Origin of the sequence: Mesorhizobium sp. B2-3-13, from assembly GCF_006442195.1 — a bacterium.
Classification (GTDB): Bacteria; Pseudomonadota; Alphaproteobacteria; order Rhizobiales; family Rhizobiaceae; genus Mesorhizobium; species Mesorhizobium salmacidum.
Genome location: NZ_VFVQ01000001.1, coordinates 56,852 through 114,522, shown reverse-complemented (window position 1 = coordinate 114,522; position 57,671 = coordinate 56,852). Strand labels below are relative to the sequence as shown.

The following is a 57,671-nucleotide window of genomic DNA, read 5'->3' as shown; positions in this document are numbered from 1 at the left end:
TCGGTTGCGGCCTGCCTGTTCCCGCGGCGCCGTCCCGATTCCGATTGCTTTTATCGCGATGTTGTTTTCCATTCGACCCGTCCCATTGGCCCCAGCCCTGCTGAGCTTGTCCCACTCAATCGACGCCCGGAGTTCCCCGATGTCGCCTAAACCCACTTGTCATCTTATCCGCCCTGAAAGCACTTATGAAGGCAAGCAGGGTCTAACCTATTTCGCAGGCATCGCCACCGAGTCGGTCGGCTCTTCCGGCATCTGCATGCATGTGCTGACCATGCCGCCCGGCGCCCGCGCCAAGGCGCATCTGCATGAGAACCATGAAACGGCGATCTACGTGCTCTCCGGGGAGGTCCATACCTGGTATGGCGACAGGCTGGAGCATCACATCGTCGTCAAGGCCGGTGACCTCTTCTACATTCCGGCCGGCGTGCCGCATCTGCCGGCCAATCTGAGCAACGCCCCCTCGTCGGCCATCATCGCCCGCACCGACCCCAACGAACAGGAAAGCGTCGTCCTGTTGCCGGAACTGGATGCACTGGTCGCTTGATATCCTCGAACGAGGGACGCTGGCCGTCATCGGCACCGTGACACTTCCCCGTAGACGGTACCGTCCTCGTCGGCAATCACCAGCTTCTTGGCGTTCTTGGCGCCGCGCTTGATGGTGAACCGGATCGTCGACTGGCCTTCCTCGCCTTCCGCCTGGCATTGCGCCTTCGCCACCAGCGAACCGTCGGCCTGTACCTGCTTTTCAATGAAGGTACAGGCGCTGGCGATAGTGATGAAGTCGGTATCGGTCAGCAGCAGCATGTCCTCGGCATAGACCTTCTGACCATTCTTGTTGATGCAGCCGGTCTTGTTGCCATAGGGCTTGGACAGGTCGATGCCGGCCGCCGAGGCGGAGCCGGCAGCCAGAACAAGAACGGCGGTGAGATAGAACCCCGCGCGCCTCACCGTCAAACCCCGGTCGCCGGAATGCCGGTCCGCTCGACCTTGCGCGGCGCGGTGATCTCTTTCCAGGTCGACAGCGCCCGGTTGACCGCGGCGTTCGGCTCGCGGCCGACGAACTCACCATGACCGGGCTTTGCCTTCACCTCGGCTTCCTCGATCGACAACTCGCCTCGCGAGAAGACGAAGCGCGGCAAGCCCGTCACCTCGACGCCTTCGAACACGTTGTAGTCGATGACAGACTGCTGCTTCTTCGAAGAAATCGTTTTCTTGCGCTTCGGATCCCAGACGATGATGTCGGCATCGGCACCTTCGACGATAGCGCCCTTTTTTGGATACATGTTGAGGATCTTGGCGATGTTGGTCGATGTCACCGCGACGAACTCGTTCATCGTCAGCCGCCCGGTGTTGACGCCCTTGGTCCATAGCACCGGCAGCCGGTCCTCGAGGCCCCCCGTGCCGTTGGGAATCTTGGTGAAATTGCCGACGCCGAAACGCTTCTGCTCGGTGGTGAAGGCGCAATGGTCGGTCGCCACCACCTGCAGCGATCCGGCTTGCAGGCCCGCCCACAGCGAATCCTGGTGCAGCTTGTTGCGGAAGGGCGGGCTCATCACGCGGCGCGCCGCGTGATCCCAGTCCTTGTCGAAATACTCGCTCTCGTCCAGCGTCAGGTGCTGGATCAGCGGCTCGCCGTACACCCGCATGCCTTTCTGGCGCGCCCGCCGGATCGCCTCGTGGCTCTGCTCACAGGAGACGTGCACGACATAGAGCGGCACACCGGCCATGTCGGCGATCATGATGGCGCGGTTGGTCGCCTCGCCCTCCACTTCCGGTGGGCGCGAATACGCATGTCCTTCGGGGCCATTGTTGCCGGCGGCGAGCAGCTTCTGCGACAGGGCGGCGACCACGTCGCCATTCTCGGCGTGCACCAGCGGCAGTGCGCCGAGATCGGCGCAGCGCTGGAACGACGCGTACATCTCGTCGTCGTCCACCATCAGCGCGCCCTTGTAGGCCATGAAGTGCTTGAACGAGGTGATGCCCTTGTCGACGACGGTGGCCATCTCGTCGAACACCTGCTTGCCCCACCAGGTGATCGCCATGTGGAAGGAATAGTCGCATGAGGCCTTGGAGGTCTTGTTGTCCCACATCTGCAAGGCTTCGAGCAGCGATTGCTGCGGGGACGGGAGGCAGAAATCGACCACCATCGTCGTGCCGCCGGCCAGGGCCGCACGCGTGCCGGATTCGAAATCGTCGGCTGAGTAAGTGCCCATGAAGGGCATTTCAAGATGGGTATGCGGATCGATGCCGCCTGGCATGACATAGCAACCGGTGGCGTCGTACTCATGGTCGCCATGCAGGTCCGAGCCGATGGCGACGATCTTGCCGTGCTGCATCAGCACGTCGGCCTTCCAGGTGCGGTCGGCGGTGACGACGGTGCCGTTCTTGATGACTTTGGTCATTTTGCTGTTCCCTTGTTCTTCTCTTCGCGCTTCTTGGTGAGCGGCGTTGAAGGTAAATCTCTAAATTCACTCCACGATGACGGCCGTCTCCACCACCGCGTGGAACAGAACGTCGGCGCCGGCCGCGGCCCATTCCTTGGTGATCTCTTCCGCCTCGTTGTGGCTTAACCCATCCACGCAAGGGCACATCACCATCGCGGTCGGCGCGACGCGGTTGATCCAGCAGGCGTCGTGGCCGGCGCCGGAGACGATATTGCGGTGCGTGTAACCAAGCCGCTCTGCGGCGTCGCGGATCGCCTTGACGCAGCCCTTGTCGAAGGTGACCGGATCAAAATGACCGACCTGCTCGATCTCGTATCGGATGTCGAGCGCGTCGCAGATCGTGTCGATGCCTTCGCGGATGCGGCCATCCATGGCATCGAGCACTTCCTTCTCCGGTGAGCGGATGTCTATGGTGAAGACGGTGCGGCCGGCGATGATGTTGCGCGAATTGGGATAGACTTCCATGTGGCCGACCGCGCCGACGGCGTCGGGCTGGTAGTCCATGGCGATCTCGTGCACCAGTTCGATCACCCGGGCCATGCCGAGGCCGGCATTGCGGCGCTTCGGCATCGGCGTCGAGCCGGTATGCGCCTCCTTGCCGGTCAGCGTCACCTGCAGCCATTTCAGGCCCTGGCCGTGGGTGACGATACCGATGTCGATATCTTCGTCCTCGAGGATCGGGCCCTGCTCGATATGCAGTTCGAAGAAGGCGTGAATCTTGCGGTCGCCGACCTTCTCGGCGCCCTTCCAGCCGATGCGCTCCAGTTCCTCGCCGAATTTCTTGCCGTTCTTGTCCGTATGCTCGTAGACATCGGCCTGGTCGAGCACGCCGGCAAACACGCCGGACGCCATCATCGCCGGGGCGAAGCGTGCGCCTTCCTCGTTGGTCCAGTTGGTGACGACAATCGGGTGCTTCGTCTTGATGTCGAGATCGTTGAGCGAGCGCACGATCTCCAGGCCGCCGAGGACGCCGAGAACGCCGTCATACTTACCGCCGGTCGGCTGCGTATCGAGATGGCTGCCGACATAGACCGGCGGCAGGCTGGGGTCGGTGCCTTCGCGGCGGGCAAACATGGTGCCCATCTCGTCGACGCCCATTTCGAGCCCGGCGGCATCGCACCAGCGCTTGAACAGGTGCCTGCCCTCGCCGTCCTCGTCGGTCACGGTCTGGCGATTGTTGCCGCCGGCAATGCCGGGGCCGATCTTCGCCATCTCCATGATGGAATCCCACAAACGGTCTGAATTGATTCGCAGATTTTCGCCGGGCGCGGCCATTCAAAGTCCTTCCATTTCATGTTCTGGGCGGGTGGCGGTTCCCATCGCCACCTACCCAGTAAAGGCAAGTCTAGTCGATCGACCGCAGTACTTCCCGCACATGGTCGATCAGTTCGTTGATCTGGCCCTTGGTGATGATGAGCGGCGGCGACAGTGCGATGATGTCGCCGGTGGTGCGGATCAGCGCGCCGCGCTCGAAGGCTTTGACGAAAGCCGAGAACGCACGCTTGGTCGGGCTGCCGGCGATAGGCGCGAGCTCGATCGCGCCGATCAGGCCGATGTTCCTGATGTCGATGACATGCGGCTCGCCCTTCAGCGAATGCAGCGCATCCTCCCAATAAGGTGCCAGTTCCTCGCCACGGGTGAGCAAGCCCTCTTCCTTGTAGGTGTCGAGCGTGCCGAGTGCGGCCGCACAAGCGATCGGATTACCCGAATAGGTGTAGCCATGGAAGAACTCGATCATGTGCTCGGGGCCAGTCATGAAGGCGTCGTGGATTTCCTTCTTCACGAACACGGCACCCATCGGGATGACGCCGTTGGAGACACCCTTGGCGGTGGTCATGATGTCGGGCGTGACGCCGAAATAGTCGGCGGCGAACGGCGCGCCAAGGCGGCCGAAACCGGTGATGACCTCGTCGAAGATCAGCAGGATGCCGTGCTTGGTGCAGATTTCGCGCAGCTTCTCGAGATAGCCCTTCGGCGGCAGGATAACGCCGGTGGAACCGGCGACCGGCTCGACGATGACGGCCGCGATGGTCGAGGCGTCATGCAGGGCGACGATCCGCTCCAGCTCGTTTGCGAGTTCCGCGCCGTGCTCCGGCACGCCTTTCGAAAAAGCGTTCTTCTCCGGCAGATGCGTGTGCGGCATGTGGTCGACGCCGCCCAGCAGCGTGCCGAACATCTTGCGGTTGGTGACGATGCCGCCAACCGAGATGCCGCCGAAATTGACGCCGTGATAGCCGCGCTCGCGGCCGATAAGCCGGGTGCGTGAGCCCTCTCCCTTCACGCGGTGATAGGCGATCGCCATCTTCAACGCCGTCTCGACCGATTCCGAACCGGAATTGGTGAAGAACACATGGTCCATGCCCTTGGGCGCGAGGTCGACCAGGCGGTTGGCCAGCTCGAACACGATCGGATGGCCCATCTGGAAGGCCGGGGCGTAGTCGAGTTCGGCAGCCTGGTGCTGGATCGCCTCGGTGATCTTCGGACGGCAATGGCCGGCGTTGACGCACCACAGGCCGGCGGTGCCGTCCAGCACCTTGCGGCCGTCGCTGGTCGTGTAATGCATGTCCTTGGCGGACACGAACATGCGCGGCGCCTGCTTGAACTGCCGGTTTGCCGTGAACGGCATCCAGAATGCGCTGAGATCGTTCGGCGTGACTTTCAGCCGGTTGGACATGACCAAGACTTCCCCTTGTAACCTGTTTCGCTGCGCCCAACGCTTGGTCTTTGCCGCGCTTTCATGCTACGCAAATTTTGACCGATTGGACAAACGTTAGCACCGCCATGTCGGCGGTCAATGGATTACTAGCGGAAATGCGGCTCCTGAAGTGCGTTCCACAGGTTGGAGAAAAACTGGTCCAGAGAATTGGTCCAGATGACCATCGATGCGAGGGTCCGCAACGGTGACCACGAGCACGCAAGCCCCTCGCCGCACCCGCATCCAGGTGGAAAAGCGCGAACTGATCCTGGAGGCCGCGCTCGAAGTGTTTTCCACCAACGGCTTCCGAGGTTCGACCATCGACCAGATCGCCGAAGCCGCCGGCATGTCGAAGCCGAACCTGCTCTACTATTTCCGCCGCAAGGAGGACATTCACGAGACATTGATGGAACGGCTGCTCGAAACCTGGCTGGCGCCGCTCAGGGAACTCGACGACATCGGCGATCCGATGACCGAACTCAGGAGCTACATCAGGCGCAAGCTGGAAATGGCCCGCGACTTTCCGCGCGAGAGCCGGCTGTTCGCCAACGAGATCCTGCAGGGAGCGCCGCGCATCATGCCGCTGTTGGCGGGCGAGTTGAAGACGTTGGTCGACGAGAAGGCCGCCGTCATCAAGGGCTGGATGCGCGCCGGCAAGATCGCCCGGACCGATCCCTGGCACCTGATCTTCGCGATCTGGGCAACGACGCAGCACTATGCCGATTTCGACGTCCAGGTCCGCGCCGTTCTGGGGTCGAACCGCGGCGGCGACGGCCGCTTCGAGGACGCTGCCCGCTTCCTGGAGCAATTGTTCCTCGATGGGCTGAAGCCAAACGGCTAGCGGCCGACCCACCGGTTGTTTGGTTCTTGCCGACCGTGGAGGTTAGCGGAGGCGCTCATTATTTCGTCATCCACGGGCGGAGCAAGGAGCGTGGCGACGCAGCGCAGACCCGAGGACGACGAAGCTGAGGGGTCTCACGCGCTGCGTCGTTCGGCCGGCATCGCGTCGAGCAATTGCTGCAGCTTGGCGATCGAGTTCTGCTCGGCGAGCGGCGTGTAGACGATCAGCCGCATGTCCGAGCCGTCGTCGATCGACAGGCTCATATGCTCGAAAGCCATCAAGCCAGCCTTGGGATGCCGGATGTGCTTCACGCCGGTTAGTTTTCGCGCCACGTCGCGCCGGGGCCACCAGTCACGGAACTCGGGACTTGAGTTCATCATCAGCGCGATCAGCCGTTCGAAATCCGGATCGCCGACATATTTGGCGCTTTCGGCACGAAACGCGGCGAGCACCACGCGGGCGAGTTCTTCCCAGTCGACCAGCAGGCGGCGGTGGTGCGGGTTGGTGAACACCATGTGGACGATATTTCTGCTATCGCCCTCCAGCAGGCCGTAGTCGCCGAACACCGCCACGGCCGCTTCGTTCCAGGCAAGAACGTCCCAACGCCGGCCGACGACATAGGCGGGCTGCAGCACCAGGCTTTGCAGCATATGCAACAGCGTGGCGTCGACCTTTTCCGGCGCCGCCACACGACGCTCCGGCTGCTGGCGGCCGGCCAGGATGAACAGATGCCGCTTCTCGACGGCGTCGAGGCGAAGCGCCTCGCAGAGCGCCGCCAGCACTTCCACCGAGGGCCGCACATCCCTGCCCTGTTCGAGCCAGGTGTACCAGGTGGTGCCGACACCGGCGATCATCGCCACTTCCTCGCGCCGCAGACCCGGCGTGCGCCGTCGCGGACCTGTCGTGATGCCGGTGGCCGACGGCGCCAGCCTTTCCCGGCGCGAACGCAGGAAGGCGCCGAGCTCGCGCCGGCGGCTCACGTCGGCTGATCGGGTGGAGGCAGCGGGAGCGTTCACGCCGGCTATTATAGCAGTATTGATACCAGGATAAAGTTTGAACTGTTTGACATGGGCGAAGCGCCCCATCTTGCGTTCAGGGCAACAACAGGAGGCTCTGAACATGGAATTGAAAGACAAGACCATCCTCATCACTGGCTCGACCGACGGCGTCGGCCGGGTCGTGGCGCAAAGGCTGGGTGCCGCCGGCGCACGGGTGCTGGTGCATGGCCGCGATGCAACCCGTGGCAAGGCCGTTATCGCCGACATCGAAGCCGCCGGCGGCAAGGCCGAGTTTCTCGCGGCCGATCTCGCTTCGCTGGCGGAGGTAAGACGCCTCGCCGAGGCCGTGCGCGGCAGCACAACCCGCCTCGACATCCTCATCAACAATGCCGGCGTCGGCACTGCTGGCGACAAGCGACAGACAAGCGCCGATGGCTACGAATTGCGCTTTGCCGTCAATTATCTCGCGGGCTTCCTGCTGACCTCGGAGCTTCTGCCGCTGCTGAAGGCGAGCGCCCCGGCACGCATCGTCAATGTCGCGTCCGCCGGCCAGCAGCCGATCGATTTCGACGATGTCATGCTGACCCGCGGCTATAGCGGGGTGCGCGCCTACTGCCAGAGCAAGCTGGCGCAGATCCTGTTCACCGTCGATCTGGCCGAGCAGTTGGAAGGCAGCGGCGTCACCGTCAACGCACTGCATCCGGCGAGCTACATGAACACCACCATGGTCCGACAGGCGGGCGTGACGCCGTGGAGCTCCGTCGAAACCGGCGCCGAAGCTATCTTGAACCTCGCCACCTCATCCGCGCTCGAAGGGCGCAGCGGCCTCTATTTCGACGGCCTGCGCGAATCCCGCGCCCACGCCCAGGCCTACGACGCCAGGGCAAGACAGCAATTGCGCAGCCGGAGCCTCGACCTCGTCGGGTTGGCTTCGCCAAAATCGAAGGAAGAACAGTCATGACCGACAGAACCGAACACACAGTCATCATCGGCGGCTCGTCCGGCATCGGCCTGGCGACAGCGCGCAAACTGCTCGGCCCGGGCATGAAGGTGACCATCACCGGGCGCAACCAGGACAAGCTCGTCAGCGCCTGGAAGAGCCTTGGCGGCGCTGCCGACAAGGCCGCCTTCGACGCTTCGAAGCCGGATGACGTACGCCAGTTCTTCGAGCGCCTCGGCCCGTTCGACCATCTCGTTCTGGCGGCCAGCGGCGGCAAGGGCCTCGGTCCATTCGAGACCCTCGACCTTGCAGACATCGCCGGGGGCGTCGACGAAAAAGTGCGCCCGCAACTCTCCTGCCTGCAGGCAGCCTTGCCGACGCTGAACAAATCGGGATCGGTCACATTCATTTCGGCGGTGTCGGCCCAGGTCGCGATGCCGGGCGTCGCCGGCATTGGCGCCATCAACGGCATGCTGCTGACCGTCGCGCCGATCCTGGCGGTGGAACTGAAGCCGCTGCGCGTCAACGTGGTTGCGCCCGGCGTCATCGACACGCCGTGGTGGGATTTTCTACCGGTTGAGCAGCGGCAGGCGGTCTTTGCCGAATATGCGGGGAAAACGCCGGTCGGCCGCATCGGCCATGCCGAGGACGTCGCCTCGGCGATAGCCTTCCTCGTCTCCAACAGCTTCATGACCGGCCAGGTGCTGACCTGCGATGGCGGACTGCGGTTCGCGGCTTGAATAAATGACGCGGCCAGTGTTAGGGGACCGCCGCTAAGCCACGGCGTTGCTGCTCGGCCTCGACAGGGCACAGTTAGCGGAGCGTTAACTAATTTATGTAAGCGTATTCAATGCATTATCGGAATAGCGCACAGGACGGCATGTACTTTCGATACAATGTGATTGAGCTCTTTCCTACCAAAGCCCGGGCCGAGGTTACGGAATGCCTCATGGCCGAGGCGGCAGCATTGGACGCTTGGCACGGGCCGAACCTTTATTCGTCTTTTCTGAGGAAGAATGGCGTAAGGCCAGATCGGGATCAAGCTGCAACGATCGGCCTATTGATGGGAACAAAAGTCCTTGCCTCCGATGGCTCCCGACAGCCTCGCTCGCCAGCCAATCGATCGAAAAAGTAGAATTGTCACCATCTGCCCGCATGTCTCCGCATGCTGTTGATAATTGTTTTGGCGATTGACGCGGCTAATTGTCGCGCTAAGCCTAAGCCTTCGTTCTGATTCGCGACATGAGGTCATCAAATGGCTCGGCGGCAAGCGCTGGCAAAGGTACGCAACTTACTCATCGCTAAAGCTAATGAATTGGGAAACCCCGGAGCTTCTTCAGACACTGTCGTTGCTGCGGTGCTCAAGGAACACCCCGAGGCTGTGCTTGAAGCGAGAGCAGATCTTGTGAGGATGGCTCTCGCAAGAGAACTCTCGCGCGCTCGCGAGAGAGGCCCTGCAAGTGTGGGTACAACCCAGCTCACAATGTGGGGAAATTTTAACGTCTCCCCCCAGATTCGGGTGCCTAATGAACACGGAGAGCTCGTCTACAAGAACGTTGATATTTGCACATTCGAGGAAGTAGAGGGCTATGCAGCCTCATTGCCTACTCCCAGAAATCGGTCCAACAGAAGGGCCAACCTGCTGCAGATGATCGAGACTTTGAAGCCATTTCGTTCCAGCGACAAAGACATCATCGGCACCAGCTGGGCTGCGTCGATCGCAGCGTCGACGAAGGGGGCAGCTTAGTATTGTGAGGGCCATCCCATCCAAAATAGCGATCCCCCACAGCGACTGCGCGATCAGCGTCAAACCTCCGCTCAGAGGGACATTGCCGACGAGGCCGTTGATGCGCGCTGCGCGGTCTGGACCCTGATGATCCCTGAAATTGTGGAACATCGGCGTGGCGACGATCAGGAACAGCACCAGCACCGCGCAGGCGATTACCGTCCAGAGGCCGGCCATCACCAGCGCGCCGCCTATGATCTGCAGGACAATGCCGATCCACAGCGCCCGCGGGGCGCCGCGCGGCCATCAACTCGGCCAGGAAGGCCGCGTGCTGGATGTTGCGCAGGCCGGCGAAGACGAAAGCGCCGCCGAGCAGCAGGCGGCCGAGAAACAGCAAGGTCGAAGACAAATCGAGAGGCATTGAACTCCCTTTGAAACAGTTGGGGCGCCGCCTTTCCCCGGCGGCGCCCCAACAGATGTCCGGACTGTCAGGCCGCCTTGGCGGCCGGCATCGGATGGATGGCGTGGAACGGAATGCAAAGTCGGTTCCATGTGTTGATCATGCCGACCGCGACGGAGAGCTTGACCAGTTCCTCTTCCGAGAAATGCTCGAGCGTGCGGGCGTAGAGTTCGTCCGATACGCCGTTGCTGGCGACCAGGGTCACCGCTTCGGTCCAGGCGAAGGCGGCGCGTTCGCGCTCGGAGAAGAGCGGCGATTCCTTCCAGGCAGCGACCAGATAGAGCCGCTGTTCGGTCTCACCGTCGCGCCTGGCTTCGCGGCTGTGCATCTCGACGCAGAAGGAACAGCCGTTGATCTGCGAGGCCCTGAGCTTGATCAGGTGCAGCAGGCTCACCTCCAGCCCGCATTCGTCGACCGCCTTGTTGAGTGCCGTCACCGCCTTCATGATTTCCGGCGCCTTGGCGAAAAACTGCAGTCTCTGTTTCATCGTCTTTCCTTTCGCATCTTTGGGGAGGTTAGGCTTGGTTGGTTGAACGGGATTTCTGCGGCCGCTGATGACGCTCGACAAAGGCGCAGCTCGCGGCAAACGATCTGGGGTCGCCTTCCGCCGCGTAATCCGCCACGATGTCGGACAGCTTCACCTCTGCGAGCGCTGCCCGGTAGGCGCGCTCGGCCTTCAGCATCGCGGCATTGATGCCGCAGGGTTTGACATAGGCCGAGGCGTCGATCTTGACCGGACCGTTGCGGCGGATCTCGCCGCAGCGAAACGCCGGCTCGCGCCCTTCGACGGCCAGCACGATGTCGAGCAGCGTGATGCGCTCGGCAGCCCGCGCCAGCCGGTAGCCGCCGGCGGGACCCGGCACCGATTCCAGGATCCGCGCCGCGCTCAACATGTTGAGATGCTTCAGGAGATAGGTCGGCGACAGGCCGAAGGCCTCCGCCAGGGCCGCGCCCGGTATCGTGCTGTTGCCCTCGACACTGGCCAGCGTGGCCGCGCAGTGAATGGCCGCTTCAACGCCCTCGCCCAGCTTCATGATGCCAATCTCCCATTCATGGATATGTTTTATCGTGGATAATCTTTATCTGCAATAGGGAAATGAAAAAACGGCGCCCGAAGACGCCGTTTTTCTCGTCGAATGTCTGCTCGCTACTCCGCCGCCACCTTGGCCATCGGGTTGTTCGGATGCGTCGTCCAGTTGGCATAGACCGGCGACACCGGTCTGCCGGTGCGCTGGTCCAACGCGCCCGCCGCCAGCGGCTCCATGGTGATGCAATTGTCGACCGGGCAGATATTGACGCACAGATTGCAGCCGACGCACTCGGCCTCGATCACCTCGAAATGCCTGACGCCGTTGACCATGCTGGTGATCGCCTGGTGCGAGGTGTCCTCGCAGGCGATGTGGCAGCGGCCGCATTTGATGCAGGCATCCTGGTCGATACGCGCCTTGGCGACATAGTTGAGGTTGAGGTACTGCCAGTCGGTGACGTTGGGCGTGGCACGGCCGATGATGTCGTCGAGCGAGCGGTGGCCCTTCTCATCCATCCAGTTTTCGAGGCCGGCGATCATCTCCTGCACGATCTTGAAGCCGTAGGTCATCGCCGCCGTACAGACCTGCACGTTGCCGGCGCCAAGCGCCATGAATTCGGCGGCGTCCCGCCACGTGGTGATGCCGCCGATGCCGGAGATCGGCAGGTCGCGGGTTTCGGGGTCGCGCGCGATCTCGGCCACCATGTTCATGGCGATCGGCTTCACCGCCGGGCCGCAATAGCCGCCATGCGAACCCTTGCCGTCGATGGTCGGCATCGGTGCGAAACTGTCGAGGTCGACGCCGGTGATCGAATTGATGGTGTTGATCAGCGACACCGCGTCGGTGCCGCCGGCATGCGCTGCCCGCGCCGGTTTGCGGATATCGGCGATGTTGGGCGTCAGCTTGGTGATGACGGGCATGCGCGTATATTGCTTGCACCAGCGCACCACCATTTCGATATATTCCGGCACCTGGCCGACGGCCGCCCCCATGCCGCGCTCCGACATGCCGTGCGGGCAGCCGAAATTGAGCTCGATGCCGTCGGCTCCGGTCTCCTCGACCAGCGGCAGGATGGATTTCCAGCTTTCCTCGACGCACGGTACCATGATGGATGCGATCAGCGCACGGTCGGGCCAGTCCATCTTGACTTGCTTCATCTCGCGCAGATTGGTCTGCAAATCGCGGTCGGTGATCAGCTCGATGTTGTTGAGACCGAGCAGGCGCCGGTCGGAGCCCCAGATCGCACCGTAGCGCGGGCCGTTGACATTGACCACCGGCGGCCCCTCTTCGCCCAGCGTCTTCCAGACCACACCGCCCCACCCCGCCTTGAAGGCGCGGATGACGTTGTAGGCCTTGTCGGTCGGCGGCGCCGAGGCCAGCCAGAACGGATTGGGCGATTTGATGCCGACGAAATTGTTGCGGATGTCAGCCATGACAGGTCCCTTTCAACCGAGACGAAGGAGCATTTCCACGGGAGCAAGAATGCCGCCTTCAAGCGCGGCGGTGAGATTGGCGATCTTGGTGCGGGCATCCTCGCCCATGACGAGGCCGACGCCGGGCGGCGGCTTTTTGCCCTCGGCCTGCGCGGCCGCCATGCGGGCCCGCATCTTCGCGAAGAATTCGATGGCGAAAGCACCGCGCGGGCGCTCCGCGGTCACCGAAAAGCCCGCCGCGGTGGCCGTCGAACGATAGTTGTCTGGCGTGGCGACAAAGGACATGGTCTCGTCGGATGCCCATGGCAGCGGATAAGTCAGCGCGCCGTCCTTGAGCCGCATCACGTCGTAGACAGCGAAGACGCCGCCGGACTTGAGCACACGGGCGGCCTCGCTCATCAGTTTGCGCTTGTCGGCCAGGTTCATGCCGACATGCAGGATCATTGCCGCATCGAAGCTGGCCTTGTCGAACGGCATGTCCAGCGCGCTGCCCTGCACGAAGCGCGTCTTGCCGTCCATTCCCACCTGTTTCGACAGGCTGGCCGCGATGTCGACATAGCTTTGCGTCAGGTCGATGCCGGTGACGTCGGCGCCGGCATTGTTCGCGGCAAAACGGGCCGGACCGCCGATGCCTGAACCGATGTCGAGAAGCCGGACTCCAGGCTTCAGCCCCATCTGGTCGATGAGTTCCCTGGTGGCGGCCACGCCGCCAATGTGGAATTCGTCGACTGCGGCGAGATCGTCGGCGCTCAGACGGGCGATTTCCACGCCAGTATCGGCAACCGCGGCAAGAATCCGCTGCTCCAGGCCTGAAATCTCGTAGTGACGGGCAATGCCCGGTTCCACCGTGGCCATGATCCTTATCCCTGGGTCAGGCTCCTGTGGATGCTCTCAGCCGCATCGCGCCCTTGCGCCACGGCCGAGACGGTCAGGTCGTCGCCACCAAAAATGCAGTCGCCGCCGGCCCAGACCTTGGCCAGCGAGGTGCGCCCTTCCTCGTCAACCTTGATACGGCCGGCTTCGAGGTCGATTGACGCCCCGCTGCCGTTGAGTGCGACCGGCACAAAACTCTGGCCGATGGCCTTGAACACCTGGTCGGCAACCAGCGTCAGCGTCTCGCCGGTGCCGGCAAGCTTGTCCCCGATGAGCGCGGTGTATTCGAGTTCGATGGCACTGACCTTGCCACCTTCAGCGATCACCCGCTTCGGCTGCAGCCAATGGCGGATGGTGACGCCGTTGGCGGCGGCCAGGTCCTGCTCGAACTCGGAGGCGTTCATATGCTCCTGGCCGCGCCGGTAGCAGATCGTCACCTCCTCGGCGCCAAGCAGCTTCGACTGCACGGCGGCGTCGATCGCCGTCATGCCGCCGCCGATGACGACGACGCGGCGGCCAACCGGCAAGCCTGAGAGGTCGCTGGCCTGGCGCAGCTCGGCAATGAATTCGACCGCGTTGGTGACGCCGGCGGCATCCTCGCCATCGGCGCGCAGCGCGTTGACGCCGCCAAGCCCCATGCCGAGGAACACCGCATCGTAGTTGCGGATCAGGTCGGAGAACTGGTAGTCGCGGCCAAGCGCCTTGCCGTTCTGGATGTCGATGCCACCGATCGCGGTGACGTAGTCGACCTCGGCCTGGGCGAAGTTGTCGACGCTCTTGTAGGCGGCGATACCATATTCGTTGAGACCGCCGGCCTTCGGGCGCGCCTCCAGGATGGTCACGTCATGGCCGTGGCGGGCGAGCCGGTGCGCCGCGGCAAGGCCGGCCGGGCCGGCGCCGACCACGGCGACCGTCTTGCCCGTTGGCTCGGCGCGTGGATAAAACTGCTTATTCTCGCTCATCGCGACATCGGTGGCGTAGCGCTGCAAACGGCCGATCTGCACCGGCTTGCCTTCCGCCACCTCGCGCACGCAGACCTCCTCGCACAGCGTCTCGGTCGGGCAGACGCGGGCGCACATGCCCCCCAGGATGTTCTGGTCGAAGATGGTCTTGGCCGACCCGATCGGGTTGCCGGTCGAGATCTGGCGGATGAACATCGGAATGTCGATCGAGGTCGGACATGCATTCATGCACGGCGCGTCGTAGCAGAAATAGCAGCGGTCGGATTCGACCAGCGCCTCGTGATGATCGAGCGGGGGATGCAGGTCGGAAAAATTGTCCGCGTATTGGTCGGGCGGAAGTCGGCCGCCGACAATACCCTCTTTGAACTGGCCTTCTGGCATTCTCAGTTCCCCATGTTTTCGTTTTGGGGAAGGCTAGCACGTTTTATTTTTTTATCAATTGGTCAATTTTTGACGCAAGTCGTTGAAAAGACCGGAAGAAAACATGACACCTGTATTCATGTTATGATGACGATGACGCTGGGATAAGGTCGCCACCCCTGCCATTGCCGTGGATCGACCTGATCTCGTCGGCGACCAATCGCTGCAACGTCCAAAGATTGCGGTCGCGGATGCCGAATTCCTCGAGGTGGCTGACCGTGTTGTAAAGATATTCCGCCCCGGAGCCGACATGGCCGCAGGCGCGCGCCAGCACCCGTGCTACTGTCTCCAGCGGCTGCCCGAGCGAAGTGCCTCTGCCCGTCACCCCGACCCAGAAACCCAGCGCCCGCAGATGCCCTTGCGCCGTACGCACCGGGACCCACCTGACCGACGCGACGCTCTCGTGATCGTCGATCTCGCGCCGCAACAGTCTTTCGATCTGAGCAGCCTTCTCCCCTTCCGGTAGACGATAGATCACACCATCGCATCGCCCGCCGCGTTCGAGCGCCATCATCAGTCCTGGCTGCGCGACACTGCCGCGCCAGCGGACCATGTCGATACAGAAGGAGCGATGCCAGCCATGGGCGGTGGCGCGCTGGCGTTCGACGGACTCGAAAGCCGGCTTCCAGATCAGTGAGCCATAGGCGAACACCCATAGCGGCCCCGCATCGGCTTCATCGGACAGCCGCGCGGAAAGGACCCGGAAATCCTCGTCGCTCAGCTGCGTCCAGCTGCCGCTGGGCCCGGGATCGGCCTCCTCGCGATGGCACAGTGTAACAAGCTCGGCTGTAAGCGACATCTGCCGCATGGATCGAGGCCCCCTTCTCGTGGCCAAGCAAAGGCGAAAATCGCAAGGCGCGCAAGATACCAGGAGGCTGGCCTTGCCGTTCCCGATTTCTAGCCCAGATGTCGGATTTCTGTCGTCGAGATCGTCCTAGGATGGATCGAACGACGATCGGTGCACAACGGTGAGGAGACCGACCATGCCAAAATCCCCGATGCCCTTCTTCTGGTACGAACTGATGACGTCGGACCTCGACGCCGCGGAGGCTTTCTATACAACCGTGGTCGGCTGGAGGGCCGAGCCCTTCGACAAGGCCCCAGGTATGCCGCGCTATATCGTCATGAATGTCGGCGAGCGTGGCGTCGGCGGCCTGATGACGATGCCGGAGGATGCGGCCAATATGGGTATGCCGCCCGCCTGGCTGGGCTATATCCATGCAAGGGATGTCGATGCCGCTACCGCGTCGCTGGAAAAGGCAGGTGGTGCCGTTCACCGCCAGCCCGACGACATTCCAGGCGTCGGCCGCTTCGCCGTCGTCGCCGATCCGCAAGGCGCGACGTTCATGTTCCTGCAGCCGAACGGCCCCGACCAGCCGGTTGTGCCGGCCAGCACGCCTGGCCATATTGGCTGGCACGAGCTTTATACGAGCGATTGGAAGGCCGCCTTCGATTTCTATTCCAGCCAGTTCGGCTGGACCAATGCCGGCGAATTCGACATGGGCCCGATGGGCATCTATCAGACCTTTACCGCCGGCCCTGAATCCGGTGGCGGCATCATGAACAAGCCCGAGCAGATACCGGTGCCGGTCTGGCAGTTCTATTTCAATGTCACCGGCATCGACGCGGCCGCCAAACGCGTCACCGACAATGGCGGCAAGATCCTGATGGGACCCATGGAGGTGCCCGGAGGCAGCTGGGTCGTGCAATGCCAGGACCCGCAAGGCGCGCATTTCGCTCTGATGGCGCCGGTGCGGTAGCGAGCGCTTACGCCAACCACTGAAATCACGCCTGCTGGCGTCGGCTCATTCCGGCGCCAGCACCGCGACCTTGAGGGTCTCTTTCTTGGCACCACTGAACTGGACGGTGGCTTGGCCCGCCGCCAGCTTGAAGCGCACGCTCTTGCGGATGCCGGGGCAGGTTTTGACACCGCTATAACCCGCCGATTTCACGGCATGGCCGTCCTGGATCACATCGATCCAGGCCTCGCCCGACAGGCTGATCTGGATGGCCCCCTCCGGCGGAACCGCCACGCTGGCTACGGCGCCGAACGTGCCCTCCGCGGGGACCCGTTCGGGCGGCACCGCGAAACCGGCCTTCTCGGCCGGCACCAGCGCCAGATCCGCAGCGGCACCCACCGCGAGCGTCGCTCCGGACGGCGCTGAGGGCGCAGCCGCAAACAGCGCCTGTTCGCGCGTCACCGGCCATTTGAAGGCCTCGCAGCCGGCGTCCTCGGCCATGGCGAAGCTGGTGGTGCCCATAAGGATTGCGAACAGGCCGATGGTGACTTTTTTCATGGCGAGGGGACCCACATGTCTGGAGTGTCCATAAATCAATACAACCATAGCGATATAATTGCAACCCTAACGGGCACAATATCAAAGGTCAGGCTGGGGAACATTTCCAATCACCAATTGTTGACGGCAGGCCAGGGGAAGTGAATGGTCCATAGCCGGGCGATAACCTATGGGCGAGCCGAGAAGCCAAATGGAGTTTTGGATGAAGCTTTTCGATGGCCTTGCCAGATACCAGCCGCAGGCGCTTGGCGTTCTGCGCATTATGACGGCGCTGCAGTTCGTCGAGCACGGAAGCCAGAAACTGTTCAATTTCCCCGCAGGCGAGCACGCCGCCGCCGCGTTGAGCGGACTGCCGCTGGCAGCCGGCATCCTCGAATTCCTCGGCGGCATTCTGCTGGCACTGGGCCTTTTCACCCGCCCGGTCGCGTTCCTTCTGGCCGGCGAAATGGCGATCGCCTATTTCGTGGCGCATATGCCGCGCGACTTTTTCCCCGTCAACAACGGCGGCGATTCGGCGATCTCGTTCTGCTTTATCTTTCTCTATCTGGTCTTCGCCGGCGCTGGCGCCTTTGCGCTCGACACCCGCCGCAACGCATGATCCCATGCGGGGGTGCGCTCTCACCCCCGCATCCGTTCGAAATTAGCATCGAACAGCGGCGCCGCCTGCATGCGCGCCGCATGCCGCTTGCCCAGCACCTCGATCTCGAAGCCGTCGCTCTCGTCGGCGATCTCCTTCGGCACGTAGCCGACGGCGACCGACTTCTTCGAATGATGGGCGTAGCCGCCCGACGTCACCCAGCCGCGCACCACGCCGCCAAACCAGATCGGCTCGTCGCCGATGACGTCGGCATCCTTGGCATCGACGATGAAGGCGCGTAGCCGCAACTTGCCGCCCTGTTTGCGCTCGGCCAGCGCCGCCGCCTTGCCGATGAAATCGGCGTCCTTGCCGTAGGCGACGAAACGATCGAGTCCGGCTTCCAGCGGCCCGTAGATCGGCCGGTATTCGCGCCCCCATGAACCATAGTTCTTCTCCAGCCGCAGCGCGTTGAGCGCGCGCGAACCGAACAGGCCGATGCCAAATTCCGCTCCCGCCGCCATCAGCGCCTGGTAGGCGGCGCGCTGATATTCCGGCGCCACCCAGATCTCGTAGCCGAGATCCCCGGTGTAGCTGACGCGGCCGACCAGGCACGGCGCCATGCCGATATCCATCTTGCCAATGGCCATGAAGGGAAACACCGCGTTCGATATGTCGGAGCGCGTGGCTTTCGCCAGCACGTCCCTCGCCCTGGGACCGGCAATCGACAGGCCGGTGAGCTTTTGCCCCAGCGCTTCGATATGGACCGAGCCATCATCAGGCAGATGCTGCTCGAACCAGCGCATGTGATATTGCTCGGCAATGCCGGAGCCGGCCAGGAACCAGCCCCCTTCTTCCCGATCTTGGGGGCCCAGATTGGCCAGCGTGAAATCGCCGAGCAGCCTGCCGTCTTCCTTCAGCATCGGCGCCAGGGTCATGCGACCGGGCTTTGGCAGCTTGCAAGCGAGCATCCGGTCGAGCCAGGCCGCCGCCCCCTCGCCCGTCACCTTGTATTTGGCAAAGCTCGATATCTCCGACAAGCCGACGCCTGAGCGCACAGTCGCGACTTCGGCGGCGACATGGGTGAAGTCGCTCGAGCGCCGCCATGAGAACTCGTCCTTGATGCCTTCCGGCGCGTACCAGAGCGGCACCTCCAGCCCATAGGCGACGCCCCATTGCGCGCCCTTGGCCGACAACAAATCGTAGACGGGCGTCGTCTTCAGCGGCCGCCCGGCCGGCAATTCCTCATTGGGGAAGCGGATCGAAAAACGCCTGGAGTAATTCTCGCGGACCTTGGCGTTGGTGTAGGCCATGGTCGCCCAGTCGCCGTAGCGCGCCACGTCCATCGCCCAGATATCGGCGCCGGGGTCGCCCTCGATCATCCAGTTGGACAGCGCGAGCCCGACGCCGCCGCCCTGGCTGAAGCCGGCCATCACGCCGCAGGCGACCCAGAAGCCCGGCAGGCCGCGCACCGGCCCGACCAGCGGGTTGCCGTCGGGCGCGAAGGTGAAAGGCCCGTTGATGATCTGCTTGATGCCGGTGTTCTGGAAAGCCGGGAAATGTCGGAACCCGACCTCGAGCGACGGCGCGATGCGGTCGATATCGGGCGCCAGCAACTCATGGCCGAAATTCCACGGCGTCTGATACTCGGACCACGGCTTGTTGGCCTTCTCATAGGTTCCCATCAGCATGCCGCCGCGCTCCTGGCGAAGATAGAGCTCGCCGTCGAAATCGACCGCATGGATGACCTCGGTGCCGGTTTTGGCATTCCAGGCCGCGACCTCCGGCATATCCTCGGTGATCAGGTACATGTGCTCCATCGCCAGCACCGGCAGTTCGAGCCCGACCATGCGGCCGACTTCGCGCGCCCACAGGCCGCCGGCATTGACGACATGCTCGGCCACCACCTCGCCCTTGTTGCTTATGACGCGCCACATCCCGTCGGGACGGCGCACGATATCCTCCACCTTGGTGAAACGTTCGATCTCGGCGCCCAGCTTTCGCGCCGCCTTGGCATAGGCATGCGTGACGCCCGAGGGATCGAGGTGGCCGTCCTCCTTGTTGCGGACGGCGCCAACGAATTGGCTGGGGTCGAGCAGCGGCATCAGCTCGGCCGCCTCTTTCGGCGAGATTTCCTCCAGCTCGATGCCGAGATAACGGCCTTTGGCGACGACCCCTCGCAGCCAGTCAAGCCGCGCCTCGGTGGCAGCCAGAAGCACGCCGCCGGTCAGGTGGACGCCGGTCGCCTGCCCCGACAGCTCCTCGATCTCCTTGTAGAGGTTGATTGTGTATTTCTGCAGCTTGGCGACGTTGGGGTCGCCATTGATCGTGTGCATGCCGCCGGCCGCGTGCCAGGTCGAGCCGGATGTCAATTCGTCGCGCTCCAGGAGCACGATGTCGGTCCAGCCATGGCGGGCGAGGTGGAACAGCACCGAGCACCCAACGACGCCACCGCCAATGACCACGACTTTTGCATGCGATTTCATGGGTTTTTCTCTGATATCAGTGAGTTGGATGGGAGATATGAATCGGGACAGCAGGAGCCGCGCGCCGGCGCCAAGGAAATCACGGCTCGCCCTGCCCGATCGCTTCCTTGCGCTTGGCCACATAGGCCTCGAGCTCTTCACGTACGGCAATATCCATTGTCGGCTCGACATAATCCGCCAGCGCCTTCTTCCACAGCCGCGTCGCGCGCGCGGTTGCGTCGAGGCCGCCGGCTTCCTGCCAGGCTTCGAAATTCTGCCAGTTGGAGAGCATTGGCTGGTAGAAGGCGGTCGCATAGCGCTCCAGTGTGTGCGGCTCGCCGAAGAAATGGCCGCCGGTCGGCACCGCGCCCAGCGCCTCGACGGCAAGCTCGGCTTCGTCGACCACGATCGGGCGCAAAAACTCCATCATGTGCTGGATCATCTCGACGTCGATGATGAATTTCTCGAACGACGCCGTCAGCCCGCCTTCCTGCCAACCGGCGGCGTGGTAGACGAGATTGCCATGGCCAAGCACCGCGCCCCACAGCGCCATCAGCGTCTCATAGGCGCCTTGCGCATCGGCGGCGTTGGAAGCCGAGCCGGGCGTCGTCCGGTATGGCAGGCCGTAGCGCCGCGCCAATTGACCCGAGGCAATGTTGGCCTTGGTGTTTTCAGGCGTGCCGAAAGCCGGCGCGCCGGACTTCATATCGACATTGGACGTGAAGGCGCCGTACATCACAGGCGCGCCGGGACGCACGAGTTGCGTCAGCACAACACCGAACAGCGCCTCCGCATTCTGCTGCGCCAAGGCACCGGCCAGCGTCACCGGGCTCATCGCCCCCATCAGCGTGAACGGTGTCACCGCCACCGACTGGCCGTACTCCGCCATGGTCATCAGCCCTTCGGCCATCATCTCGTCGAAGCGGCGCGGCGAGTTGACCGAGATGATGGTGGCGATGCCGGGATCATCCCGCATCTGATCCAGCGTCAGCCCGCGCGAAATCGCCATCATCTCGATGCCGTCCAGAGCCCTGCCCCGGCCGATCGCCGAGACATGGAAGCTCTTGTCAGTCAGCGTCAGATTGGTGAGGTAGGTGTCGAGATGGCGTGAGTTGGCCGGCAGTTCAACCGGCGCGCAGACCTGGTTACCAAGCATGTGGATACAGTTGAAATGCTGCGCCAGCCGGGTGAGATCGGCATAGTCGCGCAGATTGCCGGCACGGCGGCCGCGCTCCATGTCGTGCACATTGGGAGGACCGGCCACAAGCGTGAAATTGATGGTGCTGCCACCGAGATGGATTGACTTGGCCGGGTTGCGTGGGGTCAGCGTATAGGTAGATCGCGTCGTCTTCAGCGCCTCGTCGACCATGCCGCGATCGACGCGCACATTGGCCGAGGCGAGATCGACCTTGGCGCCGGCTTTCTCGAACAGCGACAGCGCACGCGGGCTCATCACCTCGATGCCGAAATTCTCCAATATATGCATCGACGCCTGATGGATCGCCTCGATCTGGTCTGGTGACAGCAACGCCATCGGCGGATACGGATTCGTCACCCGTCTGGGCGGCAGCTGCGCGATGGGCGCTGGCCCCCTGTTGCTGGTACGCTCGGCGCCGCGTTTGCGTCTTGGTTCGGTCATGCCGGCATCAAAGCTTCGGCAGCGCGGCCGGTCTGTCAGAAATACGCCGTTTGCCGGCGTGATTTTAGCCAAGGCGGCACATCTGCAATGCCTGTCTAGAAAAGACGACAATTGGCGTCGGAATACCGATATCGCATTTCTCACCTGCTCGTGCCGACCGTGCGTTAACGGCGGCAGCAAGATTCCCTTTATGATTTCGGCTTATTGCTCATCCAATGCGTAGGTCGAGTTTTAGTAAAATTGTAGCGGTGTGCGCGCTGCTGGCACTTTCGGCTTGCGCCACCGCGCCCAGCCACATCAACAATGTCTGCGCCGTCTTCGACCAGAATGACGGCTGGTTCGACAATTGGCAGTCGGCCGCCGAACGCGCCTCCCAGAAATACGGTGTGCCGGTGCCGGTGCTGATGGCCACCGTGCGCAAGGAATCCGGCTTCAAGAGCAACGCCCGGCCGCCGCGCACCAAGCTGCTTGGCTTCATTCCGTGGAAACATGTCTCCTCGGCCACTGGCTTCTCGCAGGCGCTGGACGGAACCTGGTCGCAATACCAGAGCGAGACCGGCAACTGGGCGGCGCGGCGGACGAAATTCGCCGACGCCGTCGACTTCGTCGGCTGGTATCATTCCAAGACATCAGACGCATACGGCGTCGCGCGCAACGACACCTACAACCTCTATCTCGCCTACTATCTCGGCTGGACCGCGTATGGCCGAGGCAATCGTGGCGATGCCGGCGTCCAGGGCTATGCAAGGGCCACCGACAAGATGGCCCGCGACTATGCACAGCAACTGAGCCAGTGCGGCAACTAAAGGGTTGCCGCAACGGTCGTGGCCTTTCAGCGCGGCTTCTTGCCGAACACCTTGATGTATTCAGCCTCGCCGCCTTTGGCTAGCGCCTTTGCCTGCCTGACCCAGTCCTCGCGCTCGATACGGCCGTGGAATCTCAGATGATCGTCAACCCACTCGCGCTCTGCCTTCTTCCATGCGGCGACCTGAGCGTAGGTGAAGATGCCGAGGCCATTGAGAATGCCCTCTGTCTTCGGGTCGACGCCGGAGATCAGCTTGAGGTCATCGGGTTTGGCAGGCCTGGCGATGCCGGACGGGCGATTCTTGTCGACATTTGCGCCGGCCAGACGGGCTGGCTCCGCAGTCGCGCTCGCCTTTGTCGCACTTTGGCTTGATTTGGTCTGCCTCACCGCAGGCTCACCAATTGGTGCCACGCGTGCGTTCTCCGCCTGGCGGCCGTCTCCAAGCGTCCTTGGGGTGAACGGCGCGGAGGTGGCGTTGGCGGGCTTCGGAGAGGCATCGCCGGTCTCGGAGACCTCGTCCCGAACTTCGTGGCGGCGAGCCCGCGAAACGGCTTCGGCCTCCTCGGCGGCCTCCCCCACGGCGTCGGCTTCCGCACTGGCCGTCTTGCCATGTGGTCGGTTGGGCGGCGTACCGGCAAAGCCCGGACCGTCGCCATGCGGCGCATCGTCCGGCACGCCCTCATGGGCGGCGTGTTCCTTGTCGAACTTGATCACCGGCTCCATGGTCTTGAGCACGTCGTCGGAAAGCCAGCACAGGCTCATATGGCCGTCGCCGAGATTCTTGACCGGCGGCACCTTGGTCTCGCACAAATTGTCGGGAACCAACTTCTTGTAGCCGCAGCGTGTCTGGAACGGACAGCCGGACGGCGGGTTCATCGCCGAGGGTATGTCGCCCTCCAGCACGATGTGCTTCTTGACCACGCTGGTATCGGCAATCGGGATCGCCGACAGCAGCGCCTCGGTATAGGGATGATAGGGCGGTGCGAAGATCTGGTCGGTCGTGCCCTGCTCGACGATATAGCCGAGATACATGACGACGACGCGGTCCGCGATGTAGCGCACGACGGACAGATCGTGGCTGATGAACAGCATTGTCGTCTTGTTCTTGCGCTGGATGTCCATCAGCAGTTCGGTCACCGCCGCCTGCACCGAAACGTCGAGCGCCGAAACCGGCTCGTCGGCCACGACTACCTTGGCGTCGCCGGCAAAGGCGCGTGCCACGCCGATACGCTGCTTCTGGCCGCCGGAAAGCTGGCGCGGCTTGCGCGTCTCGAAGGCGCGCGGCAGTTTCACCAGGTCGAGCAGTTCCAGCATGCGCTTGCGCCGGTCGGCAACGGTCTTGCCGACATTGAATTTTTCCAGCGTGCGGATGATCTGCGACCCGACCGAATGGCTGGGGTTGAGCGTGTCGAACGGATTCTGGAACACCATCTGGATCGACGACACAGTGTCGACGCTGCGCTTCTCGATGCCGGTCGATTGGATTTCCTTGTTGCCCAGCGTCACGCTGCCGGAACTGGCCGTCTCAAGCCCGAGCAGCACCTTGGCCAGCGTCGACTTCCCGCAGCCGGATTCGCCGACGATGGCGACCGTCTCGGATTCGCGCGCCATGAACGAGATCGTCTCGTTGGCCTTGACGACGCGGCCTTCGCTCGAGCCGAACACCTCGCTGCCGCCGACCTTATAATATTTCCGGAGGTCCTCGATCTTGAGCACCGGCGCGCCGGGCACGACACGTTCATTGATCTTCTTGGCGCCGGGCGGCAGCGCGTCCCAGTCGATCTCGTTGAAGCGTACGCAACGCGAGAAATGGCCTTCGTGACCCGCGACCTCGATCATCGGGATCTCGGCGGCGTTGCAGACGCCCTCGACGAAATGGTGGCAGCGCGGGCCGAAATTGCAGCCTTTCGGCCGCTCGTGCGGCAGCGGCAATTGGCCGGGAATCGCAATCAGCGGCCGCGAGTTCTTGTCGGCGCCCGGCAGCGGGATCGAACGGAACAGCCCTTGCGTATAGGGGTGGCGCATCCGGTCGAAGACGTCCTTGATCTTGCCCGTCTCCACCGCCTCGCCCGAATACATCACCGTGATGCGGTCGCAGGTTTCAAGGATCAGGCCGAGATTGTGCGAGACGAAGATCATCGAGGTGCCGAACTTCTCGCCCAACCCCTTCACCAGGTCGACGATGCCCGCTTCCACGGTCACGTCGAGCGCGGTGGTCGGCTCGTCGAGCAGAAGCAGCGCCGGCTTCGACAGCAGCGCCATGGCAATGACGATGCGCTGCTGCTGGCCGCCGGAAAGCTGGTGCGGATAGGAGCGCATCATGCGCTCGGGATCGGGAAGCTTAACCGAGCGCACCATTTCGAGCGCCCTGGAGTAGGCCTCTTCCTTCGACACCTTATCGTGGATCAACGGCACTTCCATCAGCTGCTGGCCGATCTTCATCGCCGGATTGAGGCTGGCCATCGGCTCCTGGTAGATCATGGCGATCTTGTTGCCGCGGATGGCGCGCAGTTCCTCGTCGGAGAGCTCGCCCATGTCCTTGCCCTGGAACTTGATCTTGCCGCCGACGATCTTTCCGATGTTGGACAGGTCGCGCATGATGCCGAGCGATACGGTCGACTTGCCGCAGCCGGATTCACCGACGATGCCCATCGCCTCGCCCGGCATGACCGTGCAGGAAAAATCCATCACCGCCGGTATCTCGCCCTTGCGGGTGAAGAAGGAGATCGACAGGTTCTCGATCTCGATGATCGGCCCATTGGTCGGCCCATTGGTCGGCTTGGCGGGATTTCGAACTGCCTCGTTCATGGGTCGCTCCAATCCAAATTTTACCAGACGCGGGTCAAGGCCCGTCAATCAGTCTTTCATCGATTGCTCGCGCAGCGAATCGGCCAACAGGTTGAGCCCCAGCACGAACGACATCAGCGCGATCGTCGGCGGCAGCGCCGGATGGATGAAGGAGCGCAGCAATCGGCTGGCGTCCTTGATCGCGGTGCCCCAGTCCGGGCTCTCGGGCGCAAGCCCCAGGCCGAAATAGCCCAGCGTGCCGAGCAGGATCGTGGTGTAGCCGATGCGCAGGCAGGCATCGACGATCAGCGGTCCGCGCGCATTGGGCAAGATTTCCCACAGCATGATATACCACGGCGATTCACCGCGCGTCTGCGCCGCCGCCACATAGTCGCGCGTCTTGATGTCCATCACAAGGCCGCGCACGATGCGGAACACGCCGGGGCTGGAGGCGAACACCACAGCCACGAAAATGTTGAGCTGGTTGGGATCGATGTGGACGATGTGCAGCGGATCCCTGTCGAAGACCAGGCCGAGGTAGATCCAGCCGCCTATGATCAGGGTCAGGCCAAGCAGGATATAGATCCGGTCGGGCCGGTTCTTGTAGCGGGTCCAGAACAGCACACTGAAAAAGATGATCGGGAACAGGAAGAAGACACCGGCCAGCGCATAGGGGATCGGCGTGTCCATGATGCCCGGCGTCACCAGCAGGTAGAACAGCAGGATCACCGGGAAAGCCAGCACCAGGTTGGCCAGGAACGACAGGATGGAATCGATCTTGCCGCCGTAATAACCGGCCGGCAGGCCGAGCGTGATGCCGACCATGAGCGCGAAACCGGTCGCTGCGGGTGCGATGATCAGCACGATCTGGCTGCCATAGACCATGCGCGAGAACACATCGCGCGCCAGCTTGTCGCCGCCGAACAGGTAGACAAGCCCCGATTGCGGTTCGATGGCGCCGGGCAGCGTGTCCTTCATGATCGGGACCTGGCCGAGCGGATCGAAAGGCGAGATGGTCGAGGCGAAGATCGCCGTGAACAGCCAGAACAGGCAGATGAAGACGCCCACTATGCCGACGCCGCTGTCGAACAGCTGGCCATAGAGCGCCAGCTTCTTCTTGTAGAGAAAGCTCGCGCCCATGACGATGAAAAGCGCGGCCCAGACCGGCCAGAAGCGCCAGAACACTTCGAGGATGACGGTGGAGGCGCCGATATATTGAGCTTGCATGCGCCTTCTCCCTACTGAACGCGGATGCGCGGATTGAGGAACGCGTAGCCGACGTCGGAAATGAGCTGCGTGATCAAGACGATGAACACCGAGACCAGTGAACAGCCGAGCAGAAGATCGATGTCGTTGTTGCCCGCGGCCTCGACCAGCGTGTAGCCGAAGCCCTGGTAGCGGAACATCACCTCGACGATGACGACGCCGGTGAGCAGCCATGGAAACTGCAGCATGATGACGGTGAACGGCGCGATCAACGCGTTGCGCAGTGCGTGCTTGACCACGACACTCTTGAAGGAAAGCCCCTTCAGGCGTGCCGTGCGGATATATTGCTGCGTCATCACCTCGACCATCGAGGCGCGCGTCATGCGCGCGATGTAGCCGATGCCGTAGATCGCCAAAGTGATGACCGGCAGCGTGAAATTGTAGAAGGTGATACCCTGGCTTGCCGAGGCGGCAGAACCGTTCAGCCAGCCGAGCCATGAGGCGAAGACGACGGTGAAGATGACGCCCGACACATATTCAGGTGTCGCCGTCGAGGCGATCGACGCGACCGACAGCACGCGGTCGGTGCGCGAGCCCTCGCGCATGCCGGCAAGAATGCCGATCAGCAGCGAGACCGGCACCATCACCGCCAGCACACAGAACATCAGGATGCCGGTGGCGCCGAGCGCCGGGAACAGCTTGGCTCCAACCGTGGTCTTGAACTTGGTCGAGCAGCCGAAATCGCCCTCGATGACACCGGAGAATGTCGGCACCGTCGGGTCGTTGCAGAAAGAGAAGCGCTGTGTCGTCTTCCCCGTCGCCGGATCCGTGATCGGCTGCTTGGGCACGACGCCGAGCCACTGGCCATAGCGAGCGAAGAAGTTCTGGCGGTAGCCGTGATTGACCAGCCAGCTTTCGAGCTGCTCGGCCGATGTGTGCATTTCGGTCTGGCTGATCGCCAGCTTCTTCAGATTGGGTTCGAGATTGACGAGGAAGAAAACGACCAGCGTCAGGCACAGCATCGTGAGCAGTATAGTGCCGATGCGTCTGATGATGAATGAGAACATTGTACCCCCTGCCGGCCGGGTTGGGGTCAGATATGGTCAACCCTGTTTCGAAAACCTTGCGACGTCACGCCGCCGCTGCATCCGGTGCAACGGCGACGATCCCGCGAATTCGAGGGGCCAGTCGCCCCTCGTATTCGTCAAGCTGTGGGTCACGCCTGATCGAGCCAAACCTTGCCGAAGTCGTGCTCGTAGGTGGGGTGCATCGAGTGGTTCTTCACCTCGGGCTTGATGTTGATGTAGAGCTTGCGCCAGTAAGGCTGGATGATGATGCCGGACTCCTGCAGCATCGTCTCGATGTCCTTCATCACGACCTTGCGCTTCTCCGCATCGGCGATGCCGAGGGCCTCGTTGACCTTCTTGTCGAAGTCCGGATTGGCATAAGCGGTCTCGTTCCAGGCTTCGCCGGAGCGGTAGGCGATGGCGATGACCTGGATGCCAAGCGGACGCATGTTCCAGTTGGTTTCCGAGAACGGGTATTTCGTCCAGTCGTTCCAGAAGGTCGAGCTCGGCAGCACGGTGCGCTTCACCTTGATGCCGGCCTCGCGCAGCTGGGCCGCGATCGCGTCGGTGGTGTTCTTGTGGTAGTCCTCGTCATTGCTGATCAGCTCGTGCTCGAAATCGATCACGCCGGCTTCCGTCAGCATCTGCTTGGCCTTGGCCATGTCGCGCTTGATCTTCGGCAGTTCGACATATTCCGGATGGATCGGCGCGACATGGTGGTTTTCGGCCGGCGTGCCGGCATTGCCATAGCCGAGCTGCAGCACGACCGAATTATCGACGGCGAGGCACATCGCCTGGCGCACCTTCTGGTCGCCATAGGGCTTGGCATTGATGTTGAAGCGAGAGACCACGGTGGCCGCGGTCACGACTTCCGAAGCCGGCGCACCGACACCTTCGATGATCTTGACGTAATCGGCCGTGGTTTCGTGGTTGGTCTGCACTTCGCCCGATTCGAAGGCCGAGACCGTCGCGGCCGGATCGGTGCCGTAGTCGATGAACTCGACGCCATCGAGGAAGGCTTCGCCCTGCCACCACTTGCCGGTCGTGCGGCGCTTGTAGACCACCTTCTGGCCGACATCATAGGAGACGAGCTCGAACGGACCGGTGCCGATCGGGCAGTTCTTGAAGTTGGCGCCCTTCTCGTCGAAGGTCTTGTGGACGACGAGGCCGGGATAGTCGCACAGGTTCGGGATGATGGCGATGTCGGGCTTCGACAGCTTCAACTTGACGGTCATGTCGTCGACCTTGGCGATCGCCCCTTCGCGCAACTTCTTGGTCGTCTCATCGACGAGACTGCCAAGGCGTCCCGGCATCGAGTTGCCTTCCGCTGATTTGTCGGCCCAGCGGGTGAAATTGTAGATCACGTCATCGGCGGTGAACTTGTCGCCATTGTTCCATTCGACGCCAGGCCGCACATGCAGCGTGTATTCGGTGGCGTCGTCGTTGATGTCCCAGCTTGCCAGCAGATATGGCGCGAAGGTGTACTCTTTGGTGTATTTCACCAGCGGCTCGAGCGCCTGGCGCTCGGCGTTGGAAATCTCGGACCAGTCTGCTGTACGCGGATCCTTGGGATCCTTGACGGACATGGCCACCTTCAGCACGCCGCCCTTCTTGCCCTGGACGTCCTCGGCCTTGGCCGGGGTCGGAGCGGCAAGGCCGAGCAGCCCGTAGGCCATGGCCGTCGAGGCGCCGAAGACGCTGGCGAGCGCGAGGAATTCGCGGCGGTCGACCTTGCCCGACTTGGCTTCTTCGGCCATCGCCAGGATGTGATCCGGAACGCTGTCGCCATTGCTCTTATAGATTGTCATGACTAACTCCCATTGTTGGCTTTCCGCCGATTAACATTCCGCATCCAGGCCATGATGTCAAAGACGACATGGATTGGGAACATGTTAGCGAATGTGCAACTTTGAAAGGGGAGCAGTTCGCGTGATAGCGACAGTCTTGGCGCAAAATTGCTAGTGCGCCCAGATTTCGCCAAAATCTCTTCGGGCGATTAAACTGAGACGTTCGCACCGGTTACGACAGCGCCAGTTGCGGCCAGAACGAGGGCCAGATCGTCAATATTCCTTCTCGTAGAATATTCCGCCCTTGGCTTCGCCGGCGTCCGTCGCCTCGCCGCGCAATTTGACTCCGCGCCCGACATTGAGGTCGATGGTCGCCTTGCCGGAACCCGGCTTGTCGCCCTTCTGGACAGTCACATAGGTGCGGTCGTTGAGATACTTGCCGGCCGAGACCGCCGTGCCCCCCTTGTCGTCGGTGATGACGTCGAGATCGTCGACGCCGATGGCGCTGCGCAGATTCTCCAGTAGCGACGTCGAGCCGCCGACACCAGCCAGTTGCCCGGCCGCTTCTGCCAGTTGCGCGATCTGCAGCGGCGACAGGTTCGACATCGACCGCCCGAAGATCAGTTGCGCCAGCACTTCATCCTCCGGCAGCGCCGGCACTGAACTGAAGGTGAATTTTGGATTGGTCGCCTCGCCCGACACCACGATGGTGACGGTTGCGCCGGTCGTGGTCGTCGTCGCCGTCAGGTTGAGGTAAGGCACCAGTGAGCCGGAGAATCCGACCGTGCCTTCGGTGAAGGTCAGCCGCTTGCCAAGGATCGACAGCCGGCCACGCTGCAAGGTGAAGGAGCCGACGGCTTGCGGCGACGAGGCCGGGCCGGTCAATTTGAGCGAGCCGCCGAGTTCGGCGTCGACACCCCTGCCCTGGATGAAAATCTGGTTCGGCGCATTGACGGTAACGTCGAGCGCAAGGCCGCTGCCACTGCTCTTGCCGCTGGTCGTCGCCGGGCGCAGCGCCTTGTCCTGTGCCCTGACCGCACCCGGCGCGTTCTTGTGCTTGACGTCGAGTGCCGAGAGCGAGCCCGGCAATTTGTCCGGAACCGTGATGACGGTCTTGGCCAGGTTGACGGTGCCGGCGATGGCCGGTGCCGAAGTCAGCGGCCCCTTGATCGTCAGCTCGCCACCAAGGTTTGCGGTCACCACGCGTCCATCTGTGTAGCGGCCATCGGTGAGCTTGATCGACAGGTCGGCCGGGAACCCTTGCGCCGGATTGATGCCAACCGTACCGCTGGCCGACAGGCTGCCGCGCGTCGACAGCGTTCCGGTCAACCGGTTGATCCTGGCAACACCGTTGCCTATCGAGACGTCCGCCGCGATATCGTTGACCGCAAGGCCCGAGCGTGCGTCGACTAGCCGCGCGCCCGAGGTTTTGACGCTGCCGCCGATCACGGGCGATGTCGCCGGACCGCGCACCTGGATATTGACGTTGGCGGTGCCGGTCAGCGCCAGGCCCTGCGCGGCAAGCTTCTCGCCGAGGAGGCCGAATGGCACGGCACCGTTGAAATCGAGCGCCAGCGCGGGCGTGCCCGCGGTCGTCACCGTGCCGCCGCCCTTGAGGCCAAGCCCGGCTCCGTCGCTGATATTGGCGTTGAAGGCCAGCTTGTTGCCGGCAAAGGTACCCGACGAGGAAACACTCACCGCGCCGACGCCCGCGCCGCGGGTCTGCGATGTCTGCACGCCGGCCGCGTCGATGTTGAAGGCAACGGCGGGGCTCGCCGGTGCGCCCGTCACCTTCACCGTGCCGGAGATGGAACCCGCGGCATCGAGACCGGGCGAAAAACTGTTGGCGAGCGACATCGGGACGCGCGCCAGCACTGCGTTGATGTCGAGCGTTTGCCCGACCTTGCCGGTCACCGTCGCGGTGCCGCCGCCAAGGTTGAGCACCAGCCTGTCAAGCGTCGTCGTGCCATTGGCGATGCTGACGGTCGAGGCCTGGGCGATAGCCGCCTTGATGCCCTGGACCGTCGCCTGCCCCGAAGCGAGTTCGATGGTGGTGGTGCCGCCGGCCACCTTCACGCGGCCGGCGGCCCTCGCCGGAATGCCCTTGACCGTGGCGCCGCCGGAAAAGCCGGTCCAGTCGCCATCGCGCTTCAAATCGACATCGATGCCGCTGATCACGGTGCCGCCCGATGTGACGGTGTCGGCGTGGATCTTGCCGGAGATAACTGGCGCGGCGAGGTAGTTGGCGATCAACGCATCGATGGAAACGGCCTTCGCCTGGAGATCGCCACGCGTGATCGAGGCGGTAGTCGCCTTGATGGCGACCTGGGGCGCCGCGCCATTCCTGGAAAAGGCGATCGTGCCGCGCACATCGCCCTCTGCCTTTTCAAGGGCCAGCGCTGCGAGCGGGCCGATATCGGGCAGGTCGAGCGAGATGGTGCCTTCAGGTACGAACTTGTCGTCCAGCGCCAGATCGCCTGAAATCCTGTTCTTGCCAAGCGAGAGGAGCAGGCCGTTGATGGCGCTCTTGCCGTCCGCCGTTGCCAGCACGGCACTCCCCTGCAGCGCCTGGCCGGCGACAATGCCAGTGAGCTGCACATTGGCTGCAGGGTTGGCGGCATCGGCCTTGCCGGTCGCCGTGAGCTTCAATCCGGTGATCTCGCGCGATGCCACCGAGAGCTTGTCGCTGTTGACGGTAAGCGACAGGTCCGGCGCCATGGCCGGCCCTTGCGCACTCAGCGCAAAAGCGATGGCGCCCTTGGCATCCTTCGACAATGGCGAGATGTCGCTCAGCGTCCCCCTGATGTCGGCGGTCACCTTGTTGTCGGCAAGGCTTGCCTGGCCGTCAGCACTCAGTGCGCCCGAAGTGAGCTTCAATCCGCCTATGTTGAGATTGCCGTTGGGCTCGCGCTTCAGCGTGGCGCTTATCTGGGCGCGGTCGCCAAGCATGCCGCGTGCCGCCGCCGGCAGGGCCGACGATGGCGCATCCGCCTTCAGGTTGAGATCGATGGCACCGTCACGCAGCGATACCTGGCCGGCGACCTGGCTGCTGAGCGCATCGCTTTTCAGCGTGCCGCTGTCGATGGCGACGGCGTCGGCACTCAGCCGGGCGCTGAGCGCCGCCGTGACCTTGCCTGCGATGAGCGGCGCAATCGTTGCATTGTCGAGCCCAACCTTGTCCACCGACACCGTTCCGGAAACCGGCCCGGCGCGGTTCCTGAGATCGAATGCGTCCGAGTGCAGCGTCAGGGTAAGTCCGTCCACCTTCGCCGGGCTGGTGACGACTGAGGGCAGGATCGCGGAAAAGTCCAGCCGGGCATGCGTGCTTTCGCCCGCAATTTTGGCCGACACTGATCGGGCCTCGAGCTTGACCGGGCTCTCGGTAGTTCCGACCGTCAGCGGCAGGCTGGGGCCGGACGAGGTCAGATCGATCGCGAAATCGCTGGCCCCGTTCGGGTTGATGGTGCCGGCGGCCTGGCCGGAGACCTTCTCGCCGGAGAGGGTGGCACGGTCGAGGGCGACGCCGCCGGCAATGGTGTAGCTGCCGACCGCATCGACGGCGAGTGGTCCGAGCCCTGCCTGTCGGGTCTGGCTGGTCTCGGCGCCGGCCAGTTTCGCGTTGAACCGGATGTCCGGAGCTGCCGGGGCGCCGCTCACTTCAGCGATACCATCAAGCGTTCCCGTAGCATCCAGGCCTGGCAAAAACGCATTGGCAAGCGTGGCAGGCAAAGCGGAGACCTGTGCCGCCAGATCGAGCGTCTCGCCGGCGCTGCCCGAAAGCGCCACTTTGCCGCCGTCAATATCGAGCGCTAGCTTGTCGATGTTGGCTGTGCCGTCCGCGATGGTCAGAGCCGACGGTTCGGCAATCGCCGCCTTGATCCCACGAATAGTGGCGTCGCCCGAGGCAATCTCGACGCTGGTGGTGCCCTCGGCGATCTTCACCCGGCCGGCAGCGGTCGCCGGAATGCCCGCGATCGTGGCGCCGCCGGTGAAATCGGTCCAGTCGCCGTCGCGCTTGAGATCGACGCCGATGCCGCTGATTTCTGTGCTTCCCGAAGTGACCGCATCGGCCTTGATGGTGCCCGAGATCGCCGGCGCCTTGAGATAATTGGCGATCAGCGCATTGATGGCGATCGCTTTGGCCGTCACCTCGCCACGCGCGACCGACGTGCTCTTGGCATCGATGGCAATGGAGGGTGCGTCGCCGTCCTTGGCGAAGAGGATGGTGCCGTTGATGTCGCCGGTCACTGCCTGGCCGGCCAGCGCGGCCAATTGGTCGATTGCCGGCGCGGCGAGCGTCAGCGTTCCCAAGGGCATGAACTTGTTGTCGAGCGCCAGGTCGCCCGAGACCTTGTTGTCGCCCAGCGAGACCAGGAAGCCGTTGATCGAACGCTTGCCCTCGCTGGTCACCAGGGCAGCCTTGATGTCGAGCGGCTGGTCGTTGACGGCACCGGCCAGCGAGACATTGGCGGAAGGGTTCGTTATGTCGGCCTTGCCGCTGGCAGTCAGCTTGATGGCCTTCACCGTGCGGCCCGAAGCGGTCAGGCTGTCGCTGTCGGCGGTAACAGTGAAATCCGGCGCGGTGATCGCGCCGGATGCCGATAGTGCGAAATCGACCCCGCCGGTAACCGGTACGCCGACCGTCGGCGACAACACTGAAACGTCACCCAATTTGCCCTTGATGTCGGCCTGGATATCCGTGCCTTGCATGCTGGCCGTACCGCTGGCGCTGAGCGATCCCGAAGTGAGTTCGATCGAGTTCGCGGCGAAAGAGCCCTGCGGATCGCGCGATGCCGTGGCCGAGAATTTCACCCGCCCGCCGAGCACCGATGCGATCTGCTGCGGGAACGCGGTCGCCACGGCATCGGCGTTCATTTTGAGCTGCATCGACATGTCGGCGAGCGCTACCGTCGCCGTCAGCGACGCATTGAGCGCATCGGAGCGCAGCGTACCCTGGTCGATGGCAACAATGGCGTCCTTGCTGATTGAACCGGCCAGATCGACATTGACCTTGCCGGTGACCAGCGGCGCCAACGTCGCGACGTCGGTTTTCAGGCCGCCAGCCTCCAGCTTGACGGCAACCGGGCCGGCGCGGTTCTGGATATCGAAACCATCGGAATGAATTTGCGCCGCCAGATCGTCCAGCCTCGTGCCGCCGACGACGATCGAAACGAAGGAGGCGCCAATGTCGACGATCGGCGCCTTGCCGTCGCCGAAGGCCCGCGCGGTGGCGTTCTTGATCGCCAGCGTGATCGGCTGCGCCTTGCTGCCGACGCTGATCACCACGGGCGGGCCCTTGGCGGCGAGTTCGACCGACAGGTCGCTGGCGCCGGCGGGATCGGCTATGCCGGAGGCGGTGCCGTGCACCGCATCGCTCTCGATGCTGGCCCGGTCGATGCTGATGCCGCCAGCCGATGTGGCGGTGCCCGCGATATCGAAGCTGGTCTTGCCGGCAAACAGCGACTTCAGGTTTTCCGGCAGGAAGCGCGCAAAATCGCCGTCGCCCTTTGCCTCGACATGATTGCCCTTGTCGGTGAGCTGATGGCGGCCGGTGAGCTGGGTGACGATCCGATGGTCGACGAGGAAGGTACCGACACCACTCCAGTTGGCAAGCGGCCCGCTGCCCAAAACCGCGATATCGACCGGTGGCGCATCCGGTAGCTTGAGCAGATTGGCAATGATGCCGCCGGCCGGCTCCGACGCCTTGAGGTCGAGGTCCAGCTTGTTGTCGGTGGGTGCGAAATGGATCTTGGCATCGACATTGCCTTGTTTACCGTCGTGGCGGGTGACGTTGAGCACCGTCTGGACCGCCAGTGGCGCGGCATCGGCCTTGAGCATTCCCTTGGCCGCGAGCTCGGCGATGCCGCTGCCGGCCAGCTGCTCGCCAAGCGCGATTTCCGGCAGGTCGATCTGCTTGATGTCGATGGAGACCGGCAGCGTCGTCGTGCCGCTCTGCGCCGGCGGCTGCGTACCGGCCACCGGCAGGCGCGCCAGTTCGATGCGCTCGGCCGCGATGCGATCGGCGCTGAAGCTTTTCGACAGCAGCGCCGTCGGCGACCAGTCGACGGCCACTTTGCGCGCCACCAGCCAAGCGCCCTCGCGATCCTCCAGCACGACATGGTCGAGGCTGAGATTACCCGACCAGATGCCGTCGATACCGCTGACGGTAACCTTGCGATCATCGCTCGAGGCCAGCCGCGAAATGATGCCGGCGAGGTTGTCGCGCCCGCGCTCGGTCTTGGTCAGCACGACGAGCGCGCCGATCGCACCCGCGAGCACGATCAGCAGCGTGTAGAGGACAATGCGAAGGATGCGCCAGACCGTTTTCATCGTCAGAACGCCTGGCCAATGCCGGCATAGATGCCGAAATGCGGGTCGCCGGGATCACGGTTGAGCGGCACGGCCGCGTCAATGCGCAACGGTCCGAACGGCGTGACGTAGCGCAGGCCGACGCCGGCACCGACCTTGACGTCGGAGAAATTGGGAACCGACTTGGTCGACACCGTACCGGCATCGACGAAGGGCACGATGCCGATCGTGTCGGTGACGGCGATGCGCATCTCCACCGAGGTCTCGAAGAACGACAGGCCGCCGATCGGCTGGCCGGTGAAATCCTTGGGACCGATGCCCTGATAGGCATAGCCGCGCACCGAGCCGCCGCCGCCGGAATAAAAGCGCCGGTCGGCCGGGACGCTCTGCAGCCCGGTACCGACGATCGAGCCGATGGCGACACGCTCGGCCAGCACAAATTTCGAGGCCGTGTCCAGCGACTGATAGGCCGATCCCTCGCCCTTCAGCTTGAGGAAGGCGGCACCACTCAATATGTCGTAGCTCGGCTCGGCATAGGCGAGCACCCTGAAGCCCCTGGTCGGGTTCAGCCTGCTGTCCCTGTTGTCGTAGACATATTGCAGCGGAATGCTGGCGATCAGGTAGCTGTGCTTGCCGAAAGCGTCGTGGATGCGCGAATAATCGAGCGCGACCTCGGCCGATACGGTCTGCCTCTTGTCGAGTTCGTAGGACAGGCCGGTGCTGCCCTTGACCGAGAAATGGTCGTATGCGTCCGGATGCTCGAGCACGGTCTTCACGCTGGCGAAGAATTTCGACGCCGGCCCGATGACGCCGGGTTTCTCGAACATGATGCCGGCATTGTAGTTCAGTTCGGACAGACTGTTGCTGCCGATGCCGCTGATGGCGCCGTCGATGCGCAGCTTTTCGGCACGGCCAAACAGGTTGCGATGGCCCCAGTACCCCTCCAGGCCAAGCCCCTCGGTGTTCGAGAAGGTGCCGCCGAGCCCGAAGAAGCGCGGCTTGCGCTCGCTGACCTGGACGTCGATCGGGATGTTGCCTTCGGCGTCGAGCTTGTCGGCTTCCTTGAACGTCACGCTGTTGAAGACCTCGAGCGCCAGCAGCCTGTCGCGCGCGTCGCTGATCTCCTGCGGCGAGTACTGCTTGCCACGCTTCAGCCCGGTCATGTATTCGGTGAAGTCGCGGTCGATCTTCTCGGTGCCTTCCACGGTGGTCGCGCCATAGCCGGCGACCGGCCCGGCTGCGACCGTCAGCGTCACGTCGAGTGTCGAGGTGGCATGGTCGGCGACGATCTGCCGGTCGGTCACCCTGGCCAGCGGCCTGCCCTGCTCCTTCAGCGTCCGCACGATCAGCGCCTCGGCCTTGAGCACCGCGCCCGATCCGGCGTCGCCGCCAGATATCAGCCCATAGTCGGCGCTCATCAGCCCCGCGGCGTCGCCCTCCAGCCTGATGTTGCCAAGAGTGAATTTGGGGCCGGCCGAAATGGTGATCACCACCGGAATGGGCTGCGGACCCTTGAATTCGGCGTCCGGCGGCAGTTCGTCGAGCGGCTTGCCGTCGATGGTGATGGTGACGACGCCTTCATAACGGGCATCGGCATAAAGTGCGGCGACCAGTTGTTCCCGGTCGCTGCGCGCCTTGGCCATCAGCCCGAGCGAGCCCGAAACCGGCCGGTTCTCATCGCCTTTCAGCGCCGAGGCGTTTTCGAGTTTCTTGACGAGGTCCTTGTCGGCATCGGGTGCGGAGATGGTCACCGCGTAACGCAGGGGATCGGCAATATCGGCGTCCTCGTCGCTGGAGGATCCCCACAGCTTGATGCCGAAAAGCTCGAACGCGGCCGCGTGCCTCGCTTCGCAAAGCAGCGCCGACGAACACATCATGGCCAAAAGCAGGGCGCGCGGAAGCACGCGCCCTGGCGCGGTCCCTCCTGACATCTGCTCTTCATGCGCCGGCATTAAGATAACCTAGTTCGTAAACCTAAAATTGGAATGAAGTTCTGAAGCGCTCGTAAAGGGGCCACAATCCAATTGTCTGAAATAGGACGGGCTTGGAATTCACACCTTCTGCGTTTCCGCAAGAATGCGTGATCCCCTGTCCTATGGAGGTTACTGTCCGCATACCGGTCCTTGGCCGGAAAATAAACCGTTGGCAGGCGGCACCTGCCGCGTTCGCGCGTTGACAAGCTGACTGAAGCTTGATCATGCCCGGACGTCTGCAATTGTCTGGAGGGTGTAATGGCAATGCGCGCGGCTCGTGGTCTGTCGATTCTCGTCCTTCTCTTCTTCGCCTGGGGCAGCGTCGCGCAAGCGGCCGAGGCCCGGCGAATCGCAACGACCGACAATTCCGACTATTTCGGTTTCGACCTCAGGTCGGACCAGAACGTCACGCTCGACCAGTGCAAGACGACATGTCTCGGCGATCCGGCCTGCCGCGCCTTCACCTACAACACCAAGGCCAAATGGTGCTTTCTCAAATCCGACTATAACCAGTTAAAATCCTTCACCGGCGCGATCGCCGGCAAGGTCGTCAACATCGACGGCGATCCCGATATCGGCGCGCCGCCGGAACTCGGCTTCTTTCCCAACTGGATGGCCGACCAGGCCCAGCAATATCGCAACAAGCTGCTTGGCCCGGCCTTCGACAAGCCGACGGAGGGCATGGCGGCACTGACCAATGCCGCCGAACAGGCCGTATTGACCGGCGACCATCGCGCCGCCATGCAGAAATACGAGGCCGCGGTCTCGGTCATGCCTGACGATGGCCAGCTCTGGCTCAAGCTGGCTCGCGAAACGCTGGCCGTGCAGCCTGCAGCCAGCACCTCCGAAGCCTCGACTTTGCCGGCAAACGGCACGTCGGCCGCCTTCAACGCCTATAAGCTGCTGCGCACCACCAAGACGCGCGCCGAAGTGCTGGCGCTGCTCGGCAATGGTCTCGACAAGCGCGATCTCTACCGGCCGGCGCTCCAAGCCTATGAGGCCAGCCTTGCGCTGGAAAGCGCGCCCGCGGTGCAGGCCGACTATGCCGATCTGAAGGCCCGCAAGGGGTTCCGTGTCATCGATCATTCTGTCGATGCCGACACCAGCGCGCCGCGCATCTGCGCGCAATTCTCCGAGGATCTGGTCAAGACCGGCATCGACTACACGCAGTTCGTCACCGTTGACAACGCGCCGCCCAAGGGCGTCGAGGCCAAGGACAAGCAGATCTGCGTCGAAGGGCTCGAACACGGCCAGCACTATGACGTCACCTTCCGCGCCGGCCTGCCGGCGGCGATCGGCGAAGTGACCGCCGCCCCCGTGGTGCTGTCGATCTATGTGCAGGACCGCGCGCCGTCCGCCCGCTTCACCGGCGACAGCTTCGTGCTGCCGGCCGGCGCGCGCCGCGGCATCCCGATCGTCACCGTCAACATGAACGCCGCCGAAATGAAGCTCTACCGCATCGGCGATCGTTCGCTGGCGCAGCTTCTGTCGGGCTACCAGTTCCTGCACCAGCTCGACGGCTATGACATCTCCAACATCTCCGAGCAGATGGGCGCGCCGGTCTGGCAGGGCCAGCTCGACATCGTCAACGATCTCAACAAGGAGGTCACCACCTCGTTCCCGGTCGACGAAGCGCTGCCGCAGCGCAAGCCCGGCGTCTATGTGCTGACCGCGCAACCCGTCAACGACAAGAGCGACGACTACGGTTCGCTGGCCACGCAATGGTTCGTCGTCTCCGACATTGGCCTGTCGACCTATACCGGCCAGGACGGGCTCAATGTCTTTGCCCGTTCGCTGGGCAGCGCCAAGCCGATAGCGGGTGCCGAACTGACGCTGGTTGCCCGAAACAACGAGGTTCTGGGCACCGCGACGTCCGATGCGAACGGCCACGCCGTCTTCAACCCCGGCCTGACGCGCGGTGACGGCGGCATGGTGCCGGCCGTGCTGATGGCCAAACAGGGCGACAATGATTTCGTCTTCCTCGACATGGCCAAGGCCGGCTTCGACCTGTCCGACCGTGGCGTCACCGGACGCGCCGCACCGGGCGCGCTCGACGTCTATGCCTGGACCGAACGCGGCATCTACCGTGCCGGCGAGGACGTCCACGTCGCCGCCCTTGCCCGCGACGGTGCGGCCAAGGCGGTCGAGAACCTGCCGCTGACCTTCATCTTCTCGCGCCCCGATGGCGTCGAGGACCGCCGCATCGTCAGCGACGGCGCCTCGGCCGGCGGCCACGCCGTCGACCTGCCGCTCGAACCCAACGCCATGCGCGGCACATGGTCGGTGTCGATCTACACCGACCCCAAGCAGCCGGCGGTTGCCAGCCAGATGTTCCTGGTCGAGGACTTCGTGCCGGATCGCATCGAATTCGACATGAAGGCCGACAAGCAGGAGATTGCGCGGGGCGAAACCGCCAACATCAACATTGACGGCCGCTTCCTCTACGGCGCGCCGGCGGCGGGCTTGGCGCTGGAAGGCGAACTCACGCTGTCGACGTCGCGCGACTGGGACCGCTTCCCCAACTTTTCCTTCGGCCTCGCCGACGAGCAGTCGGCGGAGCCCACGGTCACGCCGCTCACCGATCTGCCGGTGGTTGGCGATGACGGCAAGGCGACCTTCCCTGTTACCGTCGACCAGTTGCCCTCGACCACCAAGCTGGTCGACGGCAAGGTGACGGTGCGCATGCGCGAAACCGGCGGCCGCGCCATCGAGCGCTCGCTCAACATCGGCATCCGCCCGCAAGGCCATATGATCGGCATCCGTCCGGACTTCGCCGACGGTGAAGTGCCACAAGGCGGCACCGCCAAGTTCAGCCTGATCGCCGTCGATCCCGACGGCAAGCGCGAGGCGCTGAAAGGCGCGCAGTGGACGCTGGTCAAGGTCGAACGCAACTACCAGTGGTATCGCTCCAACAACTCCTGGAACTACGAGCCGGTGACCTTGACCAAGTCGATCGCCAACGGTCAGCTCGACCTCGCCGCCGATGGCGACGCAACCGTTTCCGTACCGGTCGATTGGGGCCAGTACAGGCTCGAGGTCGAGACATCGGACCCGGAGGGGCCCGCCACCAGCTATGAGTTCGACGCCGGCTGGTATGTCGCCTCGACCACCACAGAAACGCCCGACGGCCTGGAGATTGCCCTGGACAAGGACAATTATACCGCCGGCGAAGTGGCCAAGCTGAAAATCTCGCCGCATTTTGCCGGCGAACTTCTGATCAACATCGGCTCCGACAAGCTGCTGAAGACCATCACGGCGACCGTGCCGGCCGGCGGCAGCACCGTCGACATCCCGGTCGGTGACGACTGGGGCGCCGGCGCCTATGTCACGGCAACCCTGTTCCGGCCGGGCGATGCGCAGGAAACGCGCATGCCCGCCCGCGCCATCGGCGTGAAATGGCTGACGGTCGATCCGGGCGCCAAGAAGCTCGCCATCACGCTCACGCCGCCCGACAAGACCGTGCCGCGCCAGCAGCTGTCGATCCCGGTTTCCGTGGCCGGCGTGCAGCCGGGCACCAACGCCTATGTCATGGTTGCCGCCGTCGATGTCGGCATCCTCAATTTGACCAACTACAAGGCGCCGGATCCGGAGACCTGGTTCTTCGGCCAGCGCATGCTGGGCATGGAGATCCGCGACATCTACGGCCGCCTGATCGATGGCTCGCTGGGCACCACCGGCAAGCTCAGGACCGGTGGCGACGGCGCCAACATGCAGGCGCAAGGCAGCCCGCCCACCGAAAAGCTGGTCGCCTTCTTCTCCGGCCCGGTCCAGCTCGATGCCGATGGCAAGGCACGGATCGACTTCGACATTCCGCAGTTCAACGGCACCGTGCGCGTCATGGCCGTCGCCTGGACCAAGGAGGCGGTCGGTCATGCCCAGTTGGACGTGATCGTACGTGATCCCGTAGTGATCACCGCCGGCCTGCCGCGCTTCCTGGCGCCTGGCGACAATGCCGTCATGCGGCTCGACGTAGCCGACACGGACGGCCCCGCCGGCGACTATGCGCTGTCGATCGATACGACGGGCGACCTGTCGACAGGCGACAAGCCTCTGCCCCAGAAGCTGACGCTCGCCCAGGGCAAGCGCCAGACCTTAACGGTGCCGCTGATCGCAAAGACGGCGGGCAATGCCTCGCTCACCATCAAGCTGGCACACGCCGACGGCACCAAGGTCGAGCAGACGCTCCATGTGCCGGTGCGCCCGGCCCAGTTACCGGTCACCACGCGCCTTGTGGTCGATCTCAAGGGCAACGGCGGCGCGTTGCGCGTCGACAAGGAACTGCTGGCGGCAAGCCTGCTCGAGGGCGCTTCGGTCAGCGTCGGCGTTTCGCAGGCGGCGGCCTTCGACGTCCCGTCGCTGCTGATGACGCTCGATCGCTACCCCTATGGTTGCGCCGAGCAGACCACCAGCCGCGCCATGCCGCTTCTCTACGTCAACGAGATGGCATCGGGCATCGGCATGGAAAGCGACCCTGACCTGCACGGCCGCATCCAGGATGCGATCTACAAGGTCCTGAGCTACCAGTCCTCGAGCGGCAGCTTCGGCCTGTGGGGTCCGGGCTCCGGCGATTTGTGGCTCGACGCCTATGTCAGCGAGTTCCTGACCAGGGCACGGGAGCAGAAATACGACGTGCCGGCTCTTGCGATGAACCAGGCCCTGAATAACCTGCAGAACTCGCTCGGCTACGACCAGAGCGTACAGGACCGTGGCAGCGAGATCGCCTACGCCCTCTATGTGCTGGCCCGCAACAAGAAGGCCTCGATCGGCGACCTGCGCTACTACGCCGACACCCAGCTCGAAGCCTTTTCGAGCCCGATGGCCGTTGCCCAATTGGCGGCGAGCCTGGCGCTCTATGGCGACACGCAGCGTTCGGAGGCGACGTTCAAGACCGCACTGCAGCTCGCCAAGTCGAGCACCGACTACGACTGGTACCGCTCCGACTACGGCTCGGCGTTGCGTGACGGCGCGGCGATGCTGTCGCTGGCGGCGGAATCGAAGCCGGTATCGACGATCGTGCCCGAACTGATCAAGCTGGTCACCAGGAAACGCGCCGAAGCCCGCTGGACCAGCACCCAGGACGATTCCTGGATGCTGCTGGCGGCCCGCGCGCTGAAGGAGGGCAATGATTCGATCACGCTGACCGTCAATGGCGCGCCGCATTCCGGCGGCTATTCAAACCAGGTGAACGGCTCGGAACTGGTCGACAGCCCGCTCGAAATCGCCAACACCGGCAAGACCCCGCTGCAGGCCGTCGTCACCACCGTGGCGTCGCCGATCCAGCCCTTGCCGGCCGGCGGCGACGGCTTCACCATCAACCGCACCTACTACAAGCTCGACGGCACCGAAGCCAATGTGACCGAGGCAACCCAGAACGAACGCTATGTCGTCGTGCTCAAGGTGACGGAACAGAACAGCTGGCCGTCGCGCTTGCTGGTCACCGACCTGTTGCCGGCCGGCTTCGAGATCGACAATCCAGGCCTGGTTTCCAGCGCCCAGCTGTCGAACTTCTCCTGGCTGGCACAAACCGACGCCGCGCATCTGGAATTCCGCGACGACCGCTTCGTCGCGGCATTCAACCCGGCCGACGGCGACCACGACCACAATCTGACGCTCGCCTATGTCGTGCGCGCCGTGACGCCGGGCACCTACGCCCATCCGGCGGCAACGGTGGAGGACATGTACCGGCCGCAATATTCGGCCCGCACCGCCACCGGCATGATGGAGATCAAGGCACCGTAAGGCGATGCTGACGAATATGAACAGGACGGCGGCGCTGCCCCTCATCCGCCTGCCGGCACCTTCTCCCCGCATAGTGACGGGAAGAAGGGAGCTGTCTCGAACTTCGCCGCTTTTTCCGCAACGCTGGCGATTGGCGAAACCATCAGCAACAGCGTCTTTCTCCCCGTCACTATACGGGGAGAAATGTCCGGTAGGACAATGAGGGGCGGCGCCATGTTCTCCAGAAAATTCCTGCGTCGCGCCGCCATAACCTCGGCTTCTTGCGCCGGCATTCTCGCCCTCTCCACCGCCACCCTCTGGGAGCTCGACCGCGCCTTCCCGCCCCCGCTTCCTGAAAAGCTCACCGTTTCCACTGAAGTCCAGGACCGCGATAGCCAGCTGTTGCGCGCCTTCGCCACGCCGGACGGCTACTGGCGGCTGGAAACCCGGCTCGACCAGGTCGACAAGCAATTCGTCGACATGCTGGTCACTTATGAGGACAAGCGCTTCTGGGGCCATGAGGGCGTCGATGTGCTGGCGCTGGCCCGCGCAGCCGGCCAGTTCGCCACCAGCGGCCACATCGTCTCTGGCGGCTCGACCCTGTCTATGCAGCTCGCCCGCCTGATCGAGCCGCGCGAGAGCCGCAGCCTCGGCTCCAAGATCAAGCAGATGTTGCGCGCCATCCAGATCGAACGGCGGCTGTCGAAGCGCGAGATCCTCGAGCGTTACCTGACACTGGCGCCCTATGGTGGTAATCTGGAGGGCGTGCGCGCCGCTTCGCTCGCCTATTTCGGCAAAGAACCGAAGCGGCTGACCGTTTCCGAGGCCGCCCTTCTCGTCGCCCTTCCCCAATTGCCGGAAAAGCGACGGCCCGACCGCAATCTCCAGATCGCCCATGCAGCGCGCGATCGTGTGCTGAGCCGCATGGTCTCATCAGGCCTGATCGGCGAACGCGAGGCGGCACGCGCAGCACTCGACGATGTGTCAGGCTTGCGGCGCACCTTGCCGGCGCTTGCCGCGCATGCCTCCTATGCGATGCTTCCCAAGGCCGTCCCCGGTCAGCCGCTCAAGCTGACGATCCGCAAAAGCGTCCAGCAAGGACTGGAACAAGTGGCGCGCGACGCCGCCACCAAGCTCGGGCCGCGTCTCTCCGTCGCCATGGTGCTGGCCGACGCCCGCACCGGCGACATTTTGGGCGAAGTCGGCTCGGCCAATTTCTTCGATGCCAGCCGTTCCGGCTGGATCGACATGACCAAGGTCGTGCGTTCGCCCGGCTCGACGCTGAAGCCGTTCATCTATGGCCTCGCCTTCGAGCAGGGACTGGTGGCGCAGGAAACGCTGATCGAGGACAGCCCGGTCGATTTCAGCGGCTACAGGCCGAAGAATTTCGACATGGGCTACCAGGGCGATGTCAGCATCCGCCAGGCGCTGCAGCTGTCGCTCAACGTGCCGGCGATCCGCGTGCTCGACGCGGTCGGCCCGGCGCGGCTGACAGCGCGCTTCCGCCAGGCGGGCGTCAACCCGATCTTGCCGGTCAACGAAGCGCCGGGCCTGGCCATCGGCCTCGGCGGCGTCGGCGTCACGCTGCGCGACCTCGTCCAGCTCTACACAGGGCTCGCCAATGGCGGCAAGACGCACTCGCTGCGCGACGGCACCGAACCGGCCAACGCCGTGAGTTCGACCACCACCATCCTCAACGACCAGGCCAACTGGCAGATCATCGACATCCTCTCGGGTGTGAAGCCACCCGAAGGCGCTTCGCAGCGTGGCATCGCCTACAAGACCGGCACTTCTTACGGCTACCGTGACGCCTGGTCGGTGGGCTTCGACGGCCGCTATGTGCTGGGTGTCTGGGTCGGCCGGCCCGATGCCGGCGCGGTGCCGGGTCTTTCCGGCTATGTCTCGGCCGCTCCGATTCTGTTCGAGGGCTTTGTCCGCTCGGGGCTGGCGACCGTGCCGCTGCCGGGCAAACCGCCTGGCGCCTTTACCCCCAAGCGCGAGGACCTTCCGGTGACGCTTGCCCGCTTCGGCGCCGGCGCGGATGGCCTGGTGCAGGCGACGCCGACCGAACCCGCGCCGACCATCATTTTCCCGCCGGACGGCGCCCGCGTCGATCTCGCCACCAATTCGGCCGACGCCTTGCCGCTGGTGCTGAAATTGCAAGGTGGCCGTGCGCCGTTCCGCTGGCTGGCCAACGGCAAGCCCCTCATCGGCCTCGACCGCCGCCGCACCGCGACATGGCAGCCCGACGGGGCGGGTTACTCGACGCTGACCGTCATCGATGCGGCTGGGCGAGCGGCGAGTGTGAAAGTGTTCGTTGAGTAGAGTGCGTCAAGGGATTCAGCGCATTGGCTTTTTGAGACCGGGGATAGAAGGATAGCTCGCCTGATGCCTGGTGCCTCGCGCAATCCTCGATTATCGATAGCGTTAGCTGCGGCAGCGTTCGTTGTGACAATCCCTTTCTCTGCCTTCGCCGATCCCCTCCCTGCCGGCTTCGTCCGCCTCTCCGATATCGCCCCATCCATCCGCCAGGACATTCGCTACGCCAGCTCCAACAATTTCCTGCACCGCAAGGTGAACGGCTACAACGCACCTGTCTGCATCCTCACGGAGGAGGCGGCGAAGGCACTCTCCAGCGTTCAGAAGGCGATGATCGCCAGGGGCACGACGCTGGTCGTGTTCGACTGCTACCGTCCTGCCCGCGCGGTGGCCGACATGGGCGATTGGACGACCGCGGGTGGACCGCCGGACCCGCAGTGGTATCCGAAGGTCAAGCGCAGCGACCTCATCACTGAGGGCTACGTCGCCCGGCGGTCGGCACATTCGCGCGGCTCAACCGTCGATATCGCTATCGCGCCTGCCGACAGTCCGTCCGTGCCGAAACCGGCCTGCGGCGCTGTCGATGCCAACACCCTCGATTTCGGCGCCGGCTTCGATTGTTTCGACACGATGAGCGAGACCGCGCATCGCCCGCTCGGCACCGAAGCAGCGGCAAACCGCAAGCTGCTCGTCGATGCCACGCGTACTGGCGGGTTCAAGAACTACGCCCGCGAATGGTGGCATTTTGCGCTCGCCCACGAGCCGTTTCCCAAGCAGCGCTTCGATTTCCCTGTGACCGCCGAGTAAGCTGCCCAACGCAGACTTGCCCGGCAGCCGTGCATCCCTAGATAGGCCGGATGGCGGACCGGCTCCGGGTGCGGAGCAGCTGCAAGGAAAATATTTTCCCAATGCCGCAACAGATCGCCGAAGATTTTCTTCAGGAAGGCAAAAAAGGCAAACATTGAATGCATCTTATTTCTATCAATTCGGTAGATTTGGCACGGGTTCAATGGAGGCAGAAATGACCAAACCTCATTTCCGGAAACTGCTCGGCGCACTGGTCGCCACATCGGTCCAGTTCGGCACGCTCGGTTTTGCGTTTGCCGACACCACCATTCTCAACGTGTCCTACGATCCGACGCGCGAGCTCTATAAGGCCTATGACGAGGCCTTCGCCGCGCATTGGAAGACCGAGACCGGCGAGACGGTGACAATCCAGCAGTCACATGGCGGATCGGGCGCCCAGGCCCGCGCCGTGATCGACGGCCTGGACGCCGATGTGGTGACGCTGGCGCTCGAAGGCGACATCAACGCCATCGTCTCCAAGTCAAAGAAGATCAATCCCGACTGGCGCACCAAATTCGAAAACAATTCAGCGCCTTACACCTCGACGATCATCTTCCTTGTCCGCAAGGGCAATCCCAAAGGCATCCACGACTGGAACGACCTGATCAAGGACGGCACGCAGGTGATCACGCCCAACCCCAAGACCTCGGGCGGCGCGCGCTGGAACTATCTCGCGGCCTGGGCCTATGCCAACGCCAATGATGGCGGCGACGAAGCCAAGACCAAGGAATTCGTCGGCAAGCTCTACGCCAATGCTCCCGTGCTCGACACCGGCGCGCGTGGCTCGACCGTGACCTTCGCGCAAAAAGGCCTGGGCGACGTGCTGATCGCCTGGGAAAACGATGCCTATCTGGCGCTCGATGAGTTTGGCGCCGACAATTTCGACATCGTCTATCCGCCGACCTCGATCCTGGCCGAGCCGCCGGTGGCTGTGGTCGACGCCAATGTCGACGCCAAGGGCACGCGCAAGGTGGCCGAGGCCTATCTGAGCTACCTCTATTCCAAGGAAGGCCAGACCATCATCGCCAAGAACCACTACCGGCCGTCCAAGCCCGATCTGGTTCCGCCCGAGGATCTCGCCAAGCTGCCGCCTATCAAGCTGATCACCATCGACGACCCGCTTTTCGGTGGCTGGAAGAAGGCACAGCCTTATCATTTCGGCGACGGTGGTATATTCGACCAGATCTACAAACCGGCCCAGTGAGCTAAACCTAGATCGGGACGACATGACCACAGCACCCGCGCAGGCGGGGTGGCGGTTCAGACAGCCGAGCGTCATTCCGGGTTTCGGATTGACGCTCGGCTTCTCGCTTGCCTACCTCACCCTCATCATCCTCATCCCGCTGTCCGGGCTGATCTGGCGTTCGGCCGCTCTCGGCTGGGCCGATTTCTGGGCCATCGCCACCGATCGCCGCACGCTCAACGCACTTGAAATCAGCTTCGGCACCGCCTTCATCGCGGCTGTCGTCAATGTCGTTTTCGGCACGCTCGTCGCCTGGGTGCTGGTGCGCTATCGTTTTCCCGGCCGCCGCATCGTCGATGCCATGGTCGACCTGCCATTCGCGCTGCCGACGGCAGTGGCCGGCATCGCGCTGACCACGCTCTACGCGCCGAATGGCTGGATCGGCAAGCTGCTGATGCCGCTCGGCATCAAGGTCGCCTACACGCCGCTGGGCATCGTCATCGCGTTGATCTTCATCGGCCTGCCCTTCGTCGTGCGCACCGTGCAGCCGATCATGGAAGAGATTGACAAGGAAGTGGAGGAAGCCGCCGCCACGCTCGGCGCCAGCCGCTTTCAGATCATCACCCGCGTGCTCTTTCCGGGCCTGGCGCCGGCCATCATCACCGGCTTCTCGCTGGCCTTCGCGCGCGGCGTCGGCGAATACGGCTCGGTCATCTTCATCGCCGGCAATTTGCCCTATAAATCCGAGATCGCGCCGCTTTTGATCGTCATCCGGCTCGAGGAATACAATTACCCGGCGGCGACCGCGATCGCGGCAATCATGCTGGCGTTGTCGTTCATCATGCTGTTGATCGTCAATCTGGTGCAGACATGGAGCCGCAAGCGCTATGGCTGAACCCGAGATCAAATCCTACGAACCGTTCCATGAAAGCCGCTCGGCGGCAGTGACCGAAAGCCGGCCGGCACGGGCCGTGCTGATGACCATCGTCTTCGTCTTTCTCGCCGTCTTCCTGTTGCTGCCGCTGATCATCGTTTTCAAGGAAGCCTTCGCCAAGGGCGTTGGCACCTACCTGGAATCGCTGAGCGATGCGGACACACGTTCGGCGATCCGCCTGACCTTGCTGGTGGCGGCGATCTCGGTACCGCTCAACATCGTCTTCGGTATCTCGGCCGCCTGGGCGATCGCCAAGTTCGAGTTCAAGGGCAAGGCCTTCCTGACCACGTTGATCGATCTGCCCTTCTCGGTCTCCCCCGTCATTTCGGGTCTGGTCTACGTGCTTCTGTTCGGCGCCCAGGGGCTGCTCGGCGAGTGGTTGAAGGCACATGGCATCCAGATCTTGTTCGCCGTGCCGGGCATTGTGCTGGCCACCGTCTTCGTCACCTTCCCCTTCGTCGCCCGCGAACTGATCCCGCTGATGCAGGAACAGGGCAATGGCGACGAGGAAGCGGCTCTTTCGCTCGGGGCCAATGGCTGGCAGACGTTCTGGTATGTGACCTTGCCCAATGTCAAATGGGGCCTGCTCTACGGCGTGCTTCTGTGCAACGCGCGCGCCATGGGCGAGTTCGGCGCGGTTTCGGTGGTGTCGGGCCACATACGCGGCCTGACCAACACCATGCCGCTGCATGTCGAAATCCTCTACAACGAGTACAATGCCGTCGGCGCCTTCGCCGTCGCCTCATTGCTTGCCGGGCTGGCGCTCGTCACGCTGATCTTGAAAACTCTGCTCGAGATGCGCTACGGCGCCGAACTCGCCGCGACGCGCGGACATTAGAAGGTTCATTGCATGGAAGTTCGCGTTGCCAACGTGCGCAAGGAATTCGAGCGGTTTCCAGCGCTCCACGACGTGTCGCTCGACATCAAGTCGGGCGAACTGATTGCGTTGCTCGGACCGTCCGGCTCCGGCAAGACGACCTTGCTCAGGCTGATCGCCGGGTTGGAGCGCCCGACGCGTGGAAAAATTTTCTTTGGCGACGAGGACGCTTCGCAAAAGTCGATCCAGGAACGCAATGTCGGCTTCGTCTTCCAGCACTACGCGCTGTTCCGGCACATGACGGTGGCCGACAATATCGGCTTCGGCCTCAAGGTGCGGCACGGGCCGACGCGGCCGCCCGCGGCCGAAATCCGCCGCCGCGCCTCCGAGCTTCTCGATCTCGTCCAGCTGTCGGGTCTGGAAAAACGCTATCCGGCGCAACTTTCGGGCGGCCAGCGCCAGCGCGTGGCGCTCGCCCGTGCCATGGCCATCGAACCCAAGGTGCTGCTGCTCGACGAGCCGTTCGGCGCGCTCGACGCGCAGGTGCGCCGGGAACTGCGCCGCTGGCTGCGCGAAATCCATGACGCTACCGGCCACACCACCGTCTTCGTCACCCACGATCAGGAAGAGGCGCTGGAGCTTGCCGACCGCGTCGTGGTGATGAGCCAGGGCCGCGTCGAGCAGGTCGGCACCGCCGACGATATCTACGACACGCCGAACTCGCCCTTCGTCTACGGCTTCATTGGTGAATCGAGCTCGCTTCCGGTCAAGATCGAGAATGGCGAGATCTGGCTCGCCGACCGTCCGATCGGATTGTCGGCGCCGCACGCGCCCCAGGGCGATGCGATGCTGTATTTTCGCCCGCATGATGTCGAACTGCTGGACGGCTGCAGCGGCTGCATCGCCGGCACCGTGGCCGCCAGCCGCCGCGTCGCCGGCACACGGCGCGTCGAGCTCGAAATCGGTGGCGAACGCCAGCGGGTCGAGATCGAACTGCCGGTCGATCATCCGGCGGCACAAAAGAGCCGGGTGGCCTTCCGGCCGGGGCGCTGGAAACTGTTCCCGGCTGCTTAGTTTCTACCGAGCGATATCGATTACTCTTTCAACACGCCTTTTAGAGGCGTGGGCGCCGACAGCATCAGCTCTGCCACGGCTTGGGCGCGTTCATAAGACGTGCGAAACCTTCACCGCTCGGCGGCTTATCGAGGATGTCGAGATAATGCCGATAACTTTTGGCATTTTCGGATTTAACAGCCGTATCGTCGATCTCGGAATCATCCTCCGGACCAAGCAGTCGCTCCTTTGCCCATTGGGTAAGCAACGCGGTGAGACCGGTCTTGCGAACGGGTTGGATGATCAAGCGGTCGCCTTCTCGACTGATCAACACCTTATCGCCGGGAAGCTCGAATTCGACAGGAATACAGACCACCTGGGTCCGATTGTTTCGGAACAGCCTGGCCTCCTTCGGCGGCACGGTTGAATGGCGGGATCGGGGCATTGTCGAAGCTCTTTTGTTTATGCCGTTTGTATCTGCCAAACCGCAACATGATGCAACTCTCCAGATTCGTGCATAGGTCGTCTCGGGAACGATCGTGCTGTCGAGACACCCGAAAAGATCTTACTCGGAAAGATATCCTAACGATTTCCGGTTTGTGCGACACTTTTTCTCAAAGCACGTCCGCATGGCCGCCATGCATGCCTCGTGGCACATAAGACATCGCCGCTATTATCCACCCATGGACGCATTGCACCGGAGCCATTTCATGAAGCGATTTTTCATCGGCGTTGCCGCCGCCGCCGGCCTCCTCCTCGCATCTCCCCAAGCCTGGTCGGCCGACAAGCTGCTGAACGCCTCCTATGACGTCGGCCGCGAACTCTTCGTGCAGGTCAACAAGGCCTTTATCGCCAAGCACCCGGGTGTCAGCATCGACCAGTCGCATGCCGGCACTTCCGCGCAGGCGCGCGCCATCGCCGAAGGCCTCGGTGCCGATGTCGTCACCTTCAACCAGGTCACCGACGTCGACTTCCTGGTCAAGAAGGGCCTCGTCTCGGCCGACTGGCAGAAGGATTTTCCCGACAACGCTTCGCCCTTCTATTCGCTGCCTTCGTTTCTCGTCCGCGCGGGCAACCCCAAGCACATCAAGGACTGGAACGATCTCGTGCGCGACGACGTGCAGGTGATCTTCCCCAACCCGAAAACGTCTGGCAATGCCCGCTACACCTATCTGGCGGCCACCGCCTACGCCAAGGAAGCCTTCAAGGGCGACGACGCGAAGGTGAAGGAATTCATCACCAAGCTGTTCAACAACGTGCCGATCTTCGACACTGGCGGGCGCGCAGCGACCACCACCTTCGTGCAGCGCGAGATCGGCGACGTGCTGATCACCTTCGAATCCGAGACACGCGGCATCCGCAAGGAATACGGCGACGACAAATTCGAGCAGGTCACGCCTTCGGTCAGCCTTCTGGCGGAATTCCCGGTGGCGATCGTCGACAAAGTCGCCGACGAGCACGGCACGCGCGATCTGGCCAAGAGCTACCTCGACTTCCTCTATACACCCGAGGGCCAGGGCATCGCCGCCGACAATGGCCTGCGCGCACGCGACGCGGCTGTCGCGGCCAAATACAAGGCTGATTTTCCGGACGTGCGCCTGCTGACAGTGGAAGACGTCTTCGGCGGTTGGGACAAGGTCCAAAAAGAGCATTTCGCCGCCGGCGGTCTGCTCGATCAGGCTTATGGCAGCCGGTAAAGTCTCCGCTGCCCGATGGAAAGATCGAGGAAAGCCGGCCCCGGGCCGGCTTTCCTCGTTATTCAGCCGATAGGGTAAAGCCGGCGCCCTTCGTGCAAAACGTTACAAAGAATCAACGCGTTTGTGCCTAACATGCCTTCCAATGCCTTTGTTTCGCGAAACGGCGGCGTGCGGAAGCAACGCCGTCATCATTTGCACACAAACAGCCGCCAGATGCGGGGGTGGTTGGGGCTTCAACGGGTTGACTCGGGCATGCTGACGAAAAAAGGCAAATACGGCCTCAAGGCCCTCGTGCATCTTTCCAATCTTCCGGTTGGCCAACTGGCCTTCGTCAACGACGTCGCCGTCGCCAACAACATCCCGAAGAAATTCCTCGATGCCATCCTGGGCGAATTGCGCAACGCCGGCTTCGTCCAGAGCCGCAAGGGCAAGGAAGGCGGTTACCGTCTCGCGCGCCCCGCTTCCGAGATCAAGATCGGCCACGTCGTGCGCGTGCTCGACGGGCCGCTGGCGCCGATACCTTGCGCCAGCCGCACGCAGTACCAGCGCTGCGAGGATTGCGACGAAGCGACCTGCCAGGTCCGGCACATGATGCTGGAAGTGCGCCAGGCGATTGCCGAGGTGCTGGACAACCGTAGCCTCGCCGCCATGCGCGATGCCGACAATGACGATTTCCCAGTCGAGTTGACATCGCAGATCTAGAGCCGGTGGATGAGGCTGTCGAGGTTTACGAGATCCCGAAAAGCCGCACGCAAGCAGCCATCGATAGCCAGCTTTCGCACCGAGATCATCGCCGACGTCTTTGTCCCCGAATATGCCGAGGACGTGCGCTTTTTCAGCCGCAAGGTAGTTAATCCCGGCAGGCTCCGCCGCTTCTCCACCAGGGATCTTCGCGAGAGCCTGATTGCTCTCTTCTATCTCGCGGTCGCGGCAGCACTGCCGGTTCGTTGGTGGTCGCCGATCTGCGATTGGGCGTCGAGATTTCGCCTGAAGCGCCATATGCGCAAGGATTTCCGCTTCTATGCCGCCGCAACGTGCGCGGTGCTCGGCGACGGCATCGATGCACGCGAGCTGTTCGAGGCATTGCTCGCGGCACGCCATCGCCGCCGCATGCAACTCGCCGCGCATCTGGTCGCCGGTCGCTGGACGCCGACGATCCGGCTGGAAGGGCTCGAGGGCTTGCAGGCAGCCTTGCAACGCGGCCACGGCGCGATCCTCTGGTGCGATCAATTCACCGCCCAAACGATAATCGGCAAGCGCGCCATATATGAGGCCGGCATCGAAGCGCATCAGGTCAGCGTCAACACGCATGGCGTGTCCGAGACGGCATTCGGCCAGCGCTTCCTCAACCCGCCAATGGTTCATGTCGAGAACCGGTTCCTGAAAAGCCGGATCGTCTTCGAACGCGACGACGCCTATCAGGTCACCATCCACATTCAAAAGATGCTGAAACGGAACGGCGTCGTGCTGATGACCAACACCATCCACGCCGGCTCGACCTTCACCGAAACCGCCCTGGGCGAAAGCGGCTGGACACACCTTGCCTCGGCGCCGGCGAATTTCGCCGCGCGAGGCAAGACGGCCCTGTTTGCCATGTCGACTTTCGAGGTGGTGCCCTTCCGGGAATACCGGGCCGTCTTAAGCCCGGAACTGATGCCGGCGGCATCGGCGTTCCCGGCAGTGGACAACACCAGGGACGGAGCCAAGAACATCGCCCTGCAGGCACACTATATCCTGCTGAAACGCGACTGCCTGCTGCAGGCACTGAAGCAGTGCCCCGAGCAGGTGATGTCCTGGTCGCGCCATGAACGGTTGACAGAAGCTCAGGACAGGATCGGCTTCAGCGAAGAAGAAGGCTCATGACCGGCGCATCGAGCGCATTGCCTGGCCGACGAGTTCGTCGACCGGCCGCGTCGCGTCGAGCGTCAATGCCCGCTCATCGGCATCTGGCGGCTCGAGAATTGCGAACTGGCTGTCGACCAGGCTTGCCGGCATGAAATGGCCCTTGCGGCCGGCGACCCGCTGCCTTGCCGTCGCCTGGTCGATCTCCAGGTAAAGGAAAGTGATGTCCTGGCAAAAACCGCGCAGACGCTCGCGATAGCCGCGCTTCAGCGCTGAGCAGGCTGCAACCACGCCCTGTCCCTTGGCGATCGACGCCGCGATGCGCTCGCCGATCGCGTCGAGCCAGCCTTCGCGCAGCTGGTCGGTGAGCGGTTCGCCCCGCGCCATGCGGGCAACGTTTTCGGGCGGATGCAGCCTGTCGCCCTCGATGAAGACGGCACCCAGCGCGTCGGCCAGCGCGATACCGACGGCTGACTTGCCGCAGCCGGCGACGCCCATCACCACGATGGCCGAAGGCGCCAAACCGGAAGCGCCCGTCGGCGCCTGCACTGCGTTTTCGTCCACCGTCAGCGGCTCGCCGGGGCGCGGCCATAGAGCAGGAGCATGGCGACGATGACGACGCCATAGATGATCTGCCGTCCCGCTTCCGGCATCTGCATGACCGACAGGATGGATTGCAGCAGCGTGATCAGGATCACGCCGGCGACCGTACCGAGATAGGAGCCGCGCCCGCCGAGGATCGAGGTGCCGCCGAGCACCACGGCCGCGATCGACGGCAGCAGATAGGCGTCACCCATCGATTGCGCCGCCTTGGAGGCGTAGCCGGCCAGCAGCACGCCGCCAAAGGCGGAGAGTCCGCCGGAGACGGCGAAGGCGATCATCACCACGCGTCTTGTGTCGATGCCGGAGAGATAGGCGGCGCGCTCGCGGTTGCCGATGCCATAGACCGCGCGGCCAAAGCCGCTACGGGTCAGCACGAACACCATTGCGGCCCCGATCAGCGCCCAGATGATGACCGCGTTGGGGACGCCCGGAATGGTGAAGCCGGTGGCCAGGTAGCGCATGGCGCCGGTGGCCGAATCCTGCGGCGAGAAACCGCCGGTGTAGACCACCATCAGCCCTTGCGCGACGGCGTTGGTGGCGAGCGTGATGATCATCGAGGGGATGCGCAGATAGGCGACGCCGATGCCGTTGACGATGCCGATCAGCACGCCGCAGAAGATGCCGAACGGGATCGCCAGCGCCACCCCGGCCGGACCGTAGGCGGCCGCCGCGCAGGCCATCATCGCGCCCGCCGCCACCGACCACGGCACGGACAGGTCGATCTGGCCGAGCAGGATGACCAGCATCATGCCGGTGGCGATGACGCCGAGGAACGAGGCGACCTTGAGCTGCTGCAAGAGATATTCAGGCGACAGGAAGCTGCGCGAATAGAGGCTGCCCACCAACAGCAGCACCACGATACAGGCAAAGGCGGTCAGCACCGCCGGATCGGCGCGGCGGATGAATTTCGGCATGCGGCCGGCAATGCCGCCCAAGGTCGTATCGCTCACAGGAACCACTCCAGCCGGTTGCGGACCCGAAACAGGGCAAAGGCGCCGAGGCTGACGGCGACCAGCAGGATAACGCCCTGGAACAGCGGCTGCCAGAGCGGATCGAAATCGAACACGAACAGAAGGTCGCCAATGGTGCGGAAGGCCAGCGCGCCGAAGATGGCGCCGATGGCGCTTCCCTTGCCGCCGAACAGCGACACACCGCCCAGCACCACGGCCGCGATCGAGAACAGCGTATAGGCGTTGCCGCTGGCATAGGCGGCCTCGCCCGTATAGGTGAAAAAGGTCAGGAACAGCCCGCCGATCGCGGCCAGCAGCCCCGCAAGCGTGTAAGCGGCGAACTTGCCGCGCCTTATCGGCACGCCCGACATATAGGCAGCCGTTTCCGAAGAGCCGGCCGCGTAGGCGGCACGGCCGAGTACCGAGCGGCTGAACGGCACCCAAATCAACAGCACGACCGCCAGCAGCACGACCAGGCTTGCCGGCACCAGATCGAACAAACGCCCCGTCAAAGCATCGGCCAGGTTCTCGTTGACGGAGCCGCCCGGGAAGGGCCGCAGCAAAAGGCCGATGCCGTAGTAGACCGCGCCGGTTGCGATGGTCGCGACGATCGGCTGCAGCCTTCCATAGATGACGATGGCGCCGTTGATGGCGCCGCACAGAAGGCCCGCCACCAGCACGGCGATGACGCCGAGCGTGGTCTGCATCGGCGTGCCCACCACCAGCCAGGAGGCCAGGCAGTTGGTGAGCAGGAAGATCATGCCGACGGACAGGTCGATGCCGGAGGTGATGACGACCAGCGTCTGCGCCATGGCGACGAAGGCAAGCAGCACGCCCTTGTTCGCCGCCGTCTGCACGACGTTGGCGGTGAAGCCCGCCGGATGGTTCGAGGTGTAGATGACGAACATGACGATGAAGATGCCGAGCGCCAGCAGCGTTCCGCGCTGCTCGGCCAGCCAATAGCGCCAATCTTTCACACGCTTGCTCCCAGGCCCACGGGGCTCTCCTCGCCATGGATGTTGAGCGCGCTCGATATCAGCGCTCGTTCGGTGATTTCGGCGCCGACCAGTTCGCGCTTGACCGCCCCGTCATAGAGCACCAGCACCCGGTCGCAGCAGCCGATCAGCTCGTCATAGTCGGTCGAATAGAACAGGATCGCCGCGCCCGCGTCCGCCAGCTTGCGCATCAGTTGATAGATTTCCTGCTTGGTGCCGACATCGATGCCGCGCGTCGGATCGTTGAGCAGGATGATGCGCGGCTGGCGCATCAGCCATTTGGCGATGACCACCTTCTGCTGGTTGCCGCCCGACAGCGCGCCGACCGGAATGTCGAGCCCCGCCGTCTTGATCGCCAGCAGGCCGACCATGTCGTCGATGAGCCGCTGTTCGGCGGCGCGGTCGATGATGCCGCCTTTCGACAGCCGGTCGAGCGCGGCGAAGGACAGGTTTTCGCGCACCGTCATCGGCAGCATCAGTCCTTCGGTCTTGCGGTCTTCCGGGATGAGCGCCATGCCGACGCCATCCTCGCGGGCCACCGCTGGACTGGTGATCGTCACCGGCTTGCCGTCGATCAACACCTCGCCCGAGAGGCCGCGCAGCACACCGAAGAAAGCAAGCAGCAATTCGCGCTGGCCCTGGCCGTCGAGCCCGCCGAGGCCGACCACCTCGCCTGCCCTGACGGTGAGCGAGATGTTATCCAGCCGGTCGGCCCAGGACAATTTGCGCGCCTCGAGCCGGGGGGCGGCGCTGGCAGGTGCCGCCGCCGGCTTGGGCGGAAAAATATGGCTGTATTCGCGGCCGATCATCAGCTCGACCACCTCGTTGTCGCTCTTCGAGCCGGCCTTGTAGTTGGCGACATTGCGGCCGTTGCGGAACACCGTGCAGTGGTCCGCCAGTTCGGCGATCTCGTTCATGCGGTGCGAGATGTAGAGCAGCGCCAGCCCTTCCGAGCGCAGTCGTTTCAAGACGCCAAAGATCTTCG

Annotated in this window: 41 protein-coding genes and 3 pseudogenes (2 of these 44 running past the window's edge); 17 read left to right on the top strand and 27 right to left on the bottom strand. The window is 63.4% G+C overall.

Going from position 1 to position 57,671, the window contains the following annotated elements:
* Position 1, bottom strand: a 1-nt sliver of a protein-coding gene (locus FJ941_RS00495; RefSeq protein WP_140502361.1) for an ABC transporter ATP-binding protein. It extends 791 nt beyond the left edge of the window; just 1 of its 792 coding nucleotides falls inside the window; its start codon straddles the left edge of the window (only 1 of its three bases is visible, at position 1); its stop codon lies off the left edge, out of view.
* Positions 2-139: 138 nt separating this feature from the next.
* On the opposite strand from FJ941_RS00495, the gene FJ941_RS00490 reads away from it, so the two are divergent.
* Positions 140-544, top strand: coding sequence for a cupin domain-containing protein (locus FJ941_RS00490; RefSeq protein ID WP_140502360.1), 405 nt, complete (start codon positions 140-142; stop codon positions 542-544).
* Between the two features lie 26 nt (positions 545-570).
* Here FJ941_RS00490 and FJ941_RS00485 read toward each other — a convergent pair whose 3' ends face one another.
* The 4 genes from FJ941_RS00485 to FJ941_RS00470 all read right to left on the bottom strand — a co-directional run bounded on the left by FJ941_RS00485 (position 571) and on the right by FJ941_RS00470 (position 5,118).
* Complete coding sequence (locus tag FJ941_RS00485) at positions 571-948, bottom strand: hypothetical protein (protein ID WP_181169698.1); 378 nt, start codon at positions 946-948, stop codon at positions 571-573.
* Positions 949-950: 2 nt separating this feature from the next.
* Positions 951-2,402, bottom strand: coding sequence for a dihydropyrimidinase (gene hydA, locus FJ941_RS00480; RefSeq protein ID WP_140502359.1), 1,452 nt, complete (start codon positions 2,400-2,402; stop codon positions 951-953).
* A gap of 66 nt (positions 2,403-2,468) precedes the next feature.
* Entirely contained in the window at positions 2,469-3,719 is a 1,251-nt protein-coding gene (locus FJ941_RS00475) for a Zn-dependent hydrolase (RefSeq protein WP_140502357.1), read from the bottom strand.
* A gap of 70 nt (positions 3,720-3,789) precedes the next feature.
* Positions 3,790-5,118, bottom strand: coding sequence for an aspartate aminotransferase family protein (locus FJ941_RS00470; RefSeq protein ID WP_140502356.1), 1,329 nt, complete (start codon positions 5,116-5,118; stop codon positions 3,790-3,792).
* Positions 5,119-5,344: 226 nt separating this feature from the next.
* On the opposite strand from FJ941_RS00470, the gene FJ941_RS00465 reads away from it, so the two are divergent.
* Complete coding sequence (locus FJ941_RS00465; protein ID WP_140502355.1) at positions 5,345-5,980, top strand: TetR family transcriptional regulator C-terminal domain-containing protein; 636 nt, start codon at positions 5,345-5,347, stop codon at positions 5,978-5,980.
* A 134-nt stretch (positions 5,981-6,114) separates the two neighbouring features.
* On the opposite strand, the gene FJ941_RS00460 is transcribed toward FJ941_RS00465, so the two are convergent.
* On the bottom strand, positions 6,115-6,996 hold the full coding sequence (locus FJ941_RS00460; RefSeq protein ID WP_140502354.1) for a helix-turn-helix transcriptional regulator: 882 nt from the start codon (positions 6,994-6,996) through the stop codon (positions 6,115-6,117).
* Between the two features lie 103 nt (positions 6,997-7,099).
* On the opposite strand from FJ941_RS00460, the gene FJ941_RS00455 reads away from it, so the two are divergent.
* Positions 7,100-7,939 (top strand): SDR family oxidoreductase, encoded by an 840-nt coding sequence (locus FJ941_RS00455; protein WP_140502352.1) that lies wholly within the window; start codon positions 7,100-7,102, stop codon positions 7,937-7,939.
* The gene (locus FJ941_RS00450) at positions 7,936-8,658 is read left to right on the top strand and encodes an SDR family oxidoreductase (protein ID WP_140502351.1); all 723 of its coding nucleotides are present in this window, start codon (positions 7,936-7,938) and stop codon (positions 8,656-8,658) included. The genes FJ941_RS00455 and FJ941_RS00450 overlap by 4 nt, the downstream gene beginning before the upstream one ends.
* 1,046 nt (positions 8,659-9,704) lie before the next feature.
* Here FJ941_RS00450 and FJ941_RS00445 read toward each other — a convergent pair.
* The 7 genes and pseudogenes from FJ941_RS00445 to FJ941_RS00415 form a co-directional block, all read right to left on the bottom strand.
* Positions 9,705-10,065: pseudogene (locus tag FJ941_RS00445) on the bottom strand (DoxX family protein); the annotation flags it as partial.
* Positions 10,066-10,132: 67 nt separating this feature from the next.
* Complete coding sequence (locus FJ941_RS00440; RefSeq protein ID WP_140502350.1) at positions 10,133-10,591, bottom strand: carboxymuconolactone decarboxylase family protein; 459 nt, start codon at positions 10,589-10,591, stop codon at positions 10,133-10,135.
* Positions 10,592-10,619: 28 nt separating this feature from the next.
* Positions 10,620-11,138: an Rrf2 family transcriptional regulator gene (locus tag FJ941_RS00435; protein WP_140502348.1), complete on the bottom strand. Its 519-nt coding sequence runs from the start codon at positions 11,136-11,138 to the stop codon at positions 10,620-10,622.
* Positions 11,139-11,251: 113 nt separating this feature from the next.
* Positions 11,252-12,565, bottom strand: a complete 1,314-nt coding sequence (gene preA / locus FJ941_RS00430) for an NAD-dependent dihydropyrimidine dehydrogenase subunit PreA (protein ID WP_140502347.1) — start codon at positions 12,563-12,565, stop codon at positions 11,252-11,254.
* Positions 12,566-12,577: 12 nt separating this feature from the next.
* Complete coding sequence (locus FJ941_RS00425) at positions 12,578-13,420, bottom strand: methyltransferase domain-containing protein (RefSeq protein WP_140502346.1); 843 nt, start codon at positions 13,418-13,420, stop codon at positions 12,578-12,580.
* Between the two features lie 5 nt (positions 13,421-13,425).
* Positions 13,426-14,781, bottom strand: coding sequence for an NAD(P)-dependent oxidoreductase (locus FJ941_RS00420; protein WP_140502345.1), 1,356 nt, complete (start codon positions 14,779-14,781; stop codon positions 13,426-13,428).
* 121 nt (positions 14,782-14,902) lie between these two features.
* On the bottom strand, positions 14,903-15,628 hold the full coding sequence (locus FJ941_RS00415; protein ID WP_140502344.1) for a gamma-glutamylcyclotransferase: 726 nt from the start codon (positions 15,626-15,628) through the stop codon (positions 14,903-14,905).
* Between the two features lie 175 nt (positions 15,629-15,803).
* Between FJ941_RS00415 and FJ941_RS00410 the strand changes: the two genes are divergently transcribed.
* Positions 15,804-16,580 carry a VOC family protein gene (locus tag FJ941_RS00410; protein ID WP_140502343.1) on the top strand — a complete coding sequence of 259 codons (777 nt, stop codon included), beginning with the start codon at positions 15,804-15,806 and terminating at the stop codon, positions 16,578-16,580.
* Positions 16,581-16,625: 45 nt separating this feature from the next.
* On the opposite strand, the gene FJ941_RS00405 is transcribed toward FJ941_RS00410, so the two are convergent.
* Positions 16,626-17,117, bottom strand: coding sequence for a hypothetical protein (locus FJ941_RS00405; protein WP_181169683.1), 492 nt, complete (start codon positions 17,115-17,117; stop codon positions 16,626-16,628).
* 202 nt (positions 17,118-17,319) lie between these two features.
* Here FJ941_RS00405 and FJ941_RS00400 point away from each other — a divergent pair, with 202 nt between their 5' ends.
* Positions 17,320-17,715, top strand: a complete 396-nt coding sequence (locus FJ941_RS00400) for a DoxX family protein (protein WP_140502341.1) — start codon at positions 17,320-17,322, stop codon at positions 17,713-17,715.
* Between the two features lie 20 nt (positions 17,716-17,735).
* On the opposite strand, the gene FJ941_RS00395 is transcribed toward FJ941_RS00400, so the two are convergent.
* Positions 17,736-20,177, bottom strand: a complete 2,442-nt coding sequence (locus FJ941_RS00395; protein ID WP_140502340.1) for an FAD-dependent oxidoreductase — start codon at positions 20,175-20,177, stop codon at positions 17,736-17,738.
* 79 nt (positions 20,178-20,256) lie between these two features.
* Positions 20,257-21,795: a trimethylamine methyltransferase family protein gene (locus FJ941_RS00390; RefSeq protein WP_140502339.1), complete on the bottom strand. Its 1,539-nt coding sequence runs from the start codon at positions 21,793-21,795 to the stop codon at positions 20,257-20,259.
* Positions 21,796-22,010: 215 nt separating this feature from the next.
* Here FJ941_RS00390 and FJ941_RS00385 point away from each other — a divergent pair, with 215 nt between their 5' ends.
* Positions 22,011-22,601, top strand: a complete 591-nt coding sequence (locus FJ941_RS00385; RefSeq protein WP_140502338.1) for a transglycosylase SLT domain-containing protein — start codon at positions 22,011-22,013, stop codon at positions 22,599-22,601.
* A gap of 593 nt (positions 22,602-23,194) precedes the next feature.
* Here the strand turns inward: FJ941_RS00385 and FJ941_RS00380 are convergent.
* The 6 genes and pseudogenes from FJ941_RS00380 to FJ941_RS00355 form a co-directional block, all read right to left on the bottom strand.
* Positions 23,195-25,408 (bottom strand): annotated as a pseudogene (locus FJ941_RS00380) (ABC transporter ATP-binding protein); the annotation flags it as partial.
* A 48-nt stretch (positions 25,409-25,456) separates the two neighbouring features.
* Entirely contained in the window at positions 25,457-26,614 is a 1,158-nt protein-coding gene (locus FJ941_RS00375; RefSeq protein WP_140502336.1) for an ABC transporter permease, read from the bottom strand.
* Positions 26,615-26,625: 11 nt separating this feature from the next.
* On the bottom strand, positions 26,626-27,660 hold the full coding sequence (locus FJ941_RS00370; RefSeq protein ID WP_140502335.1) for an ABC transporter permease: 1,035 nt from the start codon (positions 27,658-27,660) through the stop codon (positions 26,626-26,628).
* A 149-nt stretch (positions 27,661-27,809) separates the two neighbouring features.
* Positions 27,810-29,468: an ABC transporter substrate-binding protein gene (locus tag FJ941_RS00365; RefSeq protein WP_140502334.1), complete on the bottom strand. Its 1,659-nt coding sequence runs from the start codon at positions 29,466-29,468 to the stop codon at positions 27,810-27,812.
* A gap of 252 nt (positions 29,469-29,720) precedes the next feature.
* Positions 29,721-35,777: a translocation/assembly module TamB domain-containing protein gene (locus FJ941_RS00360; protein WP_140502333.1), complete on the bottom strand. Its 6,057-nt coding sequence runs from the start codon at positions 35,775-35,777 to the stop codon at positions 29,721-29,723.
* 2 nt (positions 35,778-35,779) lie between these two features.
* Positions 35,780-37,708 (bottom strand): autotransporter assembly complex family protein, encoded by a 1,929-nt coding sequence (locus FJ941_RS00355; protein WP_140502332.1) that lies wholly within the window; start codon positions 37,706-37,708, stop codon positions 35,780-35,782.
* Between the two features lie 279 nt (positions 37,709-37,987).
* On the opposite strand from FJ941_RS00355, the gene FJ941_RS00350 reads away from it, so the two are divergent.
* The 7 genes from FJ941_RS00350 (at position 37,988) to FJ941_RS00315 (ending at position 50,620) form a co-directional block, all read left to right on the top strand.
* Positions 37,988-43,468: an alpha-2-macroglobulin family protein gene (locus tag FJ941_RS00350; RefSeq protein WP_140502331.1), complete on the top strand. Its 5,481-nt coding sequence runs from the start codon at positions 37,988-37,990 to the stop codon at positions 43,466-43,468.
* 213 nt (positions 43,469-43,681) lie between these two features.
* Complete coding sequence (gene pbpC, locus FJ941_RS00340; RefSeq protein ID WP_246673648.1) at positions 43,682-45,772, top strand: penicillin-binding protein 1C; 2,091 nt, start codon at positions 43,682-43,684, stop codon at positions 45,770-45,772.
* 123 nt (positions 45,773-45,895) lie between these two features.
* A complete protein-coding gene (locus FJ941_RS00335; RefSeq protein ID WP_246673647.1) occupies positions 45,896-46,573 on the top strand; it encodes a M15 family metallopeptidase in 678 nt (225 codons plus the stop codon).
* 214 nt (positions 46,574-46,787) lie between these two features.
* Positions 46,788-47,816, top strand: coding sequence for a sulfate ABC transporter substrate-binding protein (locus FJ941_RS00330; protein ID WP_027141569.1), 1,029 nt, complete (start codon positions 46,788-46,790; stop codon positions 47,814-47,816).
* Between the two features lie 22 nt (positions 47,817-47,838).
* Positions 47,839-48,690 (top strand): sulfate ABC transporter permease subunit CysT, encoded by an 852-nt coding sequence (cysT, locus tag FJ941_RS00325; protein ID WP_027141568.1) that lies wholly within the window; start codon positions 47,839-47,841, stop codon positions 48,688-48,690.
* Positions 48,683-49,567 carry a sulfate ABC transporter permease subunit CysW gene (gene cysW / locus FJ941_RS00320; protein WP_140502329.1) on the top strand — a complete coding sequence of 295 codons (885 nt, stop codon included), beginning with the start codon at positions 48,683-48,685 and terminating at the stop codon, positions 49,565-49,567. Before cysT ends, cysW begins: the two co-directional genes overlap by 8 nt.
* Before the next feature lie 12 nt (positions 49,568-49,579).
* Positions 49,580-50,620: a sulfate/molybdate ABC transporter ATP-binding protein gene (locus FJ941_RS00315; protein ID WP_027141566.1), complete on the top strand. Its 1,041-nt coding sequence runs from the start codon at positions 49,580-49,582 to the stop codon at positions 50,618-50,620.
* A 202-nt stretch (positions 50,621-50,822) separates the two neighbouring features.
* Here the strand turns inward: FJ941_RS00315 and FJ941_RS00310 are convergent.
* A pseudogene (locus FJ941_RS00310) lies at positions 50,823-51,044 on the bottom strand (antitoxin); the annotation flags it as partial.
* Positions 51,045-51,309: 265 nt separating this feature from the next.
* Here FJ941_RS00310 and FJ941_RS00305 point away from each other — a divergent pair.
* The 3 genes from FJ941_RS00305 to FJ941_RS00295 all read left to right on the top strand — a co-directional run bounded on the left by FJ941_RS00305 (position 51,310) and on the right by FJ941_RS00295 (position 54,159).
* A complete protein-coding gene (locus FJ941_RS00305) occupies positions 51,310-52,296 on the top strand; it encodes a sulfate ABC transporter substrate-binding protein (protein ID WP_140502328.1) in 987 nt (328 codons plus the stop codon).
* 252 nt (positions 52,297-52,548) lie between these two features.
* Positions 52,549-52,998 (top strand): Rrf2 family transcriptional regulator, encoded by a 450-nt coding sequence (locus FJ941_RS00300; RefSeq protein WP_140502327.1) that lies wholly within the window; start codon positions 52,549-52,551, stop codon positions 52,996-52,998.
* A 9-nt stretch (positions 52,999-53,007) separates the two neighbouring features.
* Positions 53,008-54,159: a hypothetical protein gene (locus FJ941_RS00295; protein ID WP_140502326.1), complete on the top strand. Its 1,152-nt coding sequence runs from the start codon at positions 53,008-53,010 to the stop codon at positions 54,157-54,159.
* On the opposite strand, the gene FJ941_RS00290 is transcribed toward FJ941_RS00295, so the two are convergent.
* The 4 genes in view from FJ941_RS00290 to FJ941_RS00275 are tightly spaced (at most 2 nt apart) and all read right to left on the bottom strand, a layout consistent with a single transcriptional unit that may run on beyond the window.
* Positions 54,154-54,702, bottom strand: coding sequence for a gluconokinase (locus FJ941_RS00290; protein WP_140502325.1), 549 nt, complete (start codon positions 54,700-54,702; stop codon positions 54,154-54,156). The genes FJ941_RS00295 and FJ941_RS00290 overlap by 6 nt on opposite strands.
* A 2-nt stretch (positions 54,703-54,704) precedes the next feature.
* Positions 54,705-55,691: an ABC transporter permease gene (locus tag FJ941_RS00285; protein WP_140502324.1), complete on the bottom strand. Its 987-nt coding sequence runs from the start codon at positions 55,689-55,691 to the stop codon at positions 54,705-54,707.
* Complete coding sequence (locus tag FJ941_RS00280; protein WP_140502323.1) at positions 55,688-56,668, bottom strand: ABC transporter permease; 981 nt, start codon at positions 56,666-56,668, stop codon at positions 55,688-55,690. The genes FJ941_RS00285 and FJ941_RS00280 overlap by 4 nt, the downstream gene beginning before the upstream one ends.
* A protein-coding gene (locus tag FJ941_RS00275) for a sugar ABC transporter ATP-binding protein (RefSeq protein ID WP_140502322.1) crosses the window boundary here: on the bottom strand, positions 56,665-57,671 show its 3' portion. Its footprint extends 541 nt past the window's final position; only the last 1,007 of its 1,548 coding nucleotides appear in the window; its start codon lies off the right edge, out of view; the stop codon is at positions 56,665-56,667. The genes FJ941_RS00280 and FJ941_RS00275 overlap by 4 nt, the downstream gene beginning before the upstream one ends.

Bases quoted from the DNA above. Each gene is read 5' to 3' on its own strand.
- FJ941_RS00420 (WP_140502345.1), bottom strand. From the start codon at position 14,781: ATGCCAGAAGGCCAGTTCAAAGAGGGTATTGTCGGCGGCCGACTTCCG.
- FJ941_RS00385 (WP_140502338.1), top strand. From the start codon at position 22,011: ATGCGTAGGTCGAGTTTTAGTAAAATTGTAGCGGTGTGCGCGCTGCTG.
- FJ941_RS00400 (WP_140502341.1), top strand. From the start codon at position 17,320: ATGAAGCTTTTCGATGGCCTTGCCAGATACCAGCCGCAGGCGCTTGGC.
- FJ941_RS00375 (WP_140502336.1), bottom strand. From the start codon at position 26,614: ATGCAAGCTCAATATATCGGCGCCTCCACCGTCATCCTCGAAGTGTTC.
- FJ941_RS00470 (WP_140502356.1), bottom strand. From the start codon at position 5,118: ATGTCCAACCGGCTGAAAGTCACGCCGAACGATCTCAGCGCATTCTGG.
- hydA (WP_140502359.1), bottom strand. From the start codon at position 2,402: ATGACCAAAGTCATCAAGAACGGCACCGTCGTCACCGCCGACCGCACC.
- pbpC (WP_246673648.1), top strand. From the start codon at position 43,682: ATGTTCTCCAGAAAATTCCTGCGTCGCGCCGCCATAACCTCGGCTTCT.
- FJ941_RS00355 (WP_140502332.1), bottom strand. From the start codon at position 37,708: ATGCCGGCGCATGAAGAGCAGATGTCAGGAGGGACCGCGCCAGGGCGC.
- FJ941_RS00365 (WP_140502334.1), bottom strand. From the start codon at position 29,468: ATGACAATCTATAAGAGCAATGGCGACAGCGTTCCGGATCACATCCTG.
- FJ941_RS00440 (WP_140502350.1), bottom strand. From the start codon at position 10,591: ATGAAACAGAGACTGCAGTTTTTCGCCAAGGCGCCGGAAATCATGAAG.
- FJ941_RS00475 (WP_140502357.1), bottom strand. From the start codon at position 3,719: ATGGCCGCGCCCGGCGAAAATCTGCGAATCAATTCAGACCGTTTGTGG.
- FJ941_RS00490 (WP_140502360.1), top strand. From the start codon at position 140: ATGTCGCCTAAACCCACTTGTCATCTTATCCGCCCTGAAAGCACTTAT.
- FJ941_RS00370 (WP_140502335.1), bottom strand. From the start codon at position 27,660: ATGTTCTCATTCATCATCAGACGCATCGGCACTATACTGCTCACGATG.
- FJ941_RS00435 (WP_140502348.1), bottom strand. From the start codon at position 11,138: ATGAAGCTGGGCGAGGGCGTTGAAGCGGCCATTCACTGCGCGGCCACG.
- FJ941_RS00305 (WP_140502328.1), top strand. From the start codon at position 51,310: ATGAAGCGATTTTTCATCGGCGTTGCCGCCGCCGCCGGCCTCCTCCTC.
- FJ941_RS00360 (WP_140502333.1), bottom strand. From the start codon at position 35,777: ATGAAAACGGTCTGGCGCATCCTTCGCATTGTCCTCTACACGCTGCTG.
- FJ941_RS00295 (WP_140502326.1), top strand. From the start codon at position 53,008: ATGAGGCTGTCGAGGTTTACGAGATCCCGAAAAGCCGCACGCAAGCAG.
- preA (WP_140502347.1), bottom strand. From the start codon at position 12,565: ATGGCTGACATCCGCAACAATTTCGTCGGCATCAAATCGCCCAATCCG.
- FJ941_RS00315 (WP_027141566.1), top strand. From the start codon at position 49,580: ATGGAAGTTCGCGTTGCCAACGTGCGCAAGGAATTCGAGCGGTTTCCA.
- FJ941_RS00455 (WP_140502352.1), top strand. From the start codon at position 7,100: ATGGAATTGAAAGACAAGACCATCCTCATCACTGGCTCGACCGACGGC.
- cysW (WP_140502329.1), top strand. From the start codon at position 48,683: ATGGCTGAACCCGAGATCAAATCCTACGAACCGTTCCATGAAAGCCGC.
- FJ941_RS00390 (WP_140502339.1), bottom strand. From the start codon at position 21,795: ATGACCGAACCAAGACGCAAACGCGGCGCCGAGCGTACCAGCAACAGG.
- FJ941_RS00410 (WP_140502343.1), top strand. From the start codon at position 15,804: ATGCCAAAATCCCCGATGCCCTTCTTCTGGTACGAACTGATGACGTCG.
- cysT (WP_027141568.1), top strand. From the start codon at position 47,839: ATGACCACAGCACCCGCGCAGGCGGGGTGGCGGTTCAGACAGCCGAGC.
- FJ941_RS00415 (WP_140502344.1), bottom strand. From the start codon at position 15,628: ATGCGGCAGATGTCGCTTACAGCCGAGCTTGTTACACTGTGCCATCGC.
- FJ941_RS00405 (WP_181169683.1), bottom strand. From the start codon at position 17,117: ATGAAAAAAGTCACCATCGGCCTGTTCGCAATCCTTATGGGCACCACC.
- FJ941_RS00350 (WP_140502331.1), top strand. From the start codon at position 37,988: ATGGCAATGCGCGCGGCTCGTGGTCTGTCGATTCTCGTCCTTCTCTTC.
- FJ941_RS00300 (WP_140502327.1), top strand. From the start codon at position 52,549: ATGCTGACGAAAAAAGGCAAATACGGCCTCAAGGCCCTCGTGCATCTT.
- FJ941_RS00330 (WP_027141569.1), top strand. From the start codon at position 46,788: ATGACCAAACCTCATTTCCGGAAACTGCTCGGCGCACTGGTCGCCACA.
- FJ941_RS00395 (WP_140502340.1), bottom strand. From the start codon at position 20,177: ATGAAATCGCATGCAAAAGTCGTGGTCATTGGCGGTGGCGTCGTTGGG.
- FJ941_RS00450 (WP_140502351.1), top strand. From the start codon at position 7,936: ATGACCGACAGAACCGAACACACAGTCATCATCGGCGGCTCGTCCGGC.
- FJ941_RS00425 (WP_140502346.1), bottom strand. From the start codon at position 13,420: ATGGCCACGGTGGAACCGGGCATTGCCCGTCACTACGAGATTTCAGGC.